At 60.9% G+C, this 57058-nt stretch carries 55 protein-coding genes and 1 pseudogene (1 of these 56 cut by a window edge); 24 read left to right on the top strand and 32 right to left on the bottom strand.

Annotated elements, in window-relative coordinates; all coding sequences use genetic code 11:
* From terL to ABD002_RS05280, 4 genes are all read right to left on the bottom strand, one after another.
* Positions 1–1058: the 5' portion of a phage terminase large subunit gene (terL, locus tag ABD002_RS05295; RefSeq protein WP_343787927.1), read on the bottom strand. The gene continues 409 nt to the left of window position 1, outside the view; the window shows 1058 of its 1467 coding nt (coding positions 1–1058); it begins with the start codon at positions 1056–1058; the stop codon falls past the left edge of the window.
* Positions 1055–1522: a DUF5681 domain-containing protein gene (locus ABD002_RS05290; protein WP_343787925.1), complete on the bottom strand. Its 468-nt coding sequence runs from the start codon at positions 1520–1522 to the stop codon at positions 1055–1057. The genes terL and ABD002_RS05290 overlap by 4 nt, the downstream gene beginning before the upstream one ends.
* Positions 1515–2912, bottom strand: coding sequence for a site-specific DNA-methyltransferase (locus ABD002_RS05285; protein ID WP_343787923.1), 1398 nt, complete (start codon positions 2910–2912; stop codon positions 1515–1517). The genes ABD002_RS05290 and ABD002_RS05285 overlap by 8 nt, the downstream gene beginning before the upstream one ends.
* 75 nt (positions 2913–2987) lie before the next feature.
* Positions 2988–3587 carry a hypothetical protein gene (locus ABD002_RS05280; RefSeq protein ID WP_343787921.1) on the bottom strand — a complete coding sequence of 200 codons (600 nt, stop codon included), beginning with the start codon at positions 3585–3587 and terminating at the stop codon, positions 2988–2990.
* Between the two features lie 675 nt (positions 3588–4262).
* On the opposite strand from ABD002_RS05280, the gene ABD002_RS05275 reads away from it, so the two are divergent.
* Positions 4263–6587 (top strand): Ig-like domain-containing protein, encoded by a 2325-nt coding sequence (locus ABD002_RS05275; protein WP_343787919.1) that lies wholly within the window; start codon positions 4263–4265, stop codon positions 6585–6587.
* A gap of 316 nt (positions 6588–6903) precedes the next feature.
* On the opposite strand, the gene ABD002_RS05270 is transcribed toward ABD002_RS05275, so the two are convergent.
* The gene (locus ABD002_RS05270; RefSeq protein ID WP_343787917.1) at positions 6904–7209 is read right to left on the bottom strand and encodes a hypothetical protein; all 306 of its coding nucleotides are present in this window, start codon (positions 7207–7209) and stop codon (positions 6904–6906) included.
* A gap of 76 nt (positions 7210–7285) precedes the next feature.
* On the opposite strand from ABD002_RS05270, the gene ABD002_RS05265 reads away from it, so the two are divergent.
* Together ABD002_RS05265 and ABD002_RS05260 are read left to right on the top strand one after the other, a co-directional pair.
* On the top strand, positions 7286–7927 hold the full coding sequence (locus ABD002_RS05265; protein WP_343787915.1) for an ECF-type sigma factor: 642 nt from the start codon (positions 7286–7288) through the stop codon (positions 7925–7927).
* A gap of 2 nt (positions 7928–7929) precedes the next feature.
* A complete protein-coding gene (locus ABD002_RS05260) occupies positions 7930–10893 on the top strand; it encodes a tetratricopeptide repeat protein (RefSeq protein ID WP_343787913.1) in 2964 nt (987 codons plus the stop codon).
* Between the two features lie 57 nt (positions 10894–10950).
* Here ABD002_RS05260 and ABD002_RS05255 read toward each other — a convergent pair whose 3' ends face one another.
* From ABD002_RS05255 to ABD002_RS05235, 5 genes are all read right to left on the bottom strand, one after another.
* Positions 10951–11391 carry a DUF3617 domain-containing protein gene (locus ABD002_RS05255; protein ID WP_343787911.1) on the bottom strand — a complete coding sequence of 147 codons (441 nt, stop codon included), beginning with the start codon at positions 11389–11391 and terminating at the stop codon, positions 10951–10953.
* A gap of 16 nt (positions 11392–11407) precedes the next feature.
* Entirely contained in the window at positions 11408–12637 is a 1230-nt protein-coding gene (locus ABD002_RS05250) for an FG-GAP repeat domain-containing protein (RefSeq protein WP_343787909.1), read from the bottom strand.
* Positions 12638–12973: 336 nt separating this feature from the next.
* The gene (locus ABD002_RS05245; RefSeq protein WP_343787907.1) at positions 12974–13555 is read right to left on the bottom strand and encodes a hypothetical protein; all 582 of its coding nucleotides are present in this window, start codon (positions 13553–13555) and stop codon (positions 12974–12976) included.
* A complete protein-coding gene (locus ABD002_RS05240; RefSeq protein WP_343787905.1) occupies positions 13552–14874 on the bottom strand; it encodes a hypothetical protein in 1323 nt (440 codons plus the stop codon). Before ABD002_RS05240 ends, ABD002_RS05245 begins: the two co-directional genes overlap by 4 nt.
* Before the next feature lie 14 nt (positions 14875–14888).
* Positions 14889–15173, bottom strand: a complete 285-nt coding sequence (locus tag ABD002_RS05235; protein WP_343787903.1) for a hypothetical protein — start codon at positions 15171–15173, stop codon at positions 14889–14891.
* A gap of 289 nt (positions 15174–15462) precedes the next feature.
* On the opposite strand from ABD002_RS05235, the gene ABD002_RS05230 reads away from it, so the two are divergent.
* Positions 15463–16449, top strand: coding sequence for an OmpA family protein (locus ABD002_RS05230; RefSeq protein WP_343787901.1), 987 nt, complete (start codon positions 15463–15465; stop codon positions 16447–16449).
* Between the two features lie 181 nt (positions 16450–16630).
* On the opposite strand, the gene ABD002_RS05225 is transcribed toward ABD002_RS05230, so the two are convergent.
* Complete coding sequence (locus ABD002_RS05225) at positions 16631–16798, bottom strand: DUF1328 domain-containing protein (protein ID WP_343787899.1); 168 nt, start codon at positions 16796–16798, stop codon at positions 16631–16633.
* Between the two features lie 149 nt (positions 16799–16947).
* On the opposite strand from ABD002_RS05225, the gene ABD002_RS05220 reads away from it, so the two are divergent.
* Entirely contained in the window at positions 16948–18195 is a 1248-nt protein-coding gene (locus ABD002_RS05220; protein ID WP_343787897.1) for an AI-2E family transporter, read from the top strand.
* A 15-nt stretch (positions 18196–18210) separates the two neighbouring features.
* Here ABD002_RS05220 and ABD002_RS05215 read toward each other — a convergent pair whose 3' ends face one another.
* On the bottom strand, positions 18211–19479 hold the full coding sequence (locus tag ABD002_RS05215) for an Nramp family divalent metal transporter (protein ID WP_343787895.1): 1269 nt from the start codon (positions 19477–19479) through the stop codon (positions 18211–18213).
* 128 nt (positions 19480–19607) lie between these two features.
* Here ABD002_RS05215 and ABD002_RS05210 point away from each other — a divergent pair, with 128 nt between their 5' ends.
* From ABD002_RS05210 to ABD002_RS05200, 3 genes are all read left to right on the top strand, one after another.
* Positions 19608–19868: a hypothetical protein gene (locus tag ABD002_RS05210; protein WP_343787893.1), complete on the top strand. Its 261-nt coding sequence runs from the start codon at positions 19608–19610 to the stop codon at positions 19866–19868.
* Positions 19869–20366: 498 nt separating this feature from the next.
* Positions 20367–21731, top strand: a complete 1365-nt coding sequence (locus ABD002_RS05205; protein ID WP_343788055.1) for a phospholipase D family protein — start codon at positions 20367–20369, stop codon at positions 21729–21731.
* Between the two features lie 21 nt (positions 21732–21752).
* On the top strand, positions 21753–22229 hold the full coding sequence (locus tag ABD002_RS05200; RefSeq protein WP_343787891.1) for a DUF5329 family protein: 477 nt from the start codon (positions 21753–21755) through the stop codon (positions 22227–22229).
* Here ABD002_RS05200 and ABD002_RS05195 read toward each other — a convergent pair.
* From ABD002_RS05195 to ABD002_RS05185, 3 genes are all read right to left on the bottom strand, one after another.
* The gene (locus ABD002_RS05195; RefSeq protein WP_343787889.1) at positions 22223–23263 is read right to left on the bottom strand and encodes a diguanylate cyclase domain-containing protein; all 1041 of its coding nucleotides are present in this window, start codon (positions 23261–23263) and stop codon (positions 22223–22225) included. The two genes, ABD002_RS05200 and ABD002_RS05195, sit on opposite strands and share 7 nt — an antisense overlap.
* Positions 23264–23272: 9 nt before the next feature.
* Complete coding sequence (locus tag ABD002_RS05190) at positions 23273–23419, bottom strand: DUF3309 family protein (protein ID WP_425545123.1); 147 nt, start codon at positions 23417–23419, stop codon at positions 23273–23275.
* A gap of 106 nt (positions 23420–23525) precedes the next feature.
* Complete coding sequence (locus tag ABD002_RS05185; protein ID WP_343787885.1) at positions 23526–23678, bottom strand: DUF3096 domain-containing protein; 153 nt, start codon at positions 23676–23678, stop codon at positions 23526–23528.
* Positions 23679–23882: 204 nt separating this feature from the next.
* On the opposite strand from ABD002_RS05185, the gene ABD002_RS05180 reads away from it, so the two are divergent.
* From ABD002_RS05180 to ABD002_RS05130, 11 genes are all read left to right on the top strand, one after another.
* Positions 23883–25076, top strand: a complete 1194-nt coding sequence (locus ABD002_RS05180) for a DesA family fatty acid desaturase (RefSeq protein ID WP_343787883.1) — start codon at positions 23883–23885, stop codon at positions 25074–25076.
* A gap of 203 nt (positions 25077–25279) precedes the next feature.
* On the top strand, positions 25280–26155 hold the full coding sequence (locus ABD002_RS05175) for an SH3 domain-containing protein (RefSeq protein ID WP_343787881.1): 876 nt from the start codon (positions 25280–25282) through the stop codon (positions 26153–26155).
* A 91-nt stretch (positions 26156–26246) separates the two neighbouring features.
* The gene (locus tag ABD002_RS05170; protein ID WP_343787879.1) at positions 26247–26519 is read left to right on the top strand and encodes a hypothetical protein; all 273 of its coding nucleotides are present in this window, start codon (positions 26247–26249) and stop codon (positions 26517–26519) included.
* Between the two features lie 355 nt (positions 26520–26874).
* Positions 26875–27525 carry a BON domain-containing protein gene (locus tag ABD002_RS05165; RefSeq protein WP_343787877.1) on the top strand — a complete coding sequence of 217 codons (651 nt, stop codon included), beginning with the start codon at positions 26875–26877 and terminating at the stop codon, positions 27523–27525.
* A gap of 399 nt (positions 27526–27924) precedes the next feature.
* Entirely contained in the window at positions 27925–28131 is a 207-nt protein-coding gene (locus ABD002_RS05160) for a hypothetical protein (protein WP_343787875.1), read from the top strand.
* Positions 28132–29216: 1085 nt separating this feature from the next.
* Entirely contained in the window at positions 29217–29591 is a 375-nt protein-coding gene (locus tag ABD002_RS05155) for a hypothetical protein (protein WP_343787872.1), read from the top strand.
* An 89-nt stretch (positions 29592–29680) separates the two neighbouring features.
* The gene (locus tag ABD002_RS05150; RefSeq protein ID WP_343787870.1) at positions 29681–29875 is read left to right on the top strand and encodes a CsbD family protein; all 195 of its coding nucleotides are present in this window, start codon (positions 29681–29683) and stop codon (positions 29873–29875) included.
* A 214-nt stretch (positions 29876–30089) separates the two neighbouring features.
* Positions 30090–30992, top strand: a complete 903-nt coding sequence (locus ABD002_RS05145) for a Crp/Fnr family transcriptional regulator (protein WP_343787868.1) — start codon at positions 30090–30092, stop codon at positions 30990–30992.
* Positions 30993–31212: 220 nt separating this feature from the next.
* Positions 31213–31992, top strand: coding sequence for a Crp/Fnr family transcriptional regulator (locus tag ABD002_RS05140; RefSeq protein WP_343787866.1), 780 nt, complete (start codon positions 31213–31215; stop codon positions 31990–31992).
* Positions 31993–32170: 178 nt separating this feature from the next.
* A complete protein-coding gene (locus ABD002_RS05135; RefSeq protein WP_343787864.1) occupies positions 32171–32434 on the top strand; it encodes a hypothetical protein in 264 nt (87 codons plus the stop codon).
* A gap of 650 nt (positions 32435–33084) precedes the next feature.
* Positions 33085–33315 carry an Arm DNA-binding domain-containing protein gene (locus ABD002_RS05130; protein WP_343787862.1) on the top strand — a complete coding sequence of 77 codons (231 nt, stop codon included), beginning with the start codon at positions 33085–33087 and terminating at the stop codon, positions 33313–33315.
* Positions 33316–33369: 54 nt separating this feature from the next.
* Here the strand turns inward: ABD002_RS05130 and ABD002_RS19645 are convergent.
* The 5 genes and pseudogenes from ABD002_RS19645 to ABD002_RS05110 all read right to left on the bottom strand — a co-directional run.
* Positions 33370–33762 (bottom strand): annotated as a pseudogene (locus tag ABD002_RS19645) (SpvB/TcaC N-terminal domain-containing protein); the annotation flags it as partial.
* A 98-nt stretch (positions 33763–33860) separates the two neighbouring features.
* On the bottom strand, positions 33861–34328 hold the full coding sequence (locus ABD002_RS05125) for a Rid family hydrolase (RefSeq protein WP_343787860.1): 468 nt from the start codon (positions 34326–34328) through the stop codon (positions 33861–33863).
* Positions 34329–34568: 240 nt separating this feature from the next.
* A complete protein-coding gene (locus ABD002_RS05120) occupies positions 34569–35534 on the bottom strand; it encodes a threonine ammonia-lyase (RefSeq protein WP_343787858.1) in 966 nt (321 codons plus the stop codon).
* A gap of 221 nt (positions 35535–35755) precedes the next feature.
* Positions 35756–36691, bottom strand: coding sequence for a CPBP family intramembrane glutamic endopeptidase (locus tag ABD002_RS05115; protein WP_343787856.1), 936 nt, complete (start codon positions 36689–36691; stop codon positions 35756–35758).
* A gap of 42 nt (positions 36692–36733) precedes the next feature.
* Positions 36734–39337 carry a right-handed parallel beta-helix repeat-containing protein gene (locus ABD002_RS05110; RefSeq protein ID WP_343787854.1) on the bottom strand — a complete coding sequence of 868 codons (2604 nt, stop codon included), beginning with the start codon at positions 39335–39337 and terminating at the stop codon, positions 36734–36736.
* A 41-nt stretch (positions 39338–39378) separates the two neighbouring features.
* Between ABD002_RS05110 and ABD002_RS05105 the strand changes: the two genes are divergently transcribed.
* A complete protein-coding gene (locus tag ABD002_RS05105; protein ID WP_343787852.1) occupies positions 39379–41898 on the top strand; it encodes a protein kinase domain-containing protein in 2520 nt (839 codons plus the stop codon).
* A gap of 50 nt (positions 41899–41948) precedes the next feature.
* Here ABD002_RS05105 and ABD002_RS05100 read toward each other — a convergent pair whose 3' ends face one another.
* The 10 genes from ABD002_RS05100 to ABD002_RS05055 form a co-directional block, all read right to left on the bottom strand.
* Positions 41949–42524 (bottom strand): ECF-type sigma factor, encoded by a 576-nt coding sequence (locus ABD002_RS05100; RefSeq protein WP_343787850.1) that lies wholly within the window; start codon positions 42522–42524, stop codon positions 41949–41951.
* Positions 42525–42628: 104 nt separating this feature from the next.
* Entirely contained in the window at positions 42629–42967 is a 339-nt protein-coding gene (locus ABD002_RS05095) for a hypothetical protein (protein ID WP_343787848.1), read from the bottom strand.
* A gap of 144 nt (positions 42968–43111) precedes the next feature.
* Positions 43112–43567 carry a hypothetical protein gene (locus tag ABD002_RS05090; protein WP_343787846.1) on the bottom strand — a complete coding sequence of 152 codons (456 nt, stop codon included), beginning with the start codon at positions 43565–43567 and terminating at the stop codon, positions 43112–43114.
* Positions 43568–43721: 154 nt separating this feature from the next.
* Positions 43722–44066, bottom strand: coding sequence for a DUF805 domain-containing protein (locus tag ABD002_RS05085; protein WP_343787844.1), 345 nt, complete (start codon positions 44064–44066; stop codon positions 43722–43724).
* Between the two features lie 428 nt (positions 44067–44494).
* Positions 44495–44698 (bottom strand): suppressor of fused domain protein, encoded by a 204-nt coding sequence (locus ABD002_RS05080; RefSeq protein ID WP_343787842.1) that lies wholly within the window; start codon positions 44696–44698, stop codon positions 44495–44497.
* A 36-nt stretch (positions 44699–44734) separates the two neighbouring features.
* A complete protein-coding gene (locus ABD002_RS05075; RefSeq protein WP_343787840.1) occupies positions 44735–45271 on the bottom strand; it encodes a hypothetical protein in 537 nt (178 codons plus the stop codon).
* A 455-nt stretch (positions 45272–45726) separates the two neighbouring features.
* On the bottom strand, positions 45727–46245 hold the full coding sequence (locus tag ABD002_RS05070; protein WP_343787838.1) for a DUF6630 family protein: 519 nt from the start codon (positions 46243–46245) through the stop codon (positions 45727–45729).
* Positions 46246–46892: 647 nt separating this feature from the next.
* A complete protein-coding gene (locus ABD002_RS05065) occupies positions 46893–47387 on the bottom strand; it encodes a hypothetical protein (RefSeq protein ID WP_343787836.1) in 495 nt (164 codons plus the stop codon).
* 275 nt (positions 47388–47662) lie between these two features.
* On the bottom strand, positions 47663–50365 hold the full coding sequence (locus ABD002_RS05060) for a tetratricopeptide repeat protein (protein ID WP_343787834.1): 2703 nt from the start codon (positions 50363–50365) through the stop codon (positions 47663–47665).
* A 257-nt stretch (positions 50366–50622) separates the two neighbouring features.
* Positions 50623–51189 (bottom strand): ECF-type sigma factor, encoded by a 567-nt coding sequence (locus ABD002_RS05055; protein WP_343788053.1) that lies wholly within the window; start codon positions 51187–51189, stop codon positions 50623–50625.
* Positions 51190–51390: 201 nt separating this feature from the next.
* Here ABD002_RS05055 and ABD002_RS05050 point away from each other — a divergent pair, with 201 nt between their 5' ends.
* Positions 51391–52893, top strand: a complete 1503-nt coding sequence (locus ABD002_RS05050; protein WP_343787832.1) for a hypothetical protein — start codon at positions 51391–51393, stop codon at positions 52891–52893.
* 99 nt (positions 52894–52992) lie between these two features.
* On the opposite strand, the gene ABD002_RS05045 is transcribed toward ABD002_RS05050, so the two are convergent.
* Positions 52993–53238 carry a hypothetical protein gene (locus tag ABD002_RS05045; protein WP_343787830.1) on the bottom strand — a complete coding sequence of 82 codons (246 nt, stop codon included), beginning with the start codon at positions 53236–53238 and terminating at the stop codon, positions 52993–52995.
* The gene (locus tag ABD002_RS05040; protein WP_343787828.1) at positions 53235–53966 is read right to left on the bottom strand and encodes an alpha/beta hydrolase family protein; all 732 of its coding nucleotides are present in this window, start codon (positions 53964–53966) and stop codon (positions 53235–53237) included. Before ABD002_RS05040 ends, ABD002_RS05045 begins: the two co-directional genes overlap by 4 nt.
* A gap of 730 nt (positions 53967–54696) precedes the next feature.
* Here ABD002_RS05040 and ABD002_RS05035 point away from each other — a divergent pair.
* The 3 genes from ABD002_RS05035 (at position 54697) to ABD002_RS05025 (ending at position 56845) form a co-directional block, all read left to right on the top strand.
* On the top strand, positions 54697–55419 hold the full coding sequence (locus ABD002_RS05035) for a DUF4386 domain-containing protein (RefSeq protein ID WP_343787826.1): 723 nt from the start codon (positions 54697–54699) through the stop codon (positions 55417–55419).
* A gap of 221 nt (positions 55420–55640) precedes the next feature.
* Positions 55641–56363 (top strand): DUF4386 domain-containing protein, encoded by a 723-nt coding sequence (locus ABD002_RS05030; protein WP_343787824.1) that lies wholly within the window; start codon positions 55641–55643, stop codon positions 56361–56363.
* Positions 56364–56569: 206 nt separating this feature from the next.
* Positions 56570–56845 (top strand): transposase, encoded by a 276-nt coding sequence (locus ABD002_RS05025; protein WP_379989478.1) that lies wholly within the window; start codon positions 56570–56572, stop codon positions 56843–56845.
* Positions 56846–57058 lie beyond the last annotated feature (213 nt).

Here is a 57058-nt window from a genome sequence, read left to right as displayed (position 1 = left end):
TAGTTCATTTTTTCGCGGACCACATGCAGCAGGTAGGCATGCCCGTCCTTCACGCCCCAGACGGTGCCCGCGCTGTAGTCGGCCAGTTCCGTCGGCTTGTTGGCGGTGTCCCAACTGCAGACGATCTGGTCGAACGACGCGGGCTTCTCGTCCAGGGAATAACGCTGCAGCCAGACCAACTTCACCAGACCACCGCCGAGCGGCGCCGGTGCCTGCATATACTGACCGGCATAGTGGTACTCGCCGATCGTGGCGCGCGTCTGCGCCAGCGTTTCGGGGGTTTCGCGGTCGGGATGCAGGATGCCGCCCAAACTGCGACGGTAGGTCCGGGGACCCAACGGCGTATCGTACGAAATCGCTTCATCCTGTTCGGCGATGACCGGGAACGAGATCCGCTCCCACGGTTCCTGCTCCAGCACGTGGCCGGTCAGATCGTCCTCGTGAAGGCGGTGCATGATCAGAATGATGCACGACGTCGTGCGATCGTTCTGCTGCGAATACAGCGTGGAGTCGAACCATTCATTGGCTTTCTTGCGCATGGCATCGGAGATCGCATCCTCCGGTTTCGTCGGATCGTCGATGATCAGAAAATCGCCGCCCCGGCCGGTCAGGACGCCACCAATGGAGGTCGCGAGGCGCGAGCCTTTGGCGGTCGTTGTAAATTCCTGCATGGCGTTGCGCTCGCGCGACAAGCGAGCGCGGAACGCCCGCTTGAACCACGGGCTTTCCATCACCGCACGCGTATCCATCGAGTGTTTGTTCGCCAGATCCTGGGCATAGCTGCAGGCGATGATGCGGGCCGAGGGGTTGAGCCCTAGCACCCAGGCCGGGAAGGCCACCGAGGCCGCGATCGACTTGGTGTGCCGTGGTGGCAGGTTGATGATCAGGCGGCGCGTGCGCCCCAGGAAGCAGTCACGCAGCTTCGAGGCGATGACGTCGATGTATTCGCTATGGCGATACGGGGTGCCGGGATTCAGTTCCAGAAAGGTGCGATGGATGAACGTCGACAGATCAAGGCGCAGCGCGACGTCCATCTCATGGGGAGTCAGCAGGTTCATGGGCGAGTTCCTTTGGGTGTGCGGCGACGGTTGCTCGGCGAAGCGATCTCGGTGTTTTGTTGCGGCGGCTCCGGATTCGGCGCCGCCGCAGCGAACCGCTGCATCAGGTTCGCCATGACGGCCTGGTCGTCGGCATCGACCGCCGTCGTGGCCTCAGGCGACAAGGTGTCGTCGACGACGCGCAACTGGGGCAGCAACAAATGCAGCGCGCGGAAGTCACCGGAGGCCGCCTTGTTGGCCAGCTGCTTGGCCGCCGCCTCCAGCTTCGTGATCGTCCTGGGCTTGCCCCGTTCGATCACCGTGACGCGCTCGCGCATGGCGCGATCGAGGACGGTCGACAGGTTCAAGCTGCCGCGCGGACGACCTTTCGGATTGCCGGACTGGCCGGGCTTGAACTGCGTGGCTTTGGGCGGGCGCTTGTAACCGACCGTGTCGTCGGTGCTCGCGGAAACCTTCTTACGCATGACCGCCCTCCTCGCGCCGTTCGCGCACCTCATCAAAGGTCAGCTGGAGGGCCGCGTGGACTGGCGAGCGTCCAGCCTTGCGCATCCAGCGGCGCAAGGCGAGATCGACGTAGCGCGGATCGAGTTCGATGCCGCGCGCGATACGGCCGACGCGCTCGGCCGCGATCAGGGTCGAGCCGCTGCCGAGAAAGGGATCGAGCACGAGGTCACCGCGGGTCGACACGTCCATCAGCGCGTCAGCGATCATCGCGACCGGCTTCGGGGTCGGGTGCTCGGCGAGCAGATCGCCCTCGCCGTCCGCATCGCCGCCGATGGCGTGCGGCGTAGGGTAGTCCCAGACATTGGTGCGGTTACGGCCGAAGCGGCCGAGGGCGACGTGATTCTGGTGCGACGCGGTACCGGCCTTGAATACGAAGATCAGTTCGTGGCGGCTGCGGTAAAGGCTCCCCATGCCGCCATTGTTCTTCGCCCAGACGCAGAGGTTCTTCAGCTCGCTGTAGACGGACTCGCCAGCATCGAGCAGCTCGCGTAGGTGGCGGAAGTCCATGCAGATGAAGTGAATGGAACCATCGCCACTGTGCTGCACCATCAGTTGGCAGGCGCGACGCAGGAAGTCGGTGAACTCGCGGCGATTCATTTCGCCGCTGGCCATGGCGAACTCGCGGTGCTGATGGCGCCCCTTACCGCTGATCGAGGACACCTTCACGTTGTACGGCGGATCGGTAAACACGACCGATGCGCACTCGTTCGGCATCAGGACGCCGTAGCTCGCCGGATCCAGCGCATCACCGCAGTAGACGCGATGCGCACCGGCAAGCCACAGATCACCGCGACGGGTGACCGACGGCTGCAGCGCCGGCAGTGCGTCGTCGGGGTCCGGGCCGGCGGGAGCGGGATCGAGCCCTTGAATCGCGAGATCGATCTCGGCCAGATCGAAGCCGGTGACCGTCAGGTCGAAGTCGAGATCCGCCGCCGATAGCTCCAGGAACTGCTCACGCAGCAGCGCCTCGTCCCACGTACTGATCTCGGTCAAGCGGTTGTCCGCGATCAGAAATGCCTTGCGCTGCGCGTCGGTCAAGTGAGCGAGCGTGATCGTCGGTACCTGCGTCAGTCCGAGCCGGATCGCAGCCGACAGGCGACCGTGGCCGGCGACCACGCCGCTCTGGTCGTCGATCAGGATCGGGACATTGAAACCGAAGGTCTCGATCGAGGTCGCAATCTGGTCGATTTGTTTGGCCGAATGCTGGCGGGGATTGCCGGGGTCCGGCTTCAGTTCGTTGGGCGAACGATAGGCAATGGCCAATGACAGGCGCGCACGGGTCGATTGAAGAGTGCTGACCCTCGGTTTTGTGATCGCACGGGGGCGCGTGCGCGCGCTTAGGGGCTTCATCGGATTCTCCAGAGCGCGATAGGCGCCTTCCGGAGAATCTCGCAGCCTGCGTGCCGCGGAGCGCGCGAATACGGGCTATTTCTTACCCGTATTCGCAGGGATCTGCGAGAACGTCTTCACGGCGCGTTCGACGACGCGCTGGATGATCAGCAGAAAGCGGCGGCGTTGTTGCTCGGTTGCCTGACCCGAACTCGGTTTATGGCGAGCATCGAACCATGATGTAAGCGCGTCTTTCCAACGAGCGTTGCATTGCTTTCGGTACGACGACCGCTCGCCGCCCTTCTTGGAGGATTCCTGCTGAAGCCAGCCGAGGAAATCCTGAAACCCTTGCAGTTGGCAATGGAGCACCTCGAAGTTCACGAACCGCTGGTACTCCATGAGCAGGGTGAGATGGCCGTCGGCCCTCTGCAAAACATTCGAAAACGTTCCTGCACGTTTCGCCAGCGGCGCAGCCAGCGAAATGAAATCCGATCGCAACAGGACGTTCTTCGCGTTCGCAAGTTCCGACGCCCATACGTCGAGCTGACGTGTCAGATCCGTGAGCATCGTCGTCCGGCGCGGGCCATCTTTGATCCCGAGCAGTTCCATGCCCAGCTCGATCCGCTCACGCTCGGTGAGCGTGACCTGGACCTTTGGCGCTGGGGAACGGGGTTTCCTTGGCTTGCGTGAAGGCATGCAGGAGAGGCGAAATGATGCTCCGCCGCAGATAAGAGAGAAGTACCGTCGGACTACTTTATCAGGAGACTCTTATCTTTCTCGCCGGCCTTCACGGCCGCCGCGCACCACACCGATCTTGGTCCGATCTTCCGGCAAGAGAACAACGGAAATCGTCCGTTTGGCTCGATGCCGCTTCGGCGCTTTCTTCTGAACCACGGAGCCCGACCTCGCGACGCAGTAGGCGACGATGGAGCAATGCTCGCACAGAGCGACACGTCATAGCCCCATCTTTGCTATGCGGGCGCAGCGCTTCGCTGCCAACCAAATACTCCGTCTACTCAAATCCCCCAGCAAAGATGCCCGCGAAAGATGGAATAGTTTGCTACTGTGCGGCGCACCGATACGGTCCTCAGGGGGATTGTGATGCGTGTTGCCCGCTCCGTCGCTGCGTTGCTGCTGCCTTTCCTTCTCACACCGGGCGTCCGTGCGATGTCGCCCGAACCGGCACCGGCAGTCGAGGCGGCGAGTCCGCTGCTTCCTTCGCAGATTTCGACTAGGCGGTATGGGATCGTTCCTTACCGTGCCGGCAATGCCCCCAGTACGCTCCAGAACAGCTCCATCACGCCGACGTGCAATTCGCCCCATCTCTCTTATTTCAACGGCCCGGTCGTCTCCAACGTGCAGGTCGTTCCGGTGCTTTGGGGCACCCACGTGAATGTGCAGATCGGGACGAACATCGCGCAGTTCTATTCCGATGCGGCTATCAGCAACTGGTACGACATGCTCAGCGAATATGCGAGCGTGGGCGGAACGAACCAATCGATTGGTCGCGGTACGTCGGTGTCGGCCATAACGATCAACCCGTCGCTGTGCGCGTTGTCTTCAAGCTGCACGGTTACCGACGCGCAGCTCCAGACCGAGATCATCAACCAGATCCAAAGTGGCGCTCTGCCTCAGCCGCAGCAGGACAGCGCAGGCCATACCAATACCGCCTACATGGTGCATTTCCCGCCCAACGTCCATCTGAAAGCGCCCGACGGGAGCGCCAGCTGCGCCAACGGTGGCTTCTGCGGCTACCACAACACCGCGACTTTCGGCAGTGGAAATATCGCGCTGCCCTACGGTGCGATGATGGACACGGTCAGCAACACCAGTGCATGCAGCACGGGATGCGGCGGCAACGCGAATGCGCTTGATAACGAGACAAGCCTGCTGGCACACGAGCTGGCCGAGGTGGTCACCGATGCCGACGTCGGGCTCGACACGCAAGCTGGATACGCCTATCCGGCAGCCTGGGGCGACAACACCAACAACTGCGGCGAGATCGCCGATATCTGCGATTCCGGTGCCCCGGGGTCGACGATCACGGTCAGTGGTCGATCCTGGATCGTGCAGCAGTTGTGGTCGAACGCGCGCAACGCCTGCCTGGGGACGGCGCTGAATCCGAACTACGTGGTCAGCGCGCCTACCGCGATATCGGCAGGCACAGCCTTCACGTTCACGGTCACCGCCAAGAACCCGTCCGGGAACAAGGGCACCGACATCGCTTACGTCGGTACCGTCCATTTCACCAGCAGCGATCCTGGCGCGACGTTTCCGGCCGACTTCACCTATGTGCCCGAAGATCAGGGCACCTATCGTTTCACGGCGACTTTGAACAGCGCAGGTTCGCAGACGATCACCGCGACCGACACCTTGAATGGCAGCATCGTCGGAACCAGCAGCTCCATCAACGTGTCCGCGGTCGCGGCCTCTCCAAGCCAATGCAGCGGCGCGAACACCTACGTCGTGTCGTTCCTGGACAATTTCCCCGGAACGAGCCTTGATCCGACGCACTGGTCAGCCACCGTGAATGGCGGAACGATTGCGGTGGCGGGCAATTCGGTCGCGCTCGCGGCACCGAATGGATCCGCATTCCCATACGTCACTTCGATAGGTTCGCCGATTCCGGGTTCGGGCAATTTCTCGGTGCGCTGGATCGCGGCGTACAACTCGTCGCAAGCTGCCGCTGGCACGGGCGCACTCGCGCTCGCGCAGACGCTGCCGAGCAATGGCGCGGCGAGCTGGCTCGACGTCGCCGATGCCTGGCAGGATTCGAACTACCGCGTGCAGGTACAGAACCCGGCGGGTTCGCTGACGACCGCCTACAGCACCGCATCGAACGTCGCGCAGCACGACGTGGAGTACTGCTGGCTGGCGAGCACGACGGAAGTCTATGTGGACGGCGTGCGGAAACTGCAGCAGGCGCGCGACCCCGGCGTGCTGCGACCGACCGCGCTGTGGTTCGGCAACCCAAGCAACACCGCGAACACGTGGGTGCCGTTCACGCTGTCCCGTGTCGAGGTGCGCGCGTTGATGGACAACACGACGACGAGCGTGACGTCCTCCGCGAATCCGTCCGTCGTCGGCCAGTTGGTCATGTTGACGGCGACCGTGACCGCGGCTTCACCGAGCGCCGGCACGCCAACGGGCACGGTCACGTTCCTGGACGGCGCCGCTTCCATCGGCACGGCGACGCTTTCCGGCAGCGGGACTGCGTCCCTGGCCACGGCGGCGCTGACCGTCGGCAGCCACACGATCAGCGCGAGTTATGGCGGCGATGGAAACTTCAATGGCAGTGCCGGCGCGCTGTCCACGAATCCGCAAGTCGTGCAAACCGGCACGACTACATCGCTGTCCACCACGTGTCCCACGACGTTCGTCGAAAGTCAGTCGATCGCGCTGACGGCCACCGTCAGCGGATCGAATCCGGGAGGTAGCGTCGCGTTCCAGGACGGCACGACCGTGTTCTGCGGCAGCGCCGCGCTGAGTTCGGGTGTCGCGAACTGCCAGACGCCGTCGCTCATGGTGCAAGGCACCGGCACCTCATTCGTGTACCACCTCATCGCGAACTACACGGGCGACGGCACCTACAGCGCCAGCGCGTCGTCACCCGTGGCGCTCACGGTCCTGAAGGCCGGCGACGTGATCTTCCGCTACGGATTCGAGGCGAATCTGGCGGGCTGTCCCGCGCGCTGACGTCCGCGTGTTGATTTGCGCGCTCGATTGAGCCAGATTTTCATAGACCGGCGAGCCACCGATGCGAGGCGGCTGAGGCTTGGGGCGCGCAGCGAAGATTGCGCAAACCTGGCTCAACGTTGGGCGAAAATGCGGCTTAAGCGAGCGCGCATATCAATACCCCGACTCCAAGTCACGCTGCCGAATGTAGTTTTCTTCTGCTCCGTTCCCGACAAGCTCATCAAGGGCAGCAATCGGCTGCACTTCGAACAGCGCCTTGATGACGTCCTCGAAGTCGTACGGCGATAAAGTATGTTCATCGAGACCCTTGCGAAGCCTACGCAGAAACATCCTCGCAGAAGCCTCTCCCTCGGCACCTGCCATGCGCAAGAACGTCGAGCGCGACCAACAATCCGTCGTGCTTGTCCGCGATCGCACGTAGCAGACGTGTGATGTCGCCATCCGACAATTCGCTGGTAATGCGGCCATACGCCAAATATTGGCACATGCCGGCAGCTGCATTGCCGCGCACCAACGACCGCATGAGCCGATCGCACCCATGAGCATCCAGTCTCGCGCTGGTCTGGAGAACAGGCACCCATTCGGCGAGCGTATGGCTGTCCATTGCTTCGTCAAAAAGCATTGCCTTCGTCGTGGCAGCGGTCTGGTCAGCCGCAAGCCATCGCGCAAAGGTTGGTCTGCGCGCGTCCGCAGCATTTATGCAGTTGCTTGTTCGACCTGCACCGTCGGCCTATATTGACAGCATCCCGGCTGCGGAGCCACCAGGGCCGGGCAGCCACGAACAGGTGGGAATCGTGGATATGCTTGATGCTGACGCAGCACCGCCGGTTGGCGGCGCGCTGTTCGTGCTCGTGTACCAAGAGTTACGCCGGATCGCGCGCAGCCAGCGACGCGCAGCGGGTAGCCCGGTCACGCTCGACACCACGGCGTTGGTGCACGAGGTGTATCTCAAATTGCACGTCTTGCCTGAAGCGAAGTCCTATGATCGCGTGCATTTCCTGTCGCTCGCGGCGCGCGCCATGCGCCAGATTCTCGTCGATCACACCCGTTCCCGCTCTCGTGTCAAGCGCGGCGGCCCTTTCTCGATCACTGGCCTGAGCGAGGAAATCGGCGTCGCCACGGAAATGGTGGACATGGTTGCGCTGGACGAAGCATTGACGCGTCTCACGCAGATCGACCGACGTGCGGGACAACTGGTCGAATGGCATGTGTTCGGTGGCCTGGCGATGGCCGACATTGCGCATCTGCAAGGGGTGACTGAGCGCACCGTATTTCGCGACTGGCGCAGGGCACGCGCGTTCCTGGTGGATCGACTCGGCCACGAAGAAGCCCAGGACTGACCATGGATATGCAGCGCTGGCAGCGTATCGGCGCGATCTTCGATGAGATGGTCGAAACTCCTGCCGAGGCGCGCGCCACGCTGCTCGATCAACGATGCGGCACCGATGCCAAGCTTCGCGGGGAAGTCGAAGCACTTCTCGCCGCGGATGATGTGGCGGATCGGTTCGATCGCGGTGTCAATTCAGCGCGCAACTCCGTGGTGGCGGATTGGGCGGAGAACGGCGACGTCCACGCCCTGCGCAACGGCGACCGCATCGGCCCGTGGCGGCTGATCGAGGAACTCGGCCGCGGCGGCATGGGTGTGGTGTGGCTGGCCGAGCGCGCGGACGGTCAGTTCGAGCAGCGCGCCGCGTTGAAATTGATCAAGCGCGGCATGGATAGCGAGGCTGTGCAGGCGCGCTTCCTGCGCGAACGTCAGATCCTGGCGCACTTGGAACATCCGCGTATCGCACGTCTGCTCGATGGCGGCATCGCAGCCGACGGCTTGCCGTATTTCGCGATGGAATACGTCAAGGGTCTGCCGCTGTTGCGTTACGCCGCAGGGCACGAACTCGGACTGCACGAACGGATAGCCCTGTTCCTGGATATCTGCTCAGCCGTGCAGTTTGCGCATCGCCAACTGGTCGTCCATCTCGACCTGAAGCCATCGAATGTGCTGATCACGACGGATGGAACGGTGAAGTTGTTGGACTTCGGCATCGCCAAGCTGCTCGGTGGCGAGACCGGCAGCGCCATCCAGACCGGCGACTTCAGGGACAGGCCATTGACCCCCGCGTATGCGTCGCCCGAACAACTCAGCGGCGCGCCGGTCAGCACTGCGACCGATGTCTACGCACTCGGCGCCATCTTGTACGAGCTGCTGACCGCGCGACGCCCGCATGATCTCGGAGATACGCCGACACTGGAGGAAATCCGCAGGCTGCTTGAAAGCACAGCCCCGCCGCCGCCAAGCAAACGTGCGGCCGTCGATGGACCGATGTCGGCGCGTCGGCTGCGCGGCGATCTGGACACGATCGTGCTGACCGCGCTCAAACGCGAACCGGAGCGGCGCTACCCGACCGTCAACGCGCTGGCGGAAGATCTGCGAAGTTATCTGGACGGTCAGCCAATTGCGGCGCGGCGCGACAACGTCGTGTATCGAAGCGGCAAGTTCCTGCGGCGTCATCGTCTGGGCGTCGCCCTTGCCAGCTTAGCCCTGCTCGGCTTGTTTGCCACCACCGTCGTTGCGCTATGGGAAGCCGGACGCGCGCGGGAGCAGGCGCGGCAGGCGGAGACCGTCACCGGTTTCCTGATCGATACCTTCCGCGTCGCCGATCCCAAAGGGGCTCCCGGCGGGGCCAAGCTCAGCGCCGTCGACGTGCTCGATGCCGGCGCGCAGCGACTGGACGCGCAACTCGCGGGCCAGCCCGAACTGGGATCGCGCTTCGCTGCGGTGCTGGGTGCGATCTATCAGGAACTTGGCCAGTACGATCGCGCCATCGCGTTGCTCGATCGCTCGCTGGCCCTGAAACACACCGCGCCTGATGACCCCGCCAGGGCGGACATCCTTACGCAGCTGGCGCGTGCGCAATACGAGAAGGGCGACTATGCCGCGGCGGAGAAGAATGCGGGCATCGCGCTGACGACGCATCGAGCCAGCACCGGCGCAAGCAGCGCAATCGTGGCGCGCGACCTCGCCCTGCAAGGAGAGATCGCGCGACGACAGGGCGATTTCAGGAAAGCCGAGCCGCTGCTACAACAAGCGCTGGCCATGTCGCGGACAAACCTGAAAGCGCCGGACGCGCAGATCGCTGCCGACCTCAACGAGCTGGCCGCGCTGTACAACGACATGCACAGGCTCGACGAAGGCACAGCATCAACCGAAGAAGCGCTGGCGATGTTTCGCACGCTGTACGGCGAAAACCATCTCGATGTGGCCGAGAACCTGATCAACCTCGGTTCGTTCCGCATGCAGACCGGGCATGTCGCCGAAGCACTGCCACCGCTGGAGGAGGCGACCGCGATCTATCGCCGCCTGCTGCCACCCGACCATCCGCTGCTCGCCAATGCGCTGGTCGTGCACGCGAATGCGCTCGATCGCTTGAATCGTTACCAAGAGGCGGAGCCGCTGTATCTCGATGCATTGGCCACGCAACGACGGCTTCTCGGCGACCACCATCCGGATGTCGCTGCCACCCTGAACAACCTGTGTGTCATGTACCGGCACAGTGACGAGTTCGTCCGCAGCGCCGACTACTGTCGCCAGGCGTCTGCCGTATGGGTCGCACTCGACAAGCCCGAGCATCCATTTGCGCTGGCCTCGAAGTCGAATCTTTCCGTCGCCTTGCGCGAATCGGGCGATCTGGTCGAATCAGAACGCCTGATCCGCCAAGTGCTCGACGCACGGCTCCGCCAATCCGGCGCGAAAACTTTCCTGGTCCCCTACACGATGGACCAACTCGCAGTCGTCCTGCACGTGTCCGGCAGATCCGTGGAGGCTGTCGCGCAGCACCAGCGCGCGCAGGCGCTTCGCAAGAACGCGCCCGGAACACCGCCGCTGGAAGTGGCTGCGGCGCAAGTGGACTTTGCGTTGAGCGAACTGGATGTCGGCGATCTTCCCGCGGCAAACGAACAAGTCGGAATCGCGCTGAACGCACTGAACGCAATGAAGCCCGTCAATTCCGAACGGCTCGCGGACGCATGGGTGGCCGAAGCACGGATCGCGTTGGCGCAGCACGATACCGAAGCCGGTTGCACGGCCGCGAAGAAGGCACTCGAACTGCGGCCACCGGACGACCCGAAAACTGGCTGGCGCCACAGCGAGGCGCTGGCGGTGCACGGCGAATGCCTTGCCGCGCGCAAGGAGTTCACGTCGGCGCGCAACGAACTGCGTTCCGCGCTTGCGGACCTGCAACGCGTGCGCGGTATCGACCATTGGCGGACGCGTCCCGTGCGCCAGGCGCTGCTGGCGTTGCCTGCTACGTAACACGACCCGCGGTCGCGCCGCGCGTCAACACTTGCGGAACGACGCAGGAAGGACTTCCTACTTGCACGCGCCCACCCGCTTCGCCTCGGTCTTTGCGCCTCTGGTGTTGGTCGATTCAAAGCTGTCGCCGTGATAGGTCGTTGCTACCGTGTTCGCCACGCCGCCGCAAACGGACGTGTAGGTGACCTGATCGCCATCCACCTTTATATCTTTCAACGTGCAAATCGTCGGTGGGATGACTTTATCCAGATATACCCGTATCGATTCGGCGTCCCCATTCATCGCATTGGCGTCGCTCTGCGCGATGCAGGTCGAACTGGCGCGCGCTGTGCCATCAAAAGTCGTCGTTCCGGCCCACTGACCCGCGTGAACGCGATCGGCTGCGCCTGCCGGCAACACTACGCAGGCGAATGTGGCTGCCGAGAGCAGCGCGATGGTGCGATGGGTTCTCATGAGACGGTTCTCCTTGAGCGGCTCGAGATACGTTGTCGATGACATGTCGCGATCATGGCGTTCACTCGAACCCGTTCGCAAAAATGCGATCGACAGGGATTGACGTGTTCAAGAAGACCGTCAGGTTATCGCCGGCGTTGTTCACCACGATGAAATCGGGCTTTCCATCCCGATTGAAATCGCCGACCGCGATCGCGATCGGTTGGCTGAGGCCGCCGGTAAACGTCAGCGCTCCCCAGAATCCGCCGTTGCCCACGGTTCTGTCGCGAAGCACTGCGATGCTCCCATCGTTGACGTTCGCCACCGCCAAATCGGGAAAACCGTCGCCATCGAAGTCGCCGATCGCGGCGCTGCCCGCCCCTCCGCCGACGGCGCCTTCGCTGAAGATGCCTGCGGCCAGAAATGTTCCGTCGCCGTTTCCGAGTTGCAACGAAACATCACCCAGATTGAACCGCGGCAGGGCGAGATCGCTCTTGCCGTCGCCGTTGAAATCGGCGACTACGACAGCGTACGCGCCAGAGGTCGCGAACGGGCCCCGCACCGTCGGGAAGGCGCCACCGCCATCACCCAGGTACGTGAGGAACGCGTTGCTGCCGTAGCTGGTTACGACGATGTCGCTGTCAGAACCATGAAATGACCCGGTCGTCACCCTGCTCGGCAAGAATTGAGGGTAAAGCGTCGTCCCGGTATGGAACGTGCCGTCACCGTTGTTCCGCAACAGCGACACGGTCCCACAGGGTGCAAGGGGAGGCGCGCAGACGTTGCCGCCGTTCGCGACCACCAGATCGACGTAGCCGTCCGGGTTGAAGGTGTCCGCCGCGATAGAGACCGGTGTGTCGCCCGCCGCGTACGCAACCGCCGTCTGAAAAGTGCCGTTGCCGTTACCGAGCAGGATCGACACATTGCCGCTGACCGCATTCGCAGTCGCGAGATCGAGCTTGCCATCGTGGTTGAAATCGGCCGCCACGATCGCCATCGGCTGCGAGCCGACGGGGTAACTGACGGCGAAGCTGAAGGTCCCGTCGCCGTTGCCGCTGTATAGGTAAACGCGATCGTTGCCCTTCATGGCCACGGCCAAGTCCAGCTTGCCGTCACCGTTGAAGTCGGCCACCGCGATCGCGATCGGCGCAGGCCCGGTTGCAATCGCCAGCTGGGCCTGAAAGGCAATCTGCGCAGACACCGACGCGCTCGCTCCCGCAAGCGCGCACCCCAACACTGATGCACGCCACGGAACGGACGCGGAACGCGCCTGGTCACCGGACACCTGCTTCCTGCACTTCATCGCTTGCATGGCTTGCTCCCATCCGACGCCGAGGCCTGACGATCAGGTCGGAACGCGTCGCTCGCAGGGGGTTACGCTGTTTGGTGCGGATGACTGACATGCACCGGGCTGGCGGGTCGACGGGCGGCCACACCGACGGAACGTCAGTGAACGCGTGTAACGGTGTACCCCTGTCCGAAGCGACCACGATTCCCGCAGGCCACCGGACTCGAAGGCATGCCGGCGAAGTTCCGCAAGCTGACACAGAAAGCGAACGCTGCGGCGACGATGTCGCGAGCAGCGTCGCCGGCGACGCTACAGCCTGGATGGGCGGCGAACCAGCGCAAAAGCGCCGCACTTCGAACGCTAGTGCGAGACACCGGACGGCGGCGACGTCACCGTCATCGCGTGGTTCCAGTCGGGACGTTGATCCCAGCCCATGTCGTGCGCGACCCGCAGGTTCACCGATCCATCCGCATTCAAGACGCCATTGGCTTTCATTCGCCTGACGGCCTCGGCAGGCATGCCGCCGAGCAGCGTGTCGTTGGCACCGCGCGGCACGAACTGCTTGTTGGCAGTGATGGTCTGGTGATCCTCGAACCCGGCGCGAATACCGTTGACCAGATAGTGAAACTTCACGTCCATTGAACCGCGAACCTCGATGTGGTTCAGATCTTCCGAGACGACAGCGAGTACCGCCAGATCCCCGATCGGGGTCAGCTGCACAGTGATGCCATCGGCGGCGCTGACATCGCGGAACGACTCAGGCACGTCAATCGTCGCACTGCCTCGCGTTATCTGGCCCGAGCCACGGAAGTAGGTTCCCGACTCCGGCCCTTCGAGAGCCGTGAAGACGATTTCCTTCGACGGATCGGTCGGGTGCGGAGTGACGAAATTCTTGCTGCCGACCACATTCAAGCTGCCCGCAAAGAACGCGTAGCCGTTCACATACAAGCCGTATGCGCTGTTGCTTGCCGCAGCGAATACGCCGGTTCCGTTGAAGCCGGTCGCGTATCCGTACACGCCATTGGCGCCGGGCCAGCGAAGCCGTCGACGCCGTTGCCGGAAGCGCTCTCTCCATGCACGCCTTCGCCGGTATTGCTTTTCCCGTACACACCCTGACCGCCGCCGGTGTTGAAGCCGGCCACGCCGGCCGCACTATTGCCGACCGTTTCGCCGTGCACGCCATCGCCTACCGTGCTGTGTCCCCAGACGCCGCGGCCGCTCGCGCTGATACCGTGAACGCCATTGCTGCCACTGCCGACCACGCCATCGTTGTTGACGCTGGCTCCGGCCACGCCGGCGGCGTTGGTGCTGTTGCCGGCCACACCGGCGTTGGCGACGCTGGTGCCCCAGACCCCGTAGTAGTCGTGCGTGTCGCCCCACACACCGGCCGCTCCGCTTTGCCCACTTGTTCCCGCAGCGGTGCCGTATACACCGGTACCCGCACCGCCGGCTCCCTGCACACCGGCGCCGAACGTGGCTGCGGATGGCGAAGCGATGTTGCCGTGTCCGTCGATCCTGAAGACCCCTGAGGGGACGAAGGCCGTGAGCAATGCCCCACCATTGCCGGCAACGTTGTTGCCGAGCAACAGTGCGGTGTCCGTCGAGGTATTGGTAATGACCGCGCCGATGCCGCTGCCTGACGCAGTGAGCGCGGCGCCGGGAATACCGCTGCCCGAGCTGGTCGCGCTCATCGCGGGCCCGCCACCCGTATTCTGAACCTGGAATGCTGGCGTGCTGCTGGAGCTGCCGCCGCTGAAAGGCAACGCTATCGGTGGTCCGACCGGACCTTGTGGACCGGTCGGACCTTGCGCGCCTGCGGAACCGCCCGTGCCCTGTGCCCCTGCGGGACCAGTCGGACCTTGCGGACCGGCCGGTCCCGGATTGCCGTTCAGCGCATACAGCGCATACGGAGCCGCGGTGATCGCCTGCCGCGGCAACAATGTGGTGTAGCTGCTGCCGCCCGTGGCCCTTGCCCTGACTTCGATCCACAAGGCCTGGCCGTCATACGGCGCATTGGTGAAATCGAGTGCGGCATTGATCAAGCCACCGCTGATCGTCTGATTGGTCAGCGAGATCGTATCGACCGCCGTGCCGCCGCTTGCAGCAGTGAACAGCGCGAATTGCAGGTCGTAGTGGCCGCTCGCCGGCGCGCCGTTGTCGGTGAGCTGACCTTGGTAGGTGAAATCGGAGCCGAGCGGAGCCGCCAACGCCGAATCGGCGCAGAGCAAGCAGGTAGCAAGGACGCATGACAAGTAACGCATGGCGAATCACTCCCTTATGGATCGAATCCGTTCGCAAAGATCAGGTCACTGCTCGGCGAGGCGGCTGCCCAGAAGCCGTCGTAGAGGCGGTAGGTGGATGCGCTGAGTATCGATGTCGCCGGCTGGCCGATGGTGCCGCTCAAGCGGAATTGACCACCGCTGAGCGTGGCACCCCCGCCGGCAATGACGGCCGGATCGATTAGATATGGGCCGCCGCCCGATTGCGCGCGCGCGGACGCGGCCAGCGCACTGAGGGTCACAAGCGCAAGAACCAACGTGATCGTGTAAAGCCGTAGCATGTTCCATCTCCCGTTCGCGCTGGACGCAACCGCCTGCGCGGATAGCGAGCAAACAGCCATCGGCTCGAAACGCCTCGCTCATGGAGGGGTTACGTCATTTGCAAGGGATTGCTGACACACGCGCCCACGCGCTCATGGACGGTTGCGCGGAGCGAACGGGGAATCAGCCGACACCACCAGGCCCGACGCCCGGCGGACACGCGCGATATCCGCGGCCTTGTCAGCGTTCGGCGTCTTTCGACGTAACCCAGGCTGTCCGTCCATTTCTGGACATGCTCGGGAGATCGCCATGCGTTCGCTTGGCTTGTGCGCGGCAGTACTGGTTCTTGCATCGATATCGGCGACGCCTCGGGCGCAGGACATCGAGACGGATTGCGAGGGCTGCAAGGATCATCCGATGCTGGCGCGCTATCCCGGCTCGATCCTGTTCGGCGCCGATCAAAAGGCGTTCGAGGAAGCCACAATGCCGATCGGTCCGGTCACCCAGAGCGATGCCGGAGAACCGGTCGCGCCGAAGACGCTCAACGTGACTGGCAAGCGCACGCGCCTGCTCTATCTCGCGCCGGCAACGCGCAGTGCCCTGGAAGTTTTCGTCAACTACAAGGAAGCGTTGGCGAAGGCCGGCATGAGCGTGACCTGGACCTGTTCGGACACCGAATGCGGTACCGACTTCTTGCATACCGCGCCGGACATCATGCATCTCAACCTGACCGGTACTTCGGCGGCCAGCGACGGATTCACGCTCGCCGAACGACCGCGCTATCTGCTCGCCAAGCTGGCACGCCCGCAGGGCGACGTGCAGGTCATGGTCATGGCGGCGGATTTGACCGAAGCGCACCGCCCCGCGGTGTACGTGATGCTGATCGAGAGCAAGCCGATGGACACCGGCCTAGTGTCGCTCGCTGCCAATGCGCTCGACCAGAACCTGATCACTACCGGCAAGGCAGTGATCTACGGCATCACGTTCGATTTCGACAAGGCCGACATCAAGCCGGAATCCAAGCCGCAACTCGACCAGATCGGCAAGCTGCTGACCGAGCATGCCGATCTCAAACTCGCGATCACCGGCCACACCGACAACCAGGGCGGCGCGGACTACAACCAGAAACTGTCGCAACGCCGTGCCGAAGCAATTGTCGCGGCCTTGTCCGGCAGCTACGGCATCGCCGCAAATCGGCTCAGCGCGCAGGGCATGGGCGCGTCATCGCCGGTCGCAAGCAACGACAATGAAGATGGTCGCGCAAAGAATCGACGTGTCGAGTTGGTCAAACGCTAGCGCTCACGAAGATCCGGCTGCAGAGGTCGTACTGGCGGCACTCCTTTCGCGATGCCGGTCCCGCGCCACAACGCGAAATGAGTGCGAGGTTTGTTCGCGCGTCCAAAATTGACCAGGTAACCGCTCGCGCTCTCAACGAAAATCAACACTCCGGCCGATCAGCCATCTCGGCGCAACCATCTCAAACACCTCGACCACGGCGTCCAGCAGCCAACGACACGACAAACAGAATCAGAAAGACCACGAACAAGATCTTCGCTATGCTGGCCGCGCCAGCAGCGATACCGGAAAAACCAAGAACTGCGGCTATCAAGGCGACCACCAGAAATACAACGGCGTAATGCAACATGGAAATTCTCCTCGGAGAAGCGCACTTGGATGAACGGTCAGCGGCTGCGCCATTTCGCCAACCCGCATCACGATGCGCTTGCATGCTTGCGATGCTCTGTACGCCGACGCACGCACGAGCCATGTGTTTCTCCAGGATTCAGGTATTGATTGCATCAGTTTTACAAGGCGGTCGAGCAGGAGCGCCATCGCGGTCCATGGATCGAGCCGGCTCACGTCGCGATAACGCACCAGCGGCACTCTAAACCCTGCTGCGGCAAAACCATCCTTGCCGCCACGGCTGCCGATGCCTACCGGGATTACGTTCGTTTTGTGGGTGAGAATCCAATGTCCAACGTTGCCAGGGATCTTCGAATCTTGACGCGATCGGTGCTGGTGATCCTCGGGATCATCTGTACCTATGCCTGCTATCTGGCGCAGGACATCTTGGTGCCGCTGGTCCTGGGCGTCCTCCTCTCATTGCTGCTTTCGCCGGTTGTGACGCTTTTCGAACGTATCCGTGTGCCGCGCGCCATCGGCAGCCTCGTCATGGTGCTGCTCATCGTCGGAGGCGTTGTTGAGGGAATCTCCAGCCTGGCGAGTCCTGCGCAAGCTTGGATGGCCAGCGCGCCAGCGACCTTCCAGTCGATCGAGCAGCGGCTTCGGCATTTGCGCGGGCCCATCCAACAAGCGCGAGAGGCGACCCAGAAACTCGCCGACCTGACGCAACCATCCCAAGGCAAAGTCGTCGTGAAAGAGCAACCAAGCATGCTGAATGCCATGGTTGCGGAGACACCACATGCACTGGGCAAGATCGCTGTCGTCTTGCTGCTGGTGTACTTCTTTCTTTCATCCGGCGACACGTTCCTGCGCCGTCTGGTCGAGGCATCGCCGGGTATGAACGAAAAGAGGGTGGTCGTCGGGATTGCGCGTGGCATCCAGCAGGCGATGTCGCGCTACCTGCTCACAATCAGCGCGATCAATCTGGGTGTTGCGTTGGCGACGGCGCTGGCGATGGCACTGATGGGGGTGCCCAATGCGCTGCTCTGGGGCGTACTGGCCGGCATATTGAATTTCGCGCCTTATGTGGGGCCGACGCTCACGCTCATCACGCTGGCGCTGGTCGGGCTGTCCACGTTTCCTTCGCTGGGACACGCATTGGCGGTACCCAGCGCGTTCTTTGCGATCGCTCTCGTCGAAGGCCAGCTGATCAGCCCGATCGTTATCGGTCGACGCCTGGCGATCAATCCCGTCATCGTTTTCGTGTGGTTGCTGCTGTGGGGCGCCTTGTGGGGCATCACGGGCATCTTGCTGGCTGGCCCGCTGCTGGCTTGCTTCCGGATCCTGTGCCAGCACCTCCCCTCCCTGCGAGGGATATCGGTGCTCATGGGTGATACCCGCGCCGAGCCTGCCGAGTAGCAAGCCAGAGCCGCGTCAAAAAACGAACATCCCGATCGCCGCGCCGAACATCAGGATCGTGGCAATCGTGGCCACGACGCGGGTCAACTTCGAACTCAGTTGATCGCGCATGATCTTCCGATCGGTCGCGACAAGCAGAATGCCGACGAGAAGGAAGGGTGCCAGCAGTCCGTTGACGACCGCTGTCCAGAACAACGCGCGCATCGGATCGATGCCGATGAAATCCATGGCGATGCCCACCACGGTAGAGAACACGAACACGGCGTAGAACGCGCGGGCTTGTCTGAGCTTGTTGTCGAGGCCATACGCCCAATGGAACGTTTCCGCGAAGGCGTAGGCCGCAGAGCCGGCCAGCGTTGGAATGGCCAATAGTCCGGTCCCGACGATGCCAAGTGTAAAGAGCCAGTAGGCCATATCGCCGGCGAGAGGCCGCAGGGCTTCGGCGGCCTGTTTGGTGGAGCTGATTTCCGTGATGCCGGCTTTGTGGAACGTCAGTGCGGCGGTCAGGATGATGAAGAACATGACGACGTTCGAAAACAGTGTCCCGAGCGTGATGTCGATGCGCCGATCGATCACTTCATCCTGCGTGGGCCTGCGCGTGCGCGTAGCAATACGGCGACCCATCGCCTTTTGCTCCTCGACTTCCTGACCGGCCTGCCAAAAAAAGAGGTAGGGACTGATCGTCGTGCCCAGAATGGCAACGAGCGTCGCCCACATCAGATGTCCTCGGGGCCAGGAGGGGCTGAATGATGCACCCACGACTTCCCGCCAATGCGGCTTCAGAATAAAAGCCGTGATGACGTAGGCAAACAAGACGAGAGCGAGCCATTTAAGCACCCCGGCAATTTGCGCATAGCGCAACCGCACCGTTGCCAGACAGATGCCCAGTCCAAATACGACCACCCAGACGCCGGGTGGACCACCACCCAGCATGTGGGCGCCATCCGCCATGCCCGCAAGATCCGCGGAAATATTGATGGTATTGGCCACCAACAGGGCCAGCGAGGCGAGCGCAATCGTCCAGCGCGGAAATTTCTGGCGCAATGCTCCGGCCAAGCCCATGCCCGTCACCATGCCGATGCGCGCGCACATCATCTGCACCGCCGCCATCAGCGGCCAGGTCAGCCATGCCGTCCAGAGCAGCGATGTGCCGAGCTGCGCGCCGGCGATCGTGTAGGTCGCGACACCCGAAGGATCGTCGTCTGCCGCACCCGTGGTGACGCCCGGGCCGATCGCCTCCACAACGCGTCGCAAAGTGAACGGCTTTCGCATTCTGGCCGTCATGGCAATTGCTTATGGATAGCGCAATGCGGAAGCACGCTCGTTATGACCCCCTGATTCGAGCGCATGATAGCGCCCGGCGTCCGTCGAAAATCGCGAGATCGGAGTTTCCGTGCTCCCCATTCATGTGCATGCGCGTATGGTTGGCAGATCAAGGGGGCGATATGCACGCCACAATCGTGATTGAGCGACTTTCGACATCCAATGGCTCGTATCTTATCGGTGCGGAAGCCATCAGTATTCTGGCCGCCATCGAAGGCATCTCTTGCATTCACGTTGAAAAGCAATACATCGATCGTGCCACCCTTAGCTATCAGTCGAATGACCTACGACAAGACTTCGATCGGATCGACCAAATGCTATGGCGCAAGGGTATGCAGCGGGTGGGGTGACCTTAGTACGCGACGAAAAATGCCCGCAGTTCCTGGTTCCCCGTTGCGCTGTGTCTCGTCGCTGGACTTTTCGGTAGGTGCGAGTTCGGTGCCGTCGGATCCTCAGCAGAAAAGAGCCAAGTAATACCGCGAGGGTTCCATGCGCTCCCATGACATGCTTAGGACGATAGCTAGTTTGGATTGTCGTCGTATCGGTTGCGTCGCGGCCAAGGTACAAGGTGCACGCATCCCTGGGGTTAGCCTGTGACGCTACGTTTGGCCAGTGCCTTCGATGACATCGCTGCGTACTGGCGACGTGTCGGCAGTATCGTCGCGTTGGTTATTCTCGGATTTGCGCTCGGCGCGTGTTCGTCGTTGCGTACCGACTTCGTGAAGCAACCGTCGCAGGCATTGCCGCCTACAACGAACACGCCGAGTGCGCGGTACATCCGGTCTGAAGTCGACCAGCATCTCGACAAATCTGGCTTCCGCCTGCTGACGCGCAGCACCAACGCGCTGATGAGCCGCATCGCACTGGCCGACCATGCCAAACGCTCCATCGACCTGCAGTACTACATCTTCAACAACGACGAGACCGGACGGTTGGTCGCGCAGCGACTGTTGGCGGCTGCAGATCGGGGCGTGCGCGTACGTATCCTGCTTGATGACATCAACCTGAGCGACGCCATCGACATGCTCGATGCGCTGGATGCGCACCCGAACATCAAGGTCCGATTGTTCAATCCGTTCCACACACACAATCCGTCCCTGCTGTCGCGGGTCACGCAATTCCTGCTCGACGCACACCGGCTCAACCGCCGCATGCATAACAAGTCGTTCATCGTGGACAACACGGTGGCGATCGTCGGCGGCCGCAACATCGGCGACGACTATTTCGACGCAGGCAACGACACGCGGTTTCGCGACCTCGACCTGATCGCAGTCGGGCCCGTCGTTCAGGAGGCTTCACATGCGTTCGACGAATACTGGAATTGCGACGCGGCCTATCCGGTCACGGCCTTTCGCGGCAAGCACGCCAGCCACTACGATCTCGTACAGCTGCGGGCGGATCTCGGCCGCGACGCGCGCGCTTTTGCGCAGTCCGACTACGCCCAGGCGACACTGGACGAGCTTCCCGATGGCCCTTCCGCGGATCGCCCCGGCGCGTGGTTCTGGGGACCTGCCATGCTGGTTGCCGACCAGCCGGAGAAACTGGATACCGACAAGGACGAGCCCGCACTGCGCATCGGTCCGCAAATCAAGACGATGACCGACCAGGCACAGCAGGATGTGCTGCTGATATCTCCCTATTTCGTTCCCGGCGAAGACGGCACGAGCTATCTCACTGGCCTCACCGCGCGCGGTGTGGCCGTCAAGGTGCTCACGAATTCGCTGGCCTCCACGGACGAACCCGCTGTGCATGCGGGGTACTCGCGCTATCGGCGCGGGCTACTCGAAGGCGGGGTGCAACTCTACGAACTGCGCGCCGCCGTCGGCACAAGCCAGCCGGCGACCGCGGCAGGGAAATCGTCCGGCGTCAGTCTGCATGCCAAGGCGATCGTCGTTGACGAGCAACTGGTGTTCATCGGTTCGATGAACATGGACGAACGCTCGAAACTGCTGAATACCGAGATGGGCGTCATCGTCGATTGTCCGCAGCTGGCGGACGCTGTTAAGCAGTTCTTCGACACTGCTACGCTGCCCGCGAATGCCTACCATGTAGTGCTAACCACGCCGGAAAGCACGTCTCATGTCGGAAAGATGCAATGGCAGGCGAACGATGGCGACAAGCCGGTGATCCATGACCGCGACCCTGATGCCACCATGAAACGCCGCCTGGAAGTGGTGATCCTCAAGCTCCTGCCGATTGAAGGGCTGCTCTAAGCAGTAGATAGGAATGCGAGCATGAATCGTTCGGGCGCCAAACAGACGGAACGCACGGTGGAATACGGCTGCCGGAAGAGGAGCAGGCTCTTGAACAAGGTGGTTGTGACGTGGATTTTCTTCGCTGCATTGGTAACGCCGGCGTTTGGCCAGCAGGCTATCGAGCAACAGAAGATCGCGTACCTCATTGCATCGGTTGCCGCCTTGCACGATGCAACGTTCATCCGCAACGACAACGAATACGATGCTGAACGCGCGGCCGAGCACCTGCGTCTGAAGCTCCGCTATGCCAGCGACCGCGTCAGGACTGCGGAAGATTTCATTGCCTATTGTGGAACCGGCTCATCGATGTCTGGCATCAAGTACGAGATCAGGTTCCGAGATGGCCGGACCATCGAATCGGCAACGTTTCTGCACTACAAGCTCGTGGAATACGAGACGAAGGCGGCTGATGACGTCCGCGGAGGCGCCGGGGCCCAAGAGAAGCAGCGTCAATAGAGAACGCGATCGCGTGCTTCCGGTAGCGGCGGCTGCTTTGTCGTCGATTCGGGAAGAGTCCGACCGGCATACTGGAAACTGCATTTCTCCGGCACTTGGCTGTAAAAGGCGTGGCCTAGCCGATGGCTCTTGGCCCAAAACATGGCGCTGTCCGCGCTCTGCAGCAATGCCTCAACTGTGGTTCCGTCCCGGGGATATAGAGCCGCGCCGATGCTCGGCTGCACGCAGAGTGTGAGCGCGCCAAGCACACAGGGTGCGGATATTGCGTCGAAGAGTTTCCGAGCGATCGATGCGATTTGTTCCTCGCTTTGAACGTCTGGCAGCAGGCACACGAACTCATCGCCACCGTGACGGCCGATCGAATCCTCCATGCGCACGGCATGGATGAGTCTCCACCCGATCACCTTGAGCAGTTCATCACCGACACCGTGACCATGAACATCATTGATCGACTTGAAGTCGTCAAGATCAATGTATATCAGGCCGAACTCTCGAGCTTGGGGTTCGTGGAGTGCCAATGCGCGGCTGGACCGCTCCTCAAAGGAAGTGCGGTTCGGAAGTCCGGTCAGCGCGTCGTGGAACGCTGTGTGCTGGGCGCGTTCTCTATGAATTTGGCTGTCCAGGAGGTCCAGACGTGCCTGCCGCAGGTCGCGCTGCACGGCCAGCAACTCGAACTCCAGGCGATGGCCAAGACGAACGTCCTTCTCCAATAGGACTGTCAACCTCTGCAACTCGAGCGCGCAGGCGATCACATCCGGCTCGACCAGACGTGTCACCGCCCGTGACTGCTCAAGCGTTGCGTGCGACGCCGGTCCCGTTGAGCCCGTGCGCAGTCTCACCGCCAGTGCTATCAGCGCGTTCGAGCAACCATTGACGCCACGTATGGCCTCGAATGCCGCCGTGCGCGACCGCGTGCCGAAAGACCGTTCTTCCTCGGCAGGATTGACGCATTGAAGTCCTTGGCGATCTGCCGAGGGAATAGTCGACAGCGGTCGCTCTGTCTCCGTAGCCAATGTCACCAAGCGTGCCGCCATAGTGAATTCTTAGATCCGACCAACGACCAGCAGAGCGACGACGACGAGCAATACGACGCCCAACCCTCCGCTGGGGGCGTAACCCCATCCTCTGCTATGTGGCCAACTGGGAATTGCGCCGACCAACAGCAGAACCAGAACGATTAGCAGAATCATGCCAAGTGTCATTTCATTTCTCCTCGAACACCAATCCATCACGTTGCGCTCGATGACTCTTGCGTCGAGCCGGACAGCGGATGCTCGGATTGCTCAATTGCTACCGCTACAGATGAATAGTTCCAGCGCCAAACAACCCAATCAGGCCGATGATGATCAGGTAAATCGCGACGATGAAGTTCAGCAGCCTCGGCATGACAAGAATGAGGATGCCGGCGATCAGTGAGACCAGCGGACCAATGCTCAGATGCAAATTCACGGTGCTATCCCTCTTGTACGCTAGGCGAAGGGTATGCCAGCGAGGCGCCGCAATCCGTTCGGTAGCGAACATTGGACGATTCTCCAACGATGCTCGATGCCCAGATCTGCGTACGCAACAGTTTCGTGATCGGACCCATCGCATGCGCCGCTATGTTCGATAGCGCACAGACTGCAATAGGAGCGCGACGCACCTTTGTGGACGATGGTCGCTCTCCTCCTAGATCTCGCGTCAAACGGCATTGTCCGAGCCGGCCCCGGTACGATATTCGTGTATCTGCTGGTAATGACACAGCTCACGATATTCACGGTGACGTTGTATCTGCATCGCAGCCAGACGCACCGCTCAGTGGACTTCCACCCGGCGCTGACGCACGCCTTTCGGTTTTGGAGCTGGTTGACCACGGCGATGGTTACCAGGGAGTGGGTCGCGGTCCATCGCATGCACCACGCGCACAGTGACACGGAGCAGGATCCACACAGCCCACACGTCTTAGGAATCGGTACGCTCCTGTTCAAAGGGACTGAACTCTATGCTGAAGCATGCCGCAGCAAGGAGCTGTTGACGAAGTACGGCCGCGGCACCCCCGACGACTGGATCGAGCGCCACGTGTACACGCCGCACTGCAACTGCGGACCGACCGTCCTGGCCATCGTGGATCTGGCTCTGTTCGGCGTTGGCGGTATGGCGATCTGGGCCATACAGATGATGTGGATTCCGTTCTGGGCCGCCGGTGTGGTCAACGGAATCGGCCATTGGTGGGGCTATCGCAACTTCGAGACGGCGGATCGGTCGGCCAACCTGATTCCATGGGCAATGTGGGTCGGCGGGGAGGAACTGCACAACAACCATCACGCGTTCCCGAGCTCGGCGAAATTTTCCATGCGTCGCTTCGAATTCGACCTCGGCTGGCTCGTGATCCAGATGCTGGCCGGACTCAAGCTCGCCCATGTGAAGCGCGTTGCATGCGCGGACCGGAAACACCCGGAGTACCACGCCATCAAGGGACCCCAACACGCGACTCTCGCTCCCCGTGTCTGGGCGATGACCGAGTACTTCCGCAAGGTGATGCTACCGGCTGTGCGGGACGAGACCAGGCGCTGCGGTGCCACACCGTCTCCTTCTCTATCGCTGCGCTTGCGTCGCGCACTCGCTGACGGTGGTCGTTGGCTTACAGCTGATGATCGTGTGCATCTGAACGCATGGATCGATGCACGGCCGTGCCTCCGCACCCTCTGCGAGTTTCGCACACAGCTAGCTGCATTGATGGAGCAACGTGACGTTGATGTCGGGTCCGACGGCCTTTCGCGATGGGCGCACGCAGCGGAAGTCAGCGGCATCGGTTCACTGCAGACATTTGCGGCCTCACTGCTCGCAAACACGATCGCGACCCGCTGATCGTTCGGGACTTTCCTCACGGCTGCATCTCGCGCGGGCGCTCGCACCTATCCGCCAGACCGCTTGTCGCTGGCACGCAGAATTCTGACGTCTATGTCCTGGATCAGGCTGGGTCAACTTCGTCACGCTATGCGCGCTACCGTACCGTGAATCTTGCGCCCGTGGCGTATACCTGATCCCTTGAGCTTGTGAGGGAAAAGCAGATGAAACGTATCGTATCCACCGTCGCGTTGGTTCTTTCCATTTTAGCAATCACATCAACCTTCGCAGCTGATGGCTACGTGACCGGTGACGTGAACTTGCGCGCTGGACCGGATTCAAGTTATCCGAGTGTGGCCAGGTTGTACTCCGGCACTCCGGTCGCCATCGAGGGCTGCGTCGACGGTTGGTCATGGTGCGATGTCGCCACAGGTGACAATCGTGGCTGGGTGGCCGGCGATTTCCTTCAGGAACAATATCGGGGCCGGCGCGTTCTGGTACCCGCTTATGGCATGCAGATCGGCATTCCGATCGTCAGTTTCGTGTTCGGCGCATACTGGGAAAGTCACTACCGCGACCGCCCCTGGTATGGTGAACGCGAGCGCTGGAGTCACGTGAGTCCGCAATACCGGCCGGCCGTCGTGCGCGATCGTACGAGTGAAAATACCAATGCGAATTCGTACGGAAATTCGCGGCGCGTCTCGGCCCGTGATTCGAGGTCTTCGCCTGCGCCCAACCGGGGACGTGACGAACCGAGGTCGGCCAAAGTTGTCCCGACGCGACCCGCAGACGCGGGGGGTCCTTCAAACACGCGGGGCCCACAGCGCGCAGTTGCCACGAATGTTCGGCCGCCGGAAAAATATTCCAGCCATGCTGTGCCGGTTCAGCACAAAGCGGAATCGGGGGCGGCAGCGCCTAGAGCGACAGTAGATCGCGTGGCGGCAGCGCCCGGGCCGATGGCGCAGCACGAGGCGGCACAGCAACAGCCAAAGGTGATCGCGCAACACAACAATGCTGTGCAGCCACAGGCACTACGGAAAGAGATGCCGGCCAAGCCAGCACCCAAGCTGGAAAACGGCAAGGACAAAGAGCAGCACTGACGTTCAGAACCTTCACATACAACAATATGACCGGCTGCGCTACGCGCAGCCGTCGCTTGTTCGTCTAACCGGTGCGCCCCGGAGGTGCATTGTGGGCCGTCTGATCGAAGAAAGGCGCCTGGGATCTCTGCTCGGCGCGCTTGAACCCATAGCCACATATATCGTCGCTGCGCTGGTCACTCGCGACGTGACCATCTGGGTCAACTCGAAGGCGGAGTTGGTCTGTAGCGGAGCTGGCAATGTGCCGGAACTACCAGCTGAGTCAGTGCTTGGAACCTATGGTTTAGGAGCCAACGTTGGCGACATCCACGCGGATCTGCTCGCGTTTCGGAACGAACGAGCCTCACACGTGATGAATCTTTGACCGTCGAGTGGTTGGCACGGCAAGTAACAAATCCCCGGGCCATCAGGTGCGAAACCGCTGTGCGCGAGAGGCCTCGACATGTGGCTGAAGAATGGGGCACCTCAAAGCGAGCGCAAGTTCCAGCATGAATCCTGGCGGTCCTGTCCTGGAAAGTCATGAATCGTCTGCCGCTGCAAAAGCGCACGCGTCCGCCATGTGCGGTGCCGTACCGAGTTCCTAGGCCAGCCAGTGCAGACTCTATACGAGGAGTTCAGCGTAACCCGATGCGCTGCGCGTCCGTACATCTGTTGCCGCGGCCTCGCGCGTCCACTGCGCCAGTACACGGTCGACCCGCAGAGAAAAAGGATGCAGCTCGATGAATATCGTGATCTTGGATACAACAGAAGAACGTCCGGCCCGGACGTGGTTGCTGGTGGCGCTCGCCGGTCTTTTCAGCAGTTTCTTGTTGTCGGCTCCTCGCGTGATTGCCGCGACCGCTGACCTGATGGACACCACACGCTGTGACGGCAAGTCAGGCGACGCCGTGGCGACTGCCGAGGTCGAGTCACGGTTGCGGTGGAGTTCACTGATCGATGCGAACGACATGCGGGTTCTCACGATCAAAGGTACGGTAGAACTGCACGGAATCGCGCACAGCGAGACGCAAAAGACGCTCGCCGACCGGTTGGCGAGCGACACTTATGGTGTTGTCGGAGTTAACAACCAGCTCGACGTCGTTGACTGGGCGCCCATCACTGACATCGGTCGCGCTCATCTCAAGTCCCGCGCCGCCGAACGTCAGGTCGATCAAGTCAAATCCGATCCGTGGATCACCGGGAGCGTCAAATCCATGCTGGCGTCGTCACGTGGAATCGGTCGTTGCGATATCGATGTGAAGACCCTTGCCGGCGTGGTGTCGTTGCGCGGAATGGTCGCGTCGAGCGCCGCTCGCGACCTCGCCGTTGAGTTCACCACGAACACGCTCGGCGTTCGTTTGGTCGAGGCCGACGAACTCGTCGTCCACTAACACCGCTGGTGCAGGTTGCGCATCCAGACGAATGCCCGTTCGGCAATCGCGGCGACGCTTGTTGAACCCTCGGCCTGACCAACTATCCTGTCGACTCCAGCGCAGGCGCGCTCAGAGGAGACGTATCCCGTGAGTCGAAGCCAAGGAGCCGGCGCCAGCTGCGCACGCGCCCGACCTCGTAGACTGTCCAATGTGACCGGAAAGCCCGCTGGACGTAGGCGCCATCCATTGTTGCTTCGCGGCCATCCAGGATGAATTGGACCGGCTGACCTTCCTGGGGTAGTTCGGTGGAACTGTTGACCCATTGGGCGAACATGCAAGCTCCTCTATGCGGAACGCGCGATCGCCGTCAGATGGAAAGCAGACGCACTGATCCAGCGCACACTAAAGCATGCGCGCATGCTCAGTATGTCTCTGTGCGGTCTCGCACATACGACGTCCGGCAACACGGCGCCGGAGATGAGCCGCAATCGTGTGTACGTCAGCGCACAGAGCGCGCCACCGAGTGAGCGCATCATCACGTGGCTGGCGAAAGACCAGAGCGAAGGTATTCGCGCTTCCGGCCGTTTTCGCGACAGCGACCTCAGTCGAGATCGCCCGCCCTGACACGCTGCTCTCTCCAGCGCTATTCAAGGCTTCGTCACGATGAGGGCTTCTCGACATTTTGGACCGAACGGAAGAGCGCCATCATGCAAACCAATCAACACGGCTCGAATCATCCGGCTCGTATCGGCAGCGTCGAGCGGATGCCGGATGTCAGCAAGTACACCGACGCTACGAAAGACGAAGGCGCCTCGCAACACGAGGATCCTTCGAAGCAGCCAGGCGCCTCGGATCGATGGATGAAGTCTTTTGTGGGTCGCCGCACGGCACGCTCCGAGAACACGAAGCGGTAACGCCGCTGACGGCCTTCCGCGCGTACTCCCAAGACCATCTCGCGATCAACGCATCGTCGGTATCCTCGCAGCTCTGCCGGCGCGAAGTCTGAAGTAGTCCGTCGCTCAGAATCGCGTCGGCGTAAATTTCTTGCGCGACAGGAGCGACAATCATCCAGACGGCTCTCAGGGCATGCTCAAGACGATAGTTGGTTGGTGTGCAGCTGAACTTCGTTTGTCTTTAGCACGCTCAGGGGTTTTCGGCGCGGTGGCCGAGGCGATCGCGGATGCTCGATCGGCACATTGATTGCTCGAACCGGTCTGAACGGCAGTGGATCATGTTCGATCAAACGAAAGATCGGCGTGAGTAGATTCTGCAACATGGGCACCTCCGCCTGATGGCTTGTATCTCGCAGCTTGCGCGGCCATCGATCCAGCGCATCGCTGCATGATGCGCACGCGCAGAGGCCACCTCTGTACGGCGCCGCACATAGAACCTCCTGTGTCCAATACGACGCCAATCGGTGGACGAAGACTCACTGATGCGAGTGCAGCTGAGCATCGATCCCGCAAGTGGGCAGGCGGCGTCCTGTTGGCTCGCTAGATCGACAATCTCTTTCAGTATTGCATGATCCGTTCACCAGAAATGATTTGATGGCAACGCTCCCACGCTGAATGCCGCACAACGACTGGAACGATATGTTCGCTGTCGAACAGATGACGCCGATCCTGACGCGCAGTCTTGCGCTCGGACGCCGCGATACGTCGGTCTTCGACGTGCACGCAGCTTTTACTGAAGCAACATAAGGAGAAATCATGAACAGACACAACATTCTTGTCGCAGCGACGGCTATGGCGATCGGTTTTGTGGCAGCCATGCCGGCGACAGCTCAGACGACCGAAACCACCGAGACGACTGTCACCGTCAAGAAAGGTCATCATCACTACGTCTACTACGGTGATCACGACATTTACTTCGCGCCTGAGACCAAGATCTACTACTGGCAGCAAGACGGCGCATGGCGGTCAGGTGAGGAGCTCCCAACGGCAAGCCGGGGCTACGTCACGAGCGGCGGCATGAAGATCGATCTGGACACGGAGCATCCGTACGAGCGCCGTGAGCAGGTGATCGAGCAATACAAGCACGGTCATGATCGCGACAGTGGCGACGACCGTGATCACAACCATTGATCCTTCTGTATCTTCGCAGTTTGTGGACTGGTGAAGCCGAAAAGCCAAAGTGGAATCCGGCACGACCTCAACAATTGAAGGAAATTCTAGTGAACGAAGACAAGATCAGGAGCCAGTGGAAACAACTTGCCGGCAAGCTCAAGGAGAAGTGGGGCAAGTTGACCGATGATGATCTCAAGGTCGACGGCGATAGCGAGTATCTCGCCGGAAAGATCTATGACCGTCACGGCATTGCCAGGGATGAGGCAAACAAGCAGGTCAAGGAATTCGGCCTTGCGTTATAAGCATTGAAGAGCGCGCGGCACTTGGTGTCGCGCTCCTCTTTCGGTACGCGCGTTCGACCTGCTGATAGCAGATGATGTAGGAAGTACGATTGACGTGTTACGGGATTAACGTGGAACGGTAAGGTCTCCGGCACACGCACTTGAGAAGCACCTGGCGGATTGGGACGATGCACCGCGCCATTGCGCCAGTCGGCTGAGCCGTCGGCTCAGCAACTTGAAAGGCGCTCTCCAACTCTGTACGCTGGCGTACGAACGCTCCGTTCGCCGGGCGTTCGCGTTGCAGGAAGCCGGTCGCTTTCCTGGGACTACGGCGCTCGCTTGGTGCTGGGTCTTTCGCATGCCGCCCACGTCAGCCAGCCCCAAACAAAACCATCTCCTTGGCGCGATGCCGGAGACGGAATGGGAGCGATTCGCGCCGCATCTCACTGCGGTATATCTGGGGCTCGGTGACGTCATCTACGAATCGGGCACCGAGCAGCCCCACGTTTATTTTCCAACGGACTCCATCGTGTCGCTGCTGTACGTGCTGGAGGACGGCGCATCAGCGGAAATCGCGATCGTCGGCAACGAGGGACTCGTCGGCATTTCGTTGTTCATGGGGGGCGGAACAACGCCCAGTCGTGCCGTCGTGCAAAGTGCAGGACACGCGTTCCGGATGAGAGCCCAGTTCATTCGCGATGAATTCGTTCTCGCCGGACGCGTGCAGCAGCTCTTCCTGCGTTACACACAAGCGCTGCTAACGCAGATGGGACAGACGGCCGTGTGCAATCGGCACCACTCCGTGGATCAGCAACTGTGTCGCTGGTTGCTGATGAGCCTGGATCGATTGTCCTCCGACGAGTTGACGATGACCCAGGAGTTGATTGCCAACATGCTGGGCGTGAGGCGCGAGGGTGTTACCGAAGCGGCCGGCAAGCTGCAGCGCGCCGGAGTGATCCGGTACAACCGTGGTCGGATCAAGGTCCTCGACCGGCCCCGCCTGGAAAGCATGGCGTGCGAGTGTTACGAAGTGGTCAGAAGAGAATTCGCGCGCTTACTGCCGTGGCAGAACAGCCAGGCCTCGCTCCGTGCGAAGGTCGTTCGCAAGACCACCAGGTCTCCCCTCAGCGATCGCTGAATGCCGATCGCCCACTGCTGATTTCCCGCTCGGGCGATACGCTTTTCCGTGCGCTGCTATGTGCGCTGCTATGTGCGTTGCCGGACAGACGGCACATGCATTTCTGCCGCAAGTTCCTCGCGTCGGCTCGCGTCGAGCGTTTGTTTCGTTGAGATCCAATATCGAACGAATTCTTCCTTTGCCATTCGTTGAGTGGCGCACGGCAGGTCCAGAGAATCCCATGTCAACCAGACGGTGCGCTACTTCATCCAATCGGTTGCTCGACGCTCTGCCGGCCAAGGAGCGGGACCGCTTCTTCGCCGATTGCACCCTGGTCGATCTGGTCGCCGGCAGCGTCCTCTACGAGCAAGGTGATCGCATCCGGTATGTGTATTTTCCGACCGAGAGCTCCATCTCCATGCTCGCAACCGTCGATGACCACTCTACACTCGAAGTGGGCATGGTCGGCAGAGAGGGCATGTGCGGGCATGCGTTGATCCTGGGTGGCGACTTCGCATCACTGCGCGCTTTGACCCAAGGTGCGGGTGCGGCCTGGCGTACGGACACCACGACATTCCGGCGCCATCTCGAAAACCTTCCTGCGCTGCAACCGCTTTTGGACCGATATGTATCTATCCTTCTCCGTCAGCTCGCACAGACTGCCGCGTGCACACGTTTTCATGTCGTCGAGAAACGGCTCGCGCGATGGCTGTTGATGACCCAGGATCGCGCACAGGCGGACTCGTTTGATGTGACACAAGAGTTTCTTGCGTTCATGCTCGGCGTACGCCGAGTCGGTATCACAACCGCCGCCAGCAGCCTGCAGTCGCGCAAGCTGATCCATTACAGGCGGGGCAGCATCACGATCCTGAATCGCGACCGCCTCGAAGCCGCCGCGTGCACATGTTATCGATTCGACCTTGAGGTCTATAGACATGGGATGACTGCGCGCGCGCGAGGCCCGGGATCGTTTCGGCACCAGCGAGCATTGGCTGGGCCAATTCGCACGACGGACGCATAGCGCGAGGTCGTCCATGGCGCATGCAGGAGACACTGCCACCTGGATTCGATGCAGCGCCTAAAACTTTCGAGAAAGCAACGTTCGCTGGCGTACAGACCGGAGACTACTCGCGCGCTAGCCTAGCGTATTGAGATTTGTGTCATCAAGGCACGCCAGAGTGAAGCTCACAATGCACAGCATGAGCAAAGAGCGATGTTTGGGATCCCTGTTCAGTGATATTGAATACATGGCTGAATACATCAGCATTGCACGAGCCTCTCGCAACGTGACGGTGTGGCTAAACTCCAAGGCTGAAATGGTTTGCAGCGGCGCTGACAGAGCGCCAGAACTACCATCAGAATATTTGCTGGGAACGTACGGCATTGGAGCAGACGTTGCCGATATCCAGCAGGACCTGGTTGCCTTTCGAAACGAGCGCGCCTCGAACGCGATCATTTTCTGAGCGGCCAATAGCTGCACTGGCCGCGAGTCAACGTGACGATGGCGACGTCGCGGCGCCGACGGTTTCAAGTCCCAAGCCGCTATGTTGTGCCTCGCACGGACAGAGGTCGTGCGCACTCTGCGCATACGTGTGAACCTGCACTTTCCCTCGCATCACGGCGAGGTATGCCCTGCGCTATCGCTATCGCTTGGTGGTCCACGGGGCATGCGGTCGTGTTGAAGGGAGCCGCGATGCGGATGATCGATGCCCGGAAGCCAAGGCATCTGTTCACGTCCCTGATCGTTCCCTGCTCCTTCCCTGTTGGCTTCGCTGTTCCCATCACAGGAAAGTGACGTCTCCCTGAGGCGAATCTGGTGCCCCAGCTCGCTCACCAGGTGACCGTGACCACGCGAAGCACTTCAGAGACACGGAATACCCTGAAAACTTCCCTGTTCTAGGGAATTTGCGCGCCGAGAAGGGTTCTCACGAATCTGTACCCACCGCCATCATCAAGTTCCGAGACGTCCAATGTTGTCCGACGGAACAACAAGAACCCCGCTAAATGCGGGGTTTTTTGTGCCTATAACGTCCGGTGACGTCCGGTGACAGCCGGATCGGATTGTGAGTAAGATTGTGAGTAGCGGGGAAATACTCACTGGGGAATTACTCACATGGCACTGACCGACACGAAGCTGCGCGCGCTCAAGGCCAAAGCGACCGTCTATCGCGTCGCCGACGCAAACGGCCTCGCGATCGAGGTCCGCACGAACGGCGCTCGACACTGGCGCTATCGCTACGAATCCAGCGGCGGCGACCACTTCAGCGACTTCACCGTAAACCGGACCGGTTGCCGGCCCTGGACAATCTTCTCGACGATGTCCGGCGCGAGCAGCGAGCTGTAGAGGATGCGGGCGACATAGCGCTCGTCGAGATTCTCCGCCTTGGCGATTTCTCGAACCGACGCCGATCGTCCAGCCAGGACCAGGTGGCCCGTGGCTGCCGCGCTGGTGGTAGTCGATCGAGAGTTGCGGTGCGAAGCCCGCGGTGCCGGGCGGCACGTAAATGGGGACGGAGTAGCTGGCACCACCGCCCTCGTCGACACGGAACGTGCCCGGTGTCGCGCCGACGGAATCGGAAATCGTATCGGGAGCGGGGGTCGGCTCGCCGTAAATCAGCGGCGGCAACGCAGGGGTGCCGGTGTGACGGCGGGCGAGACGGGTTGCCCCGGCGTTGACGGTCCGCCAAGCGTGATGTCGAAGCTGGTCAGCGCCACCCCGGCACGCGTTATAGGCGATCCACTGCCCGCCGCGGCGGCCAAAACGAGAACCGAAAAAACGCAACAAATCCACTACGGCCACGGCGCGTGTGCCGCGAACCGACGCAACGATCGTCCCGCTTAGCGTGGCAGGCAAAGAGTAGCCACAAACTCCTGATCAATGGATCGCGGTTACTTCTTCTTAGGAACTGCTGCCACGATTTTGATTTCAGTGACGCCATTCGGGGGAATCAATCGGGCCACTTGGATCGCAGTCCAAGCAGGAAATGGAGCTTTCACGTAACGGTTCTTGACCGCCACGATGGCCGGCATTTGTGTTACGAGATCGGTGTGAAAGCTGGAAATGTCGACCACATCATCCCAGCTCGCTCCGGCTGACTTTAGGATCGATCCGATTTGATCAAACGCGCGCCCATAGGCAACCGTGAGGTCGGTCTCTCCCTCATGTACACCAACTACGACACCCGACAAGTAGATCTTGTCGCCGGTAACTACCGCATCAGCAAACCCCCACTGCTTTTCAATCTGCGCGGTCGAAGGATCGGGGCTCATTAGAACCTTGCCTTCGAGTCGCGCTCCCGCGTGGACGGTTGCGCCGGCAAGCACAGTCAGCGCCGCGAAAACATGAGCGAAATTCATCTTCTTTCTCCTATTTCATTTTTTATGGAAGAGAACGACTCTTGCGCTAATACGAGACAGGCATGCCTCACGGACCGGAGGTAAGACTAACGTAAGTTTCCAATACCTTGCCTAGCGCCGTCTCAGTCGCTGCGCCTTGGCTGTAGGCGACCAGAGATCGAGCGACCGGTTCAAGCGCATCACTTGTATCGACCGCAGCGCGAATCGAGGCAAGATCAATTACAGTCACACCCATGGATCTCATCCGAATTTCTGCTGGAGTGCCGTTAGCGCTTCAAGGGTGACATTTCCTCCGCTAGCCACCGCCACGACTTCGCCCGGTATGCCGGTTCGCAGGGCCGCAGCGATCGATGCTGCACCACCCGGTTCGATGACCAAATGAGCCTCGTTCAGGGTCCGCAGCGTGGCTGTGCCGATATCCGCTTCGCTGACCAACACGATGTCATCGACGAACTGCCGCATCAGCGGGAATGTTCGATCACCCACGCGTTGCACCTTGATTGCATCGGCGATGGAGTTGCTCGGACCTTCAGTGCCAACGATATATCCGCCGCGCCAAGACCGAGCGGCATCATCTTCCAGCTCGGGCTCGACACCGATGACTAGTACTTGTGGTGCCAAGTGCTTGAGCGCCAATGCGACGCCAGCAATAAGGCCACCGCCACCGATCGGAACGAAAACGGCGGCAGGTGGATGAACGCCCCATTGCCGCACAAGTTCCACACCAACGCTGCCTTGGCCGGCGATGATCTCATCGTCGTCATAGGGCGGTACCAGCACACTTCGCTGCTCGCGGGCCAGCTGTTCGGCAAGGGCTTTTCGAGCCTGACTGTTCGGTTCGGCCATCACGATCTCTGCACCCCAACGCTCCGTGGCCTTCACTTTGGCTCGTGGCACATCGGGAGACATCACGATCAGAGCGGACGTGCCCACATCGCGAGCCGCCTTAGCAACCGCCTGGGCGTGGTTGCCTGTCGAATATGCGATCACACCCCTCTTGTGTTCCTCCGCGGTCAGCTGCGACAGTCGCCAAGTCGCCCCGCGAATTTTGAACGAGCCGGTCGGCAACAGGCTCTCCGCCTTCAGCCAAACACGACCTGCGACCGACGTGCGCAGCTGCCCCCCACTCAGCAACGGGGATTGCGGCACCCTTGATGCCAAATAGTCGGTTGCTGCTGCGATCCTGGTCATCAACGGGTGGGGCATGGCGCGAACTCGAGGTGATCGTCTTCGATCGTGAGGGCGATCTTTCCCGCACGTCCACACGAAGCTCGAAGACGTCTGTTAGTGTTCAGTTTGCTGGCGCAAGTGGTCCGTTTCGCTGAGACAGCGTGTTCCGATATCTGAGAATATTCACGATATCGGCTTGACGGCCTGCTGCATCTCGACCCATCGCGCACTCGCCAGCAGAATTGGGGGCCGCATCTTCAGGCTGCAGCGTGACGTATCCACCCTTGCAGGAAAGGTGCGACGTTCGGTAGCAGGTCGGTAAGGGCATGCAACACGATGATCAAGGCGAAGCTGCGTGTACGCGCCCAGAGCACGCCGAACAGGATGCCGGATGGCGAGATCACCGCGACCGAATAAGCCATCGCCCAACTTATGCTCACCGGTGTATCGACGCCCTCCGCGCCAGCGCTGCCGCGCAGATACAGGCCCGGTGCGTGCGCCAGGCCGAACAACAGCGCAGCGATGACCACGCCCGCCACCGGCGAGCGCAGACGGTCAGCAAGACTGCTTTGCAGCGCGACGCGAAACAGAAATTCTTCCGTGATGCCGACTTCAAGCGACAGCCAGACGAAGCAGGCAGGCACTGCCCACACAAGAACGGTCGGCGCAGCGTGCAGCGCGCTCAACGTCATCAGGCCGCGACCGAATATGGCTTCGAACATCAGCATCGCGACACCGATGCCGACCAGCGGCAGCCAGAGTCGCTGCGTGTGCCAGCGCGGCGCGAACCAGTCGCGCATGCCGCCGGTCAGCATGCCAAGAATCAGCGCCGGCACTGCAACCATCGTCATCAGCTTGATCACGAGTAACGTGATGGATAGCAGAGGTTCGGCCTGGACTTCCCGGTGGATCGCTGTAAATCCAAAGCCAAGCACGACCAGCGCGAATACCGCCAGGTAGATCACCATTCCCGTTGCGGCAGGTGCTGCCGACCGCAGCTCGGGAAGTCGTATCTTGCGCGTAAGAAGCACAGCGAGCGCCGGGAATGCCACGCCAAGTATCGCGAACGAGACCAACGCATCCAGCCAAGCGCCCTCGCCACCGCTCACGCTCAAATAGATCAATGCGGCGACGTAGCAGCCCACGTACCCGAGCATGGCGCCTATGCCGTTGGTGCGCGAAGATGAAAACATGTGGATTCCTCTGCGATCTCGTTCGGTGGCGGAGTAGCGGTTTTACAACAATGGCTCGAAGCCGTCTTTGAATATCCTGTCAAAGGAAAAACAGGCGCCCATCTCGGAGGAGTTTCCATGGTAATCAGTGGAGGTCAGGCTTAGTACCGCCGTTGCCGGCGAGTTGGGCATGGTTAGCGGGATGCTGAAGCTCACCATGCCGCTGGCATCGGTCGCGACCTGCTTGCTGCCGAGGTAGAGCTCTGCATGCCCACGGCCACTCGGAGCACAGGCCGCGGACGAGTACACATCAATGCGATCCGTGTAATTCGGGTCGGTCTTCAGATGGCCGGAAACGATGACAGATCCGTTGCTGAACGCCACACCGTCAATCACCGGATAGGGCTGATTGAAATTCGCGTTCGGAGCGAGCTTGATATCCGGCGCGCTGCCATCGTGTGCATCCCCGTTGAAGCTGCTCAAATTGGCTCGCACGCTGTCTCTGGCACCGTTCACGAGTACGCCGCCGCTCCCCATGAAGCTGATGGCATTGCCCAAGGTCGGCGAGTAGCCCGCCTCTTCCGGTGCGCCAATCACATTGAGATTTCCGTCGACCCGCACCGCCCAACCGTAACTCTGGGTGCTGTTGCCCTTCGCATCGAGACCAAAGATGTTGGCCTGAACAAGATTGGAGGCTCCGCCATTGATCCAGATACCCTCAAGGAAATTGGCTGCGATACGATTCTTTGAAACCTCGCAATTGTTGCCGCGCAGTTCAATGCCGTTGCCGTTGCCGGCAGCGCCAGTTCCATCCGCAGCCAGGCCAATCAGATTGCCTTTGATGTAGCACTGCGCCGTGGTGACCGTGTTGTCCATCAACACACCATCTACCGTCGCGTGCGTGATCACGTTGCGCTCGCCGGGCGTATTGCCGCCAATGGTGACATTACCGCTAGCCATGTTCTGCACGAGAATCGCAGCGGTAGTCGCGCCCGTCAGAGGAATACCCGCCACAGTACCGCCGAATTGATTGCCCGAAATCTTGTGATCGGATCCGCCCGATATCGAGATCTGGTCGTAGAACCCGCCGAAGGCGATGCCGCTCAGCGTGAGCCCACCGGTATCCACGTGGAAGGCATCGATTACAGTGCCTGGCGTCTCCTCCTCGAGGATGACGCACAGCGTGGCGTTGAACGCGTTCGGATCGCTGTTTTGGCTGGCGAGGGCATTGTCCTTGTAGCCATCAATGATGACCGGCTGATGGACTGGCAGCGGCGTTTGCAGCTTGATGATCGCGGGGCAGGTCGGCAGCGCAAAGGTGATCGTATCGACGTCTGGGTACTTGTTGGCGAAGGTGAGCGCGGCACGTAACGAACCCGGTCCGCTGTCGTTGGTATTGGTCACCACGGTTGTCGGTGCGACGGTAAAAAGCGATTCGAGCGCACCGCGATCCGGTACGCCACCTACAACGCGCGCCCCCGATTGCATGTCGGTGGCCGGGTACGGAATGATACCGACCGGAAGGCCCGAGTTGACCGCGGTGGAGCTCGGCAATAGGTTGTAATTGGCCCCAGCGCCTGCAATCGGATTCATCCACCTCGGATTGTCCTGCGGGTTGGCGGAGAGTGTGGCGAAATCCTGCACGGTGGCCGGGCCATCATGATTGAAGATGGTGTTGTAATACAAGCTGACATCCGGCGGCGTTCCGCTGTTGGAATAGTCATGAAAATGCAGTGGGGCGAACGTCCCGTAGAGCTGGTCGTTCGGCCAGAAAATGCTGTTGTAGATGATTACCGGGTTTTTTGCACCGGAAAAATCGGGCGACACACAGAAGGACTTCCCGTTGGAAGTGTCAGCGCTGACAAAACCGAGGCTCGCATCGGCCGCACCATTCAAATCGATTTCCACCTCGCATTCGGACGACTGGGTCTGCTGCAGATGATCGAAGACCGTATTGACGATGCCGACCGAGCCTTTGTTGGTCCAGAACGTTACCGGCGTGTATTGGTCGAGATGCGGGCCGGCAGCGCTGGTCAGATTGGTGAAACGCGACTGGCGCACGATCACGTCGCCGCTGCTGCCGTCATTCTCGTTTCCGGCATTAAGCGACACATCGATGCCATGCGTGAACGTGATTCCTTCAACCGTGATGCCGGCCTTGGGCGAACCACTCAGCTGCGATATTCTGATTGCGCCATTCCCACTCAGATCCAGCACGGTATTGGCCGGATCGATCTGCCGCGTATTGGGGGTGCAGCTTGCATCGGTGTAACCGCCGGCCAGCGTGATCGGACTGGTCGGAACAAGATCGAGATAACCAACGCTGTAAGACGAACCCTGCATCAGATTGATCGTGAACGGCGTGTTCACCGGTTGTGATTGCGATTGAATCAATGCACTGTACAACTGCGCGCTGTTGGTGACGCAGACTGATGCGGCATGGACGGTCGGCAGGGCGCAAACCGCCGCTACGGGCAGCGCAAACCACGACCGCAGCAGAGCAGTTCGAGAGTGGGTTTTCATGCGAATTCCTCGGTGAGTGGTGGTCGGCGAAACATCGCCATCACTGATCAATACGAGGTTCGCGCGAGAACCGGACATGCGCGCCATCGCGTCGCCGCCACTTGCCAGGATCGCATTGACGCGTCGCCTGACTTGCATGAACATGCCGGACGCACCGGCATTGAAGCGAAGCGCGCATGCACCCGATGGATCCCGAGCGCTGGCAGCAACTGCGCCCCTTGCTCGATCGTGCTCTCGATTTGTCGGGTGCCGAGCGCGAAACGATGCTGGCGGCATTGCACGCATCCGATCCGCACATGCACGCCGATCTGCTGCGCCTGATCAGCGGCGCGGCACGATCCGGACTTGCGGACGGACAAAATGCCACGCAGCTCGCATCCTCGTGGCTGCAACCCTCGATCAACGCCGAGACGACGCTGGATACTGAACGCATCGGCCAGCGCATCGGGCCGTATCGGCTCACACGCTTGCTCGGCGCTGGGGGCATGGGCGCGGTCTATCTGGCCGAGCGCAGCGAAACCGGATTCGACCAGCAGGTCGCGCTGAAAGTGGTGCGTGGCGCCTTCGCCACCACCGCGATTCGCGAACGCTTCGAACACGAACGGCAGATTCTCGCCGGCCTCTCCCATCCGAATATCGCGGCGCTGTTCGATGGCGGGCAAATACCGGACGGTGGCGCGTATTACACGATGGAATACGTCGATGGCAGCGCCATCACGGAATTTTGCGATGCGCATGCCGATACGGTCGCCGCGCGCGTGCATCTGCTGCTCAGGGTCGCCGCCGCATTGGCGTATGCACATCAGAATCTGATCGTGCATCGCGATATCAAGCCCTCCAATGTCCTGGTCACGTCCGGTCGCGATGTAAAACTGGTCGATTTCGGCATCGCCAAACTACTCGATGCATCGACAGGATCGGTGATGACGCGCGCCGGTATCGGCCCGATGACACCGGAATACGCGGCACCGGAGCAATTTCGCAACGAGGCCATCACTGTCGCGACCGATATCTATCAGTTCGGCGCATTGTGCTTTCGCTTGCTCAGCGGGTGCCTGCCGTATCGCGCCGATCCCGACAACAGCCTTGAGTGGGCGCGCGCCGTCACCGAACAGGAGCCGTTGAGATTGACTCAAGCGCGCGCGTTGCGCGCTGCCGATGTCCACGCCACGCTACAAGCGCGTGCTCGCAAGCATCAACTCACGCGCGATCTCGATGCGATCGTGCGCAAGGCACTGGCGAAGGCTCCCGATCAGCGCTATCGCTCGATGGATGGCATGACCGCCGACCTGCAGGCGTTTCTCGATGGTCACCCGGTCAGCGCGCGCCACGCCGGGCCGCTGTACTTTGCGTGGAAGTTCATCACGCGTCGGCGTTATGCCGTCGCCGCAAGCCTGCTCGCCGTCGCCGCGCTGCTCGTCATCGGCACGGCGGCGTTGCACCAACGCTATCTGGCCGGACGCGAAACAGATCGCGCCACGCGCGAAGTTGAAGTGCATACAGTGACGCGCGCGATGTTGACCGACCTGCTACGCGCCGGCCCCGCCAGCGCAACAGCCAATCGCCCTACATCGGCTCTGCAGGCGCTGGACCAGGGCACAGAGCGCACGTTGCACGCATTGCAAGGCAACCCGCAGCATCGCGCCATCGCCAGCAGCGTATTAGCCGAGAGCTATCTTGATCTCGGGCACGCCCAACGCGCTCAGTCGCTATTACAAAATACTCTCACGACGCTAGCTGACGAACCAGACAGTCTGCATTTGGAGCGATTGCAACTGGAATTGCTCCTAGCACGTGCTGCAGCTGAACAAGGTGATGTGGACATTGCGCGACGCGAACTCGCGGCAGCTGGCACCATGATTGACACTTTATTGCTGCCGTCTGATGCACCGGAACGTCTTGCAGCCCAGTTGGTTCAAGCTGTAATGCTTATGCACAAAGGGACTGCAAGTGAAGCGCGCGAACTGACAAATCAGCTATTGCGCGACTATGACGTTCCTGGTCTGCGCGATACCCTGGAGTTTGCACAACTTTTACGCCTCAATGTCTATGCGCAACGATTCGTCGAACCCGATGATGTCCCTAAACTTGAGCGATCATGGCGCATCATCGCCGCACATTATGGCGTTGAAAGTCCAGCGGCACTCGCGGCGCAACGGTTACTGCTCGGCGATAGCTTGACACATCGCGCAGCCGATGCCGACGCAGTGCTGGAACACCAGGAATCCGTTGTGCGTGACTCCTTCGGTGATCTCTCGCCGGACTATGCAGATATCCTGGATTTGCGCTGCGCAGATGCGGCGCATGCCGGGCAACACGAGCACGCTGAAGCGTACTGTCGACACGCCCTGGCCATACGCGAAAAGGCTACCGAGCCTGACTCGGTAGATCTTACAAATGCACGCGACAACGAAGGCGCGGAGCTCATGCGGCTTGGTCGACCCGCTGAGGCGCTGGCGCAGTTCGAGCTCGTCCTAGATGCGCGCAAGAAAACCCTCGGGCCGACGCATGTGAATGTGTTCGTGGTACAAATCGAGATTGCTCAGATTCATTGCCAATTAAACGCGATTGCCAGCGCGCTCACTGAGTTTGAAAAGGCCATCAGCGGCCTTAAAACTGGCTATGGTCCAATGAGCGCAGACGAAGCAGTTTACGCGGCACGTCTCGCAACGTGCCTGCTCGACTGGAAGCGTTTGTCGCTCTGAGCACGGCCTGGATTCTTCGTTGCGCCCCCGTGCTTCACGCAACACACCACTCAAGCGTTTGCAGCACTATCCCCAATGGCGTCTAGCAGAAACAGCCGCGCCATTTCCCAATGCCGACGTACCGTGCGCTCGGTTACCCCGCGTGCCTTGGCTATGTCGACGAACGACAGTCCGCAGAAAAAATGCCACTCGACCAGTTGCGCCAATTCGACATCGCACGCTTGCAATTTAATCAAGCCTGCATCGACCGCGAGCAATTCGTCCAGCGCGCGATCCGGCTGCTCGATGTCATCGTTCAAGTCGGTGCGCGCGAAGCCTTGCCCGTGTCGGTCGGTGCGGCGGCGTTTTGCCAGATCGAGAATGACGTGGCGCATCGCCTGCGCGAGCAGATTGTAAAAATGCGTACTGCTGCTGAATTGATATGCTTCGCCGCGCGTGATCTTGATCCAGGCTTCATGCACCAGCGCAGTCGGGTTGACCGTGAGATTTCCCGCCGAGCGACGCACATGACCGCGCGCAATGCGCTTCAACTCGTCGTAGACAACAGTGAATAGCTGCTCTTGCGCGTTCGTATCGCCACGCTCATATGCTAACAAAAGCTCGGTCACTGCAGGCCGGTCGGCCATCCCCTATTACCCCATCAACACCGTGCGAAAAGTATAGCGCGTGACACGCGCGATTGTGTGCGTGGGTGAACATGGCGCGATCTCGCTTCATGTCTGCATTCCGCTCACGGGTCAAAGCTGTCCGCGAAGATGAGGTCGGACTGCAGTCGCACCATCGCGAAATCGTCGCTCTTCGGGTCGGCATTGTGATAGTAGCCGGTAAGCACCGGTCGGCTCGCGTCGAATGTTGCCGCCAGCGCGGCGCCTGCAGCCGGCCGATTGTTCTCGTCCGGAAAAGTGATCGTTACCATGTTCGACCCGCCGGGACGAAATGTCGGGTTGAGCGCGCACCGCGTGATGTTCGTGCGCGCGGGACAGGGCGATCCGCAATTCGGCGAGAAAACGCGGCGGCGGCTGCCGACGGGGCCGCAGGCCCAATAGCGGACGCTGACGAATGTCGGCAAGGGGTCGAGAGCAGCCCCTGCCCTGCCCCCGAGAACGCTCTCTAATCTCAGGGTTCCCCTGCCCCACAATGACGGCTATCGACGCGTTCGTCGGGAGTCGAGCTCACCCATCGACGTCATGATTCAGGCACCGTCCGATCAAAGTCAGTTGGCATCACAAGGCTCTAGGAGACGGTCAACATAAGTAAGGCCTTCCTCGGTGGGGCGAAATAGACCGTCGGCGTCAATTAAAGCGCCGTCAATCTGGATGTAAGGTTTGAGGGAACTTGTCTCCACGTTGCGCCAAGAAAGGACCCTCTCGACGATGATTCTTGAACCTTTAGGCAGATTGATTTGGCCAGACGAAAAAGCTCCTGGGACGTTCATAAAGTAGACGCGACCGTAGATATCGAGCGCTCCGCCGCGCCTCAGCTCGATGTGGGTTGGGTTGTAGTACTGAGTGCCGGCATCGACGCGCAGGCGAAAGCAATGGCCGACGACCGAGGCTCCTTGCGCGGTGTGCGACACGTCCACCGTATATCCCTTCGCCGTCCATGCGGCCAGCGGTAAACACCCACTAATCGACATAAGAACGATCGACATGAAAGAGAGCGTTGCCATAGTTATCCGTTTCAATTCAAACGTCCTTTATTAAATCCAAGCGTTGAGGTTACCTGGAAGGCGTCGACCTCGCGCTCGTTGAGGCTGTGAAGTCGCTTCAACAATACAAACCGATCGTTCTCTATTGGTGCTGTGAAAGTTCGCGTAAAAAAAATTAGACCGGCGCTTCGCCAAACCTGTTCGGTCCTGACGTACCATCGAGAAGCAAGCACAGGAGCAGGTTGACGACAACACCGACGACAGGCACGAACATGATCAGAGCGTACATGGCCGACCGGTTGGTGTCATGCCAGCGCTTGGCGGCGGATGCGAAAAATATCCACGTTGTGGTGAGCACATAGACTAACGCGACCATTGTTACCAGCGTGTTGCCCGTATCGAACATGGCCGGAAAAAGCAAAGCTACGCTGACCAGTTGCGCGGTATTTGCCGCCCAGAAGAAAAAGAATGTCTGCCTTTTGAATCGTCCGCCGGTGGCTAGGAGATGAAAGGGATTCATGGAATGAGCCTCGAAGCCTGCTATTTAAATTGAATACGAGTTTTGAAGACCAAATAGGATAGGCTCGCCAGATGATTTTGGAATCGAGCGACCTTCAAACCAACAAACTCTACCAATACGTAGACGCGACGTAACGCTTAAAACGAACACCGACTTAGCATTAGACAATTAAGGTGCTCGTCAAGGGCCTTCAGCTTTATCGGCACGGCGCAGCAGCCTTCTGTTCTCCAGCAGCCGAGACATTGCGGAAAAGGAGGTAGCGCGGTAGGAGAAATTGGCGCTTACCCCATTGCCACCTACTCGACCTTGTTCCTGTTCGGCAGGTAGCAGAAGTTGGTGTGGAATTTATAGACAGCCACGCGGAACGCCCTCTGGCTCCATTTGTGGATTTTCGGGTCGTCGCGCGAATCTGTCCGTGCATCTCAGGATCAGGGGACTACGCTTTTCCGACCGAGCATGCTGATCTGGCCGACACCCGCGTCGCGCAGCTTTTGCAGCAACTTTCCGCGACGATTCTTCATCGACCATTGCATCTCTTCGCCCGTAATCGTAACCGCGACCAGCAGTTGCATTTTTCCGTTCGGCAATTCGGCGCCGGTCGGCATTGGTGGTAGCGCCTTGGCGATGAGCACGTTGATCGGCCCTTCCGGGCCGACATCGATCTGCTCTTACTTCTCGACCTTGGAAAGCCATCCAGCGTCGTGGCCCATTTCCGAATTGACCGCCCACTGCAAGAAATTGATGGGCCACTTTTGGCTTTCGCGCGTGACTATCACCATTTCGTAACCGTAACCGGCCGCGTCGGTCGCCTTCGCTACGGCGGGCTTAGCCTCAACCATTCCTTGTGCATGCGTCGCACGTTTGCCATCGGATTGCAGCTCGAAATCCGTCATGCCCCGCGCTGTGGGCATATCCGGATTGGTGAAACCGAATGTGGTGTACAGCGCCAAACCAGCGCCGAGCTTGTGCGCAGGGATCTCGAACAGTCCGCCGCCCGGCCAGACGCCAGTCATGTTCAGCATCTTGATGATATCCGGCGGCAGCGGGCCCACCGCCGTCTCGAAATAGTGCTGGCGCGCGTCGTAGGTTTCTTGCCACAAGGCGTCTTCCATGTCGCCGGCATACACTGCCTGGGTAAACGACATAGTCAGAGTCACAAATGCGGCAGGAAGCGACAATGGGATGATCTCTTTGCGACGAAGCATCGTACGCGTAGTTGTCAGTGTCGCGCGCAGACAATCAAGCATAGGTGCGACACATTTGAAACAAAAACGTTCGGCGGCAGCGAATACTCGATCGCAACGCTCTGTGTTGACCAGGAGAACGCACTTTCCTTTCATCTCATTTCCTATTCGCAATCGTGCAAGCTTCCAGAGCACGCCGGACCCGGGGCGAGCAGGCATATCAGGGTGAGTCTGCGCATGGTTGGATCCGTGTTATCGACGCGACATCTGTATGACACGTCCGTGCTGCAACAACCTAACGTCGGCGAACGGTTGACCGAGCGGGCAGCCGATTGCGCAGCAGAATGCTTTCGTCAGGTCTCGACGCGAGAATTTCCGCCTGCGTTCAATACTCAACGTACGCCGGAGGACGAACCGAACAACGCTTCGGATTTGTGATTCAGGGCTTCGTTGTGGACTCGTCCAGCGCGCGCCGACTAGGAATCCGCGTCGAGCACCGCGATGCGCTGGCCCAGCTGCTGCGCCAGGCCGCGCAGCTTGTCGACCTGCCGCGCCTCAACCAGGCAGGCCGGATATTCGTCGGATTCCGTATCGAGCCAGACCGCGACCAGTTCGGCCGGCTGTAGGATCTGCTGGATCGCATCGGCGAAGCTCGAGGTGGCGCCATACTCGTCGCCGCGGCTCGCCAGCGGCTGCCAATCGAGCTCTGCGCCGCGACGCTGCGCCAGCATCTGCATCGCGGCGGCGAGATTGTCGGCTTGGTCCTTCCAATCGAAACTCCACAACGCGCCCCGCCGCTGCAAGCCGTCGACCAGTGCGAGCCAGAACGACACGCGCTCAGGTTCCTCGATGCCGCGCTGCAGGAGATCGTCCTCGAAGCGTTCGAAATACGTCGCGGGATCGTGAGCAGCAAGCAGCACTTCCTCGCATAAATCGGCGTCGTCGCAACCGAGCAGGGAGCACAGCGGAGCGAGCAATCGGGCTTCGATAGGCATGGCGGCGCGTTTGGCAATGGGAAGGACGGCGGCACTTGATAGCACGGACTCGCCGATGCGCATAGCCTTCGGCGTAGTTGCTGCGTGCTCGTGCCGCGGTCCGTGCGCGTCCTGATCCGAACGGAGCGCCGCTCGTGATGGCGGCGCCCCCTTCCGACCGTTGAGAAGGCGAATTGCAGCGCCGCTTATTCGAGGAAGGGTCGTGGCACACGGTTTGCGCAGGACGCGCAAACACGCCACTCCTGGACAGTTTCGTAGCCCTCGCCGCCAGGATCGTCCCTGCGAACGATGCACCCTTTGCCGTGTTTGGCGGGATCTTTGAGTTTGTTCGCGGGGCCGATGCGGGTATTTCCGCTTTCGGACGTGGCAGGGATCAAAAACGAGGGGACATTTTTGACCAACGATCTCACGACAGATTTTGCATACGTACACGCGAAGCGGCTATTGAAACCTCAGGTAGCCGATCCCCTGAGACGGCAAGGGTTGCGGATGCAACCTTGCGGCAGGAAATTGCATGTTCGCGCGACGCTATTGGACAAGCTGCTGAGCACTTCATCCAGACGCCGAGAGCCGGTGTTGTGCACGAAAGCGCCCGCAGGGTCAGAAGGCGTTCTCAAACTTCGCGAAATATGTACCCCTTTGTCCGGTCAATGCGCCTGCTGCTGCAGCAGTTGTTTCAAATGCTCGTTGCTTTCCAATGCCTGGATCTTCGCGTTGCCGAGTAGGCTCGCGTAGTCCCCCTCCTGAATGGCCTTGGCGATGGCCGGATCGTTCAGGACAGCCTGGATTTGCGGGTCGGACTGCAGGCTCATGATCGACTGCATGGCTGCCGGATCCTGCGCCAGGCGCGTCTGCAGTTGCTGAATTTCGTTGGCCAAGGCGCCGTCACGCGCCGGCGATTTGTCGGACGAACCTGCCGCATTCGAGACGTCGCCGCTGTACACGATGCGTACGATGTTCGATTGCGCGACATGCACGGTGCCGATGCTGGGCGAGAGCACTGTGTACACGCCATTCTCGATGCTCTGGATCTCGCCCTCGATGCGGCTACCGTCCTTGAGCTCGATCGTCGGAGACGCCAGCACGCCGTAGCTGAGGCTGAGCAACGCGGCAGCGAGGCAGGCTTGGAGCAACATTTTCATTGGCGCCACCCTTGGTCATCGGCTGGATAGGCATCCTACCCCTAGCGAAGGGGAATGGGACGAACGAGCGCGTTCTGCCGGGTCGATGTGCGCCCGCGCGCGGCGGCCGCTTCCGGCCAGAAGCGGACGTGCATTGATGCTCACCGCGGTGTCACAGCATGGATGGTTCGCACCCCTGGACCGCGCGGAGGATGCAGGTTTAGGGAGCTCCTGCCAGATCGGCGTGCGCCAAGTCCAGCAGGCCGCGGACGCACACCTGAGTGCGTTCAATCCTTTCAATGCGCCGCCAGACGTGCGGTCAGATCGATGGCGTAAGGCGAGTGCTGAGCTTTCAACAAGGGCTCGATTTGCATCCTCACCGCACGCGCTTCGTCGCTTTTCCCTTCTGCAAGAAGTGCGTTGGCCAGGGCGACCTGCACCTCAAGCACGCGCGGATCGCTGGCGGCATGCACGGGTTGGCGCACGGCCAGCGCTTCGCGCAGCAACGGCTCCGCTTCATTCGGACGGCCAAGCGCGAGTTTCGCTCGGGCGAGCGCGAACAATGGCTGCCCCAATCTGATGTTTCCTGCGGAAATCGCCGTGCGCGCCGCTGTCAAGGCGGTCGCCGCGATCGATTCAGCCTTTGCTGCGTCTCCTGCATCGAGTTTCGCCTCGCCAAGGATTGCCAGTAGATAGATGCGAATCGGACTTGGCTTTTCGCTCGGCTCCGGCAATGCGGCAAGTGCTTCGCTGATCTCCTGCACGGCTTCCGCGGGCCGATGATCCAGTCGCAAGACATTGCCCAGGGTTCCGCGATCGCGGTTCAGCCACTCCGATGACGGTGGTTCGTGCTTGCGCAGGATCCCGATCTCCTGCCGGAACACGGTTTGCGCGTCCGCATAGCGCCCCACCAACAAAAGAATGTTGCCGAGGTTGCGCAAGGCGTCGCAGCTGTCCCAGTCGGGCTCTGGTCCATGAATACCTTTCCACGCATCCAGCGACTTCCTCGCAGCCGCTTCAGCCTCCTCGAATTGCCCAAGCGCTGAATAGTCGCTGGCCAGAAAATTGTAAGCGTAGGCCATCTGCTCGGGACGCGTCTGACTCATTGCCTGTTCCACGCCAAGCAGTTGCAGGCGACCTTGCAACGCTTCCGCGAACCGGCCTTGGAGCTCGAGAACCCAGTACAGATTGGATCGCGCAACAACCGTTTCGCGATGATCGGGACCGAAGACCTGCTCAGCGATCGCTACCGCTTCGCGCAGGCATTCCTCTGCAGCGATAGAGTCGCCGCTGTGACCGAGTGCGGAAGCGAGCAATTCGAGTCCATTGACGACATCGCTGTGTACGCGGCCATGCACCGCGGTGGCAATATCGATTGCCTCACGGGCGGCGTTGATCGATTCACCATAGCGGGAGAGTTCCTTGAGTGCATTCGCGAGCATGGTCAAGTCATCGATGACGGCCTGACTGCGGTCACCGAATGCCAGGCGATCACTCGCCAGCACATCACTCAACAGGGGAACAGCTTTCTTGGCGTCGCCCCTGCCGACATGGGCATCGGCTATCGTCCTGCGTGCCTCCGACGCCTCGACGACACCGTCGCGACCGGCGCCTCGCGCCAATGCGAATGCCTCCTCCGCATGGGCAATCGCCAAATCGAACAAGTTCCTCTCGCGCTCGGTGCGCGCCAGCCAACGCAATGCACGTGCCTTGATGACGTCAGGCACCCGGGGATCGGCATTCTTGGAAACGGCTTGCTTCAGCAGCGCTTCCGCTTTCGCGTAGTCGCCGATACCCCAATAGAGATTCCCGATGAGGCCCGTCAACTCGGTTCGCGTAGCAATGCCGATCTCGCCGCCTCGCGCAAGCTGCCGCTCGCCCACCTCCAGCAACTGATGGGCCGTGATTGGCTTGTCCTTGCTCTGGTCGGGAGCCGCTTGCTCGAACACACCGACCAGGAACTGCTGCACCGCTTCGGATCGCTGCGCCTGCTCGCCCGCGATGCGCGCCTGGTGCAGACTGACGATCGCAGCCATCAGGCATGCGACGAACGCCAGCGCGGCAGCCGCCAACACGTAACGATTGCGTGCGGCGAACTTGCGAAACCGATACCAAGCGCTGTTACCGCACGCGGCGATCGGTCGCCCGTCGAGATAACGCCGAATGTCTGCGGCGAGCGCTTCCGCCGACGGATAGCGGCGTTGCGGTTCATGCGCCAGCGCAGCCAGCACGATGCGGTCGAGATCGCCTCGCAGCGCACGGCGGAGCGCATGGCCGGTCGTGCGATCGATAGCCATGCTCGGTGGAGCCGGCTCGGGGATTGCGTCTGCCGCGTTTGCACCTACGGGCATCGAGCGACACGGGCGCGTATCAGCGAGCAACTCGTAGAGCACAACACCAAGTGCGTAGACATCGGTCGCGGTCGTGATGGCACCGCCATTGAACTGTTCTGGTGCGGCGTAGTCGGGCGTCAGCAGGCGCGCGATCGTTTGCGTCGGCGCGGCCTCATCTGTCGCCGCTAGGACTTTCGCGATGCCGAAGTCAAGGAGCTTTGGCACGCCGTCGGCGGTGACGAAGATATTCGATGGCTTCAGGTCGCGGTGCACAACGAGATTCTGGTGCGCGTATTGCACACTCTCGCAGACGCCCAGGAACAGTTCGAGGCGCGCGCGAAGATCCAGTGTATGTTCGCGCGCGTACTCGGTGATTGGCATGCCCTCGACATATTCCATCACGAGGTAGGGCGCGCCATGCGCATCGACACCGCCGTCGATCAGGCGCGCGATGTTCGGATGCTCGAGGCGGGCGAGGATCTGGCGTTCCTGACGGAAGCGCTGCAGCAGACCTGGCGTCGGGTACGCGAGCTGCTTGACCGCACCACGCTGCTCGAATTCCCCGTCGCTGCGTTCGGCCAGCCAGACCTCGCCCATCCCGCCAGCACCAATCGAACGCAGGACGCGCCAAGAACCGAATTGATGTGGCGAAGCGGCTGCCGGCATCGGTGCGGACTCCGAGATGGCATCCGCGATCAGCGCCGGCGGCTTTTCCAGGAAGCGCGCGGCGCGCTCGTCGGCACGCAGCAGGCGTTCGAGTTCCGCGCGCAAGCCGTCTTCGCCTGCACAGGCCTCTGCGACCCAAGCGGCTCGCGCGTCCGGTGCAAGCTCAATTGCTTGCTCGAACAACTCTGCCAGACGTTGGCGGGCCATCGCATCCCTCCTCATCGGATTTCTCCTAGCCCAACTCGGGAGCGCGCCGCCTACGCCGGATGCAACGCGGCATAGAGCAAGGCTTTCGCCCGGCGCCAGTCGCGGTTCAGGGTACGCTCGCTGACCGCTTGCAGGGTCGCTATATCGCTGATGTTGAGCCCGGCGAAAAAACGCAGCTCGACCAGTTCGGCGAGACGTGGCTCGTCGTTGTCCAGCTGGGTCAGCGCACGATCCAGGCGCATCAATTCGTCCGGACCGAGTTCGGGATCGACGATTCCGGTCGCCTCGCTAAGTTCGACGACATGCAGGTTCTGCCCTCCGCGCTTCTCCGTGCTGCGCGCACGCGCATGATCGATCACGATCTGGCGCATCGCTTTCGCGGCCAGCGCGAAAAAATGCGCGCGACCGTGCAAGGGCCGCCCGTCCGGTTGTGCGAGCTTCAGGTAGGTCTCGTGCACCAGACCCGTGGTGTTCAGCGTGTGCCCGAACGACGACGCGAGCTGTTTGCGCGCGAGCAGCTTCAGCTCGGCGTAGACACGAGCGAATAACGCCTGTAGCGCGGTGGCGTCTCCGCTGCCGGCCGCTTCAATGAGTGCCGTGATCTCGCCCGTCACCATGTCCACCCTGAGCAACCGCTGGTGTGGAGTATAGACGCGCGCGCGCCACCTCACCGCGGTTCGACACATGCGGTGCGGTTCCACCGGCTCCCATCGCTCCGCTCCATCGAAGGCATCAGCACCATGGGAAAACGGGCGATGTCGGTTCGTCGCCTCGATTCCCGTATGAAGCCATACGAGTCATTCAACCAGGAACATCCCATGATCAAAAAATCGTCCTTATGGCTTGTCAGCCTGCTCACGCTTGGCAGCGCAAGCGCGTTTGCGGCCGATGGCGATCCTGACTCCACCTTTGGCTTCAGCGCGAGGGCGTACATTCCATGGGTACGCGGCACGCCAGATGCAGCGGACACCGTCGCAGTGCTGAGCCAGCCGGACGGCAAGGTGGTGCTGGTCGGTAACGTCAACGTCTATTCGGGGTTCAACGACCAGGACGGCAACCCAATCAACACCAACGGCATCGGCGTCACTCGTGAATTGCTCAACGGCCAGATGGATCCGAGCTTCGGCGGCAACGGGACGGGCTACTTCCTGATCTACAGCGACCCGCGCGACGACCACGTCATCCATGCGCGTGCGGCGACGCTCGATATCAACGGACGCATCCTGATTGCCGGCTACGACAGCGACCACAACGTCGGGCGGCAAAGCGCGGCGGTGTGGGCGGTCAAGCCGACCGGCTCAGCGCTCGATGCGAACTTCGGCAGCGGCGGCGAATACGTGCACGATCGTGGCGTGAACGGGTCCTCGGACACGCTGCTGTCGATCTACGCATCGAACGCGACCGACATCCAGACCGGAACATGGAACGGATACCTCGTGTCGGGAATCGTCAACAACAACGATGGCATCAACCAGGGGTATGTCTCGGGGCTCACCGCCACGGGCCACTATTTCGCAGAATACGCATTTCCCATTTCGGCGAATGGGGCGACGTGCGCCACGACCACGGCTGCCAGCCTGGCTTTCAAGACGGGAGGCCTTGCGGGCTCGCTTCTCTATGCCTCCGGCACGGCGGTCTGCGGCGGCCTTCACTTTGCGCACGTCGTGCGCATCAGAAACTGGGGCCCCGACCTGACCTTCGCAGGGACCGGCGTCAAAGTCTTCAGCTTCGGCGGTAACGGGAGTGATCCGGTGAACAGTCCGTCCGCCGCAACGTCCGTCGCCATCGATATTTTCGGTCGCGCTCTCGTTGGGGGCTATGTGTATTCCTCTGATTTGCGAACGCCCAAGGATATGGGAGTTGCACGCATCGGGGTCGGCGGTGATTTCGATACATCCTTCGCGGGCAACGGCTACACGACCTTCTCTTGGGGCAGTGCGGAATACACCTGGGTCAACAAAGTGCTGCTGCAATACGACGGCAAGATCCTGCTTGGCGGTAACGAAGTGCTGATGCTGCCCGGCGCCCCTCCAGCGGGCTTAGCTGCTCTGATGCGTCTCAATGATGACGGCAGTGCCGACAGCGGATTCGGCAATCGCTTCGGCGTGTCGGGCGCCAGCGACTACAACTTCCCGCTCCACGGCGGTTACAGCCCGATGCCACTCGTTTCATCAATGGACTTCACGGAGGGCGAAAACGTCCTGCTCGGTGGCTACGTGCAGGATCCCACCGCGTTGCAAAGCACCTATTTCTCGGTCATGCGCATCCGCAATGGCCCAATCCGGACTCCAGATCTGATTTTCCGGGACGGCTTCGAGTGAATTTCCAAGCCCTCGAACGATGGATCGTCCGCTGCGCGCCTTCTTGGAGCACGGTGCGACTTTGCATCCGCTTTCCCAGCGAGCCGTCGCTGTCCATGCTCAGCCGCCCGCCCCGCAATAGCCCGACAGAAAAGCCCAGATGCGTTGATACTGACTTCCGATGACATGGCCGCCGTCCTCGACCAGGATCAGCTGATACTTGCTGCAGCTCGGGCCGTGGCTAGTGAGGTCGTAACGGTTCGCCGAATGGCCATTCGCGACGTAGGTTTCCTCCAGCACGCCGTTGTCCACCCCGGAGGGGTTGTCACCGGCAAAGCAGCCGTTCCGCTGCGCCCACAGCTTCATCGGATAGAAGACGTCCCAGTCGAGATTCCAGTTGATCGGATCGTGGAACGTCGCGGTCGGCGGCGGAGCGACCACGGGGTCGTTGGTACCGTGCAGGTGCAGGATCGGTGTCGCGACGGAATGATGCTGCGGGCTCGAAACGTTTGCTTCGCAATCGACATCGCCAGCTTGGCAATAGAGCAGGCCCGCATGATGGCGGCAGCGGCGAATCGAAATTTCGTCGACGGACGCTGCAGCAGAAAATACGGCATGTATGCGCCGCGCGATTCGCCGCCGATATAGATGCGGTCCGGATCGACCGGCGTGCCGGCGATGCCGTCGGCGATCATCGCGTCGATGAGAGCACTGAGGAATTGCGAGTCCTGCGGTTGACCCGGCAGGTCATCGACCGCGTGCGTCCACGTTCCACCGATGCCGCTCGGCGTGACCAAGATCGCCGACACCGCGTCGGTGTACGGATAGAAGCCGCTGGCGTAGCCATTGCCGGAACCACCGTCCCCGTGCAGCCAGATCAGCACGGCGCGGCCGTGGCCGGGCGCTGCCGCCGGCGGAATGCGGTAATACCAGGTATGCACCTGGCCATCCGTCGTGGTCAGCATCGACGAACCCGAAACCACGGCTTGCAAGCCTGCGGTGTCGAAGCCATCAGCGAGATCGTCGCAGCCGACCAGCGCTGGCGCGCTCATCCCGCCAAGGCCGAGCAGAAGGAACGTGATCGCTACGAACACACGTGACGAAGCGCAGCTTGCGCGGTGCAGATACCGTGGTCCATTTGGCCTTGTGGCAGTCATCGCTGGTTTCCCCCATGCATCCACGTGGACGCCTCCATTCCATCAATACGCGAAATCGAAGCGAGACCCGACGTGGGCGATTGCGGCTAATGGCCTCGTCCTCTGCGATCGTCAGGGTATCGAGTAGCTCGTCCGGACTAGCGAGATAGGTCGCCAAGCGATCCGTGACGTGCTGCTCCAACGCCTCGGCCGGCAGGCGTCCCTGTTTGCGGTCATGCCCGACATCGTCCTGTTTGCGAGAGACGTAGTACCGGTAGCGCCGGCCACCCTTCGTTGTATGGACGGGTTCGTATCGCCGGCCAAGCTCGTCTGCGATCAAGCTCCGAAGAGGAATTCTCGGTCTAGGCCGAGAATTGAGCGTGCGTGTAATGGAGAGCGGGCACCTGTTGCCTTCCCCGATCGTTCCCTGCTCCCTCCCTGCTCGTGCGCGCCCATTGGTAGGGATCGCAGTTCGTCAGCTCGCACCGTGCCTCGGCCGCGAATACCCGTCGCTCATCGCAATCGAAATGACGAGCGCGCTGCCGATCCGCCATAGTCCGGCCCAAGCCACAGAGGCAAAACAATGCTGCAAAAGCAATCATTGGACTATGCTTGTGGAAGTGCAAGAGGGCGGATGCAGCACGAGTCAGATGAGCTTTGGCGACGGTGAGTAACAGGACGAGAGAAAATGACAATCGACACCATCGACGAGTCACAATGCAAAGCTGCTAGCGCCGCTGGATTCGCTCTTCTATTCGCGATAGCGATCGTGGTCATTGCGAACTTTGGCATCAGCTTTCGTCTCATCGTCCCGGGCAATGCTGCGGAAACCGCCCACAACATCATGGCAAACGAAACTCTGTTTCGAATCAACATCGCCTGCAATCTGATCTACGTTGCAAACGCCGGTGTGCTGCTCGCGGCGCTCTACGTGATCCTCAAGCCAGTGAATCGGAATCTTGCCTTGGTTGCGGCATTCTGCAGACTGGTCTATGCCCTGATGTGGGCTGTTACTGCGCTGAATATGCTTGGCGCTCTGCGGCTCATGGGTGGCGGTGCCTACTTGAGCGTCTTCGAGGCAGATCGATTGCAGGCCTTGGCAAGCCTGCACCTCCGCGCGAGCTACGACGCGTACTACGTTGGCTTGCCGTTCTGGGGATTGGCCTCCTCGGTTTGCAGCTACCTCTTGTTCAAGTCGCGGTATGTCCCGAGAGCCTTGTCTGCCTTCGGTGTGATCACCTCCGCGTGGTGCCTGATCTGCGCTTTCACTTTCCTCGTTTTTCCCCACTCCAACGAGACCGTTGACGCGTCCTGGTTCGACTCGCCCATGCTTATATTCGAAATGGCATTGGGACTTTGGCTTGTGTTCAAGGGATTGAGGCCGTCTGCGGTAATTCACGCTGCCCACTAACCAACGCCGCAGGATTGACAACATGATTCTTCAAGTCAGCCCGGAGAGTTCCGCATTGGTCCGGGGCGCGGCAGCGTTAGTTTTGATTCTCCACATCGGCGGCGGGAACGCAGCGATACTCTCCGGCGCCTCGGCATTGTCTGCTCGCAAAGGCTCGCCCCTGCGTCGGCGACACCGTTGATGTTTGCGAACGAGGCGGATAGACCATTCTGGAGACCCACATGACTCGCACTACGAACGCAAGAATCGCCGGCTTCACGTTCCTCTTCTACATAGCGGTCGGCATCCTCGGCATGGTGCTGTTCAACCCGGCAGCCGGTGTCGAGGGGACCGCCGCGAAGCTCGCGGCCATCGCCCAGCACGCGACAGACGTGCGCATCGGCATTTGTCTCAATCTGCTCTGTTGTTTTTCGGCGCTGGTGCTGGCCGTGACCTTGTACAGGATCACGCGCGACGAGGATCCCGATCTCGCCATGCTGGGCCTGACCTTTCGCGTCGGCGAGGGCGTGATCGGCGCGATCTTCGTGTTCGCGGACTTGGGACTGCTGTGGCTCGCGACGGCCGCCGGAGCCAATGCACCGGACCCCGCGGCAGCGCAAGCGCTCGGCGCGTTCTTTTTCAACGTCGGGGGCTGGAGCCCGACCATCGGCGCGACCTTCTTCGCCGTGGGCAGCACGATCTTCTCCTATCTTCTTCTGCGCGGCCGGATGGTCCCTGTCCCACTGGCCTGGCTCGGCGTACTTGCGTCGATCCTGCTCGTGGCGCTCCTTCCCGCACAGCTTGCCGGATTCGTCACGGGCCCGATACTCAACTTCATGTGGCTACCGATACTCGTATTCGAGCTGGCGCTCGCGTTGTGGCTGCTCATAAAAGGCGTTGCCATGCCGCGCCGGCGACTCGATGAGTCTTCCAAGGAAATACAAGCGCCACCCGTGGAGTCATAGGCTCCGCGATATCCGCTTCTGCCGTTCCTGCGAAACCGAGCGCGCAATACGGGCCATGCCTGCTATACCCGGCAACGCCGTGAACTCGAACGGCTGGTGCGGTGGCTATGCACCGAAATAGCTTCGAGTGTCATTTGCGCGTAGCCTTCCCCACAGAGGCCGTCATTTGGAAGGAGAATCCCAGCAGGGACTGACTGGAGGTTCTCATGCGCACGAGTCGCTTTACCGAATCGCAGATTGTTTCGATCCTGAAGGAAGCCGACAACGGCATCCCGATCAAGGACGTGGTGCGTGCACACGGGATCAGTGTGCCGACGTACTACAAATGGAAGTCCCGCTACGGTGGGATGGACGTGGCCGAACTGGCGCGGGTGCGTGAGCTGGAGCAGGAAAATGGCAAGCTCAAGCGGATGTATGCCGAGCTGGCGTTGGAGAACGCGGCGATCAAGGATCTGATCGCAAAAAAGCAGTGGGGCCATTGAGTCGTCGCGAAGTTGCGACGGCGTTGGTGGCTGACCACGGGTTGTCGATCCGGCGGGCATGCCGCATGGCGCGTGTGGCACAGCGGACGTGGTATCGGCGAGCGCGCGATCCGGTGGCCGGCGATACGGAAGTGATCGATGCGCTAGAGGGGCTGGTGACTCGGCATGGTCGCTGGGGATTTTGGAAGTGTTTCCGACGCCTACGGTTGGACG

The organism is Dokdonella soli, from assembly GCF_039523175.1.
GTDB lineage: Bacteria > Pseudomonadota > Gammaproteobacteria > Xanthomonadales > Rhodanobacteraceae > Dokdonella_A > Dokdonella_A soli.
This window is presented reverse-complemented; position numbering and strand designations above follow the sequence as displayed.

What these genes read in the sequence shown, in the direction of transcription:
- ABD002_RS05290 (WP_343787925.1), bottom strand. Translation starts at nt 1,522, where the DNA reads ATGCGTAAGAAGGTTTCCGCGAGCACCGACGACACGGTCGGTTACAAG.
- ABD002_RS05285 (WP_343787923.1), bottom strand. Translation starts at nt 2,912, where the DNA reads ATGAAGCCCCTAAGCGCGCGCACGCGCCCCCGTGCGATCACAAAACCG.
- ABD002_RS05280 (WP_343787921.1), bottom strand. Translation starts at nt 3,587, where the DNA reads ATGCCTTCACGCAAGCCAAGGAAACCCCGTTCCCCAGCGCCAAAGGTC.
- ABD002_RS05270 (WP_343787917.1), bottom strand. Translation starts at nt 7,209, where the DNA reads ATGCTTTTTGACGAAGCAATGGACAGCCATACGCTCGCCGAATGGGTG.
- ABD002_RS05265 (WP_343787915.1), top strand. Translation starts at nt 7,286, where the DNA reads ATGCAGTTGCTTGTTCGACCTGCACCGTCGGCCTATATTGACAGCATC.
- ABD002_RS05260 (WP_343787913.1), top strand. Translation starts at nt 7,930, where the DNA reads ATGGATATGCAGCGCTGGCAGCGTATCGGCGCGATCTTCGATGAGATG.
- ABD002_RS05255 (WP_343787911.1), bottom strand. Translation starts at nt 11,391, where the DNA reads ATGTCATCGACAACGTATCTCGAGCCGCTCAAGGAGAACCGTCTCATG.
- ABD002_RS05250 (WP_343787909.1), bottom strand. Translation starts at nt 12,637, where the DNA reads ATGCAAGCGATGAAGTGCAGGAAGCAGGTGTCCGGTGACCAGGCGCGT.
- ABD002_RS05240 (WP_343787905.1), bottom strand. Translation starts at nt 14,874, where the DNA reads ATGCGTTACTTGTCATGCGTCCTTGCTACCTGCTTGCTCTGCGCCGAT.
- ABD002_RS05235 (WP_343787903.1), bottom strand. Translation starts at nt 15,173, where the DNA reads ATGCTACGGCTTTACACGATCACGTTGGTTCTTGCGCTTGTGACCCTC.
- ABD002_RS05230 (WP_343787901.1), top strand. Translation starts at nt 15,463, where the DNA reads ATGCGTTCGCTTGGCTTGTGCGCGGCAGTACTGGTTCTTGCATCGATA.
- ABD002_RS05225 (WP_343787899.1), bottom strand. Translation starts at nt 16,798, where the DNA reads ATGTTGCATTACGCCGTTGTATTTCTGGTGGTCGCCTTGATAGCCGCA.
- ABD002_RS05215 (WP_343787895.1), bottom strand. Translation starts at nt 19,479, where the DNA reads ATGACGGCCAGAATGCGAAAGCCGTTCACTTTGCGACGCGTTGTGGAG.
- ABD002_RS05210 (WP_343787893.1), top strand. Translation starts at nt 19,608, where the DNA reads ATGCGCGTATGGTTGGCAGATCAAGGGGGCGATATGCACGCCACAATC.
- ABD002_RS05205 (WP_343788055.1), top strand. Translation starts at nt 20,367, where the DNA reads ATGAGCCGCATCGCACTGGCCGACCATGCCAAACGCTCCATCGACCTG.
- ABD002_RS05200 (WP_343787891.1), top strand. Translation starts at nt 21,753, where the DNA reads ATGAATCGTTCGGGCGCCAAACAGACGGAACGCACGGTGGAATACGGC.
- ABD002_RS05195 (WP_343787889.1), bottom strand. Translation starts at nt 23,263, where the DNA reads ATGGCGGCACGCTTGGTGACATTGGCTACGGAGACAGAGCGACCGCTG.
- ABD002_RS05190 (WP_425545123.1), bottom strand. Translation starts at nt 23,419, where the DNA reads ATGATTCTGCTAATCGTTCTGGTTCTGCTGTTGGTCGGCGCAATTCCC.
- ABD002_RS05180 (WP_343787883.1), top strand. Translation starts at nt 23,883, where the DNA reads ATGGTCGCTCTCCTCCTAGATCTCGCGTCAAACGGCATTGTCCGAGCC.
- ABD002_RS05175 (WP_343787881.1), top strand. Translation starts at nt 25,280, where the DNA reads ATGAAACGTATCGTATCCACCGTCGCGTTGGTTCTTTCCATTTTAGCA.
- ABD002_RS05165 (WP_343787877.1), top strand. Translation starts at nt 26,875, where the DNA reads ATGAATATCGTGATCTTGGATACAACAGAAGAACGTCCGGCCCGGACG.
- ABD002_RS05160 (WP_343787875.1), top strand. Translation starts at nt 27,925, where the DNA reads ATGCTCAGTATGTCTCTGTGCGGTCTCGCACATACGACGTCCGGCAAC.
- ABD002_RS05155 (WP_343787872.1), top strand. Translation starts at nt 29,217, where the DNA reads ATGAACAGACACAACATTCTTGTCGCAGCGACGGCTATGGCGATCGGT.
- ABD002_RS05140 (WP_343787866.1), top strand. Translation starts at nt 31,213, where the DNA reads ATGTCAACCAGACGGTGCGCTACTTCATCCAATCGGTTGCTCGACGCT.
- ABD002_RS05135 (WP_343787864.1), top strand. Translation starts at nt 32,171, where the DNA reads ATGAGCAAAGAGCGATGTTTGGGATCCCTGTTCAGTGATATTGAATAC.
- ABD002_RS05130 (WP_343787862.1), top strand. Translation starts at nt 33,085, where the DNA reads ATGGCACTGACCGACACGAAGCTGCGCGCGCTCAAGGCCAAAGCGACC.
- ABD002_RS05125 (WP_343787860.1), bottom strand. Translation starts at nt 34,328, where the DNA reads ATGAATTTCGCTCATGTTTTCGCGGCGCTGACTGTGCTTGCCGGCGCA.
- ABD002_RS05120 (WP_343787858.1), bottom strand. Translation starts at nt 35,534, where the DNA reads ATGCCCCACCCGTTGATGACCAGGATCGCAGCAGCAACCGACTATTTG.
- ABD002_RS05115 (WP_343787856.1), bottom strand. Translation starts at nt 36,691, where the DNA reads ATGTTTTCATCTTCGCGCACCAACGGCATAGGCGCCATGCTCGGGTAC.
- ABD002_RS05110 (WP_343787854.1), bottom strand. Translation starts at nt 39,337, where the DNA reads ATGTTCATGCAAGTCAGGCGACGCGTCAATGCGATCCTGGCAAGTGGC.
- ABD002_RS05105 (WP_343787852.1), top strand. Translation starts at nt 39,379, where the DNA reads ATGGATCCCGAGCGCTGGCAGCAACTGCGCCCCTTGCTCGATCGTGCT.
- ABD002_RS05100 (WP_343787850.1), bottom strand. Translation starts at nt 42,524, where the DNA reads ATGGCCGACCGGCCTGCAGTGACCGAGCTTTTGTTAGCATATGAGCGT.
- ABD002_RS05090 (WP_343787846.1), bottom strand. Translation starts at nt 43,567, where the DNA reads ATGGCAACGCTCTCTTTCATGTCGATCGTTCTTATGTCGATTAGTGGG.
- ABD002_RS05085 (WP_343787844.1), bottom strand. Translation starts at nt 44,066, where the DNA reads ATGAATCCCTTTCATCTCCTAGCCACCGGCGGACGATTCAAAAGGCAG.
- ABD002_RS05075 (WP_343787840.1), bottom strand. Translation starts at nt 45,271, where the DNA reads ATGCTTCGTCGCAAAGAGATCATCCCATTGTCGCTTCCTGCCGCATTT.
- ABD002_RS05070 (WP_343787838.1), bottom strand. Translation starts at nt 46,245, where the DNA reads ATGCCTATCGAAGCCCGATTGCTCGCTCCGCTGTGCTCCCTGCTCGGT.
- ABD002_RS05065 (WP_343787836.1), bottom strand. Translation starts at nt 47,387, where the DNA reads ATGAAAATGTTGCTCCAAGCCTGCCTCGCTGCCGCGTTGCTCAGCCTC.
- ABD002_RS05060 (WP_343787834.1), bottom strand. Translation starts at nt 50,365, where the DNA reads ATGCCGGCAGCCGCTTCGCCACATCAATTCGGTTCTTGGCGCGTCCTG.
- ABD002_RS05055 (WP_343788053.1), bottom strand. Translation starts at nt 51,189, where the DNA reads ATGGTGACGGGCGAGATCACGGCACTCATTGAAGCGGCCGGCAGCGGA.
- ABD002_RS05050 (WP_343787832.1), top strand. Translation starts at nt 51,391, where the DNA reads ATGATCAAAAAATCGTCCTTATGGCTTGTCAGCCTGCTCACGCTTGGC.
- ABD002_RS05045 (WP_343787830.1), bottom strand. Translation starts at nt 53,238, where the DNA reads ATGAAGCTGTGGGCGCAGCGGAACGGCTGCTTTGCCGGTGACAACCCC.
- ABD002_RS05035 (WP_343787826.1), top strand. Translation starts at nt 54,697, where the DNA reads ATGACAATCGACACCATCGACGAGTCACAATGCAAAGCTGCTAGCGCC.
- ABD002_RS05030 (WP_343787824.1), top strand. Translation starts at nt 55,641, where the DNA reads ATGACTCGCACTACGAACGCAAGAATCGCCGGCTTCACGTTCCTCTTC.
- ABD002_RS05025 (WP_379989478.1), top strand. Translation starts at nt 56,570, where the DNA reads ATGCGCACGAGTCGCTTTACCGAATCGCAGATTGTTTCGATCCTGAAG.